Genomic DNA, 49,714 nt, shown 5'->3' with positions numbered 1-49,714 from the left:
GCACCCGCAACCCGGCGGCTCCGCCACCGGACCGGCCCACTCCGTGGCCCGGAAGCAGGATCGCTCCGCGATCCTGCACCGGAGTCCCGCTCCACTGACACCGAACCATCCAGCAACCAGCGGGTGAGGCGGGAGCGTTTGATGTCTCGTCACTGAAAAGTGACGAGACATCAAACGCGTCGAGTTCTCGGAAACACTTGATCATTCCCCCACCGGACACTGCCGGCAGATACATCCCACCCCTGCCACACGGTGCACGGAAGCCCACACCCCGCGGAAGCCCACACCCCGCGGGCGCTCCGCGCCCGCCCTCCCGACAACTCCCCCACCAAACCAGACCACACACCCCCCCCAACTCCCAAGAAACACCTCCACACTGACAGCCAAACAGAACCAAACCAACCAACCACACACCCACCTGCCCCCAACAGCCCCAACCGACTACACCCCAAAACCAACCCCCACCACACAAACCAACACCAATGGAGGATCCACGCCACCCCACCCCAGACCCTCACACCCAAACTGACCCAAAACCTCCAAACCGTGGCGTGCCGGATCTCGGTGGGCGGGTGCGTCTGCCGGTCGCCTTCGTTCTCCTGATGCCTTGTCGGGCCGACGGCATCCGCTCGCGGCCGGCACCGCGATTTCCCGGGACGCCTGATCGCCTGTCACCTCGTGTCCGCGCGAGCGCACTGCCGGAGGGAAATCGGGCGGCCTCGGTCCGCTGTCTCCAGGTCGGCTCCGGCGGGGCTCTTTTCGTGGTCCAGGGGCCGGCCGAGGTGGGTTCGGGTTCGGGTGGAGGGCTTTTCGGCTTGAGCAATCTGGGCGATGACATCGGGGGATTCGCGGCTGCATTCTGGTCGTTGAAACGTGTTCTGTGTGGTCGGGACTGGGGAAGGTTCTTTCATGTCGTCTGCTCTCTTCGGGGTCTCTGGCGATTTCGATGTCATCGTCATCGGCGGCGGGCCCGCCGGTGCGACCACGGCCGCGCTGCTCTCCAAGCGCGGGCACCGTGTTCTCGTGCTCGACCGGGAGCGTTTCCCCCGGTACCACGTCGGGGAGTCGCTGATTCCCGGTGTGATGGTTCCGATGGAGGAACTCGGCCTCAAGGAGCGCATGGAGGCGAAGGGGTTCGAGCGGAAGTACGGCGGCACCCTGGTGTGGGGCAACAACGAGGTTCCGTGGAACTTCTCGTTCACCACGGGGGGTCGTATTCCCTACGCGTTCCACACGCGGCGGGCCGATCTGGACGCGCTGATCCTGGACCGGGCGCGTGAGCTGGGTGCCTTCGTCGTGGAGGACGCGACGGTGAAGGACACGATCGAGGAGGACGGGCGGGTCGTCGGTGTCCGCTACGCGCTGCGCGGGCTGAACGGCACGCACGAGGCCCGTGCCCGCCTGGTGGTGGACGCCTCGGGGCAGGCTCGGGTGGTGGGCCGGAAGTACTCCGAGGTCAACTGGAACGACCAGCTGCGCAACGTGGCGGTGTGGACGTACTTCGACAACTGCCACCGGCTGCCGGGCGACGAGTGGAGCAACATCCTGATCGAGGGGACCCAGGACGGCTGGTTCTGGGGCATCCCGATCGACAAGGGGGTCTTCAGCGTCGGCTACGTGACGCGGTCGGCGCTGGCGACGGAGTCGGACAAGTCGCTGGAGGATCTCTTCCGGTCCGAGATCCAGCAGACCACCAAGCTCAAGGACCTGCTGCGGGACGCGACGCAGGCCGCGGGGTACCGGTCCGCGCGGGACTGGTCGTACACCAACGAGCACTTCCACGGCAACGGCTGGGTCCTGGTCGGCGACGCCGCCGCCTTCGTCGACCCGCTGTTCTCGACCGGTGTGGCGCTCGCGACCCTGGCGGCCAGCACGCTGTCCAAGGTCGTCGACAAGATACTGAGCCACCCGGAGATCGAGGAGAAGGCCCTCGACCGGTACTCCGCGGCGTACCAGGACTTCTTCCACGACATCCGCCGGTTCGTGGAGGGCTTCTACGACCGCTCCAAGACCAAGGGCTTCTACTTCAACATGGCCCAGGACATGATCGACCCGGACAGGAAGAACGACGCCGAGGTCGACTTCGTGAAGCTGATCTCCGGGCTGAGCGGGCGTGAGGGCGGCCTGTTCGAGCTGAACGTCGACGACCTCATCGAGGGCGCCGGCGCCCGCGCCGCGGACTGAGGCCGCGCGGCCGTTCACCGGGCTCCCGGTGGGGGCGGGTTCCTCCGGGAGCCGCCCCCACCGGGAGCCCTTCCGTTGCCGGAAGGGCTCCCGGTGGGAGCCGCCGGGTGCCGACGTGCCTGTGCGGCTGCCGGTCCCTTCGCGGGGGCCGGCAGCCGCACAGGCGGGTCGGGGTGGTTCAGCTCGCCCGGTCGGGGGTCCGTACCGGCCGGGGGCGCAGCTGCGTGGGTTCCAGAACGGTCAGGGCCGGGCCCGCGGGTGTCTTCCGTTTCTTCCTCGCGTGCCCGGCGATGGTGAGGGCCGCCGCCACGATGATCAGGTTCTTGAGGATGTACTGGCCTTCGAGTGTTCCGATGCAGAAGGATTCCCAGGTCGTCTTCGGGAACATGAAGAGCGGGGTGAAGGTTCCCGCCATGTGGCCGAGGAGGACGATGATGGTCAGTGTGGGCAGCATTCCACTGACGAGGAGGAGTCCGATGAAGGTTTCGAGGGTTCCGGTCAGGGTGGTCGCGACCGTTCCCTCGATGACTCCGAAGGTCAGTTTCGCCACCGTCTCGGAGGCCAGTGGCTCCGCCGGGCTCATTCCTGGAAAGAGCTTCGGCACTCCGAACCACAGGTAGATGATTCCGATGGATATTCGGAGTGCCGTGATGCCGAACGTGGCGCCGAGGCTCTCTAAGGAACGGGCGATCCGTCCGTAGGTGCGCATTTTTCATCCCCCCGGGGTGTCTCATTTCCGGCTGAAAACAAAATGAGATTGTCAGGTTCAGCACAAGGCCGGGTGGAGGGGCACCAGGGCGGTGGTGCCGTACGGCCGGAGGGAGGTCGCGCGGGTGCTGCCCGGGTGTTTCCGCCCGGCGCCGGTCAGTCCGCGGGCAGCAGGACCCTCGCCTCCAGGGAGCCCTCGGAGAGCTGGTAGTAGGTCTGGAGCTTGAAGTACTCGCCGCCGGCGTACGACGCCACGTTGTAGAGGCCCTGGACGGGACCGGGGTAGGTGTGCGGGACGTTCGTGGCGAACTTCCCGACGCCGGGGTCGACCTCGATGCGGTCCGGCAGCGCCGCGGCGTCCGGGACCATGGTGGCGAAGGTGATGCGCTGGATCTTCGAGGACTCCCAGTCCAGGGTGGTGTAGATGCCGACGGCCTGGGCGGCGAGCTTCAGCATGCGTGCGCTCGGCTCGGGCAGGTCCAGGTCGCGCAGCATCGCGCGGACGGTGTCCGGTTCGCGGCACTCGGCGGGGAACTGGAGGAAGTAGACGTTCACGGTCCGGCTGGGGTAGTCGATGCCGATCATGCTGTTCTTGTCGTCCAGGCCGTAGCGCGCGTAGAAGTCCAGGTTCTCGGAGAGGCTGCGCGGCATGGACGGCAGGGCGGCGACCTTGGACAGCTTCTGCAGGTCGTTGACCGGGAGGAAGGTCCAGGTCTTCTTGAAGCCGCCGATCACGCCGAAGTCGACGCCGTGGGCGGTGACCGGGATGTTCTCCTGGACCTCTTCGAGCAGCCGGCCGACGGGGTGGTCGGTGGGCTCGGCGATGCCCTGCGACACCGCGTAGAGGTAGGGGTTGACGTCCCCGGGCAGCGCCGTGAAGCGGCAGTCGAGGTCCTCGGTGCCGCGTGTGGTCACGCGGAAGGCGACGACGACCTTCTCCAGGTCGTACGCGGACAGGATCGGCGCGACCTTGTCACGCGAGGGGGATATGTCCAGCAGTCCGGCGGTTTCCTCGATGGCGGTGTAGAGACCTTCCGTGCCTGCGCTGGTCATTCGTCCTCCAGTTTCCTTTGAGCTGCACGTCTTGTGAATGAGGCGGTCGGCCGGGTATTTGTTGTCCACCCGTTCATTCGTCAGATGCCGGCGCGTGCCGGTGGATTCGACGGATGCGGGAGTCTCGACCGAATTGCCGAGGGTCAGGGCCGACGGGCATGGCACGTCCCATTTTCGCCACTCCGTGAAGTGTCGACGCCGAGCACTCCGCGTGTCAAGGCCGTCCAAATGCTTAGCGCATTTCGAGTGGCCCTCTAGTGGTGACTGATAACGTGGCGACGCAGTATTTCACGTGGAAACCTCGCTCGACGTCGATCGCTTGGAGTTTTTGATGTCCGAAGGCATAGGAGCAGAAGAGCTGTACTCGGCCATCGAGGAATCAGCTCGCCTGGTCGATGCGCCTTTTTCACGTGACAAGGTGTGGCCGGTCCTGTCGGCATTCGAGGACGGGTTCTCGGAGCACGGGGGCGTGATATTCAGCCTCCAGGCGGGCGAGCGGGTGGCGGAGCTCGAGTACTCGGTCCAGGTCTCCCCCGGGATCGAGGACCCCTACGGCCGCGCGCTGGAGAACGGGTTCTTCACGGAGACGGAGCATCCCGTCCGTGCCCTGCTCGCCGAGCTGCTGGCCCTGGTGCCGAGCAGCGAGCACTACATCGACTGCGGGATCGTCGGCGGCTTCAAGAAGATCTACGCGAACTTCCCGCACGCTCCGCAGAAGGTGTCCGGGCTGGCCGGCATCCCCTCCATGCCGAGTGCGGTGAGCGAGAACCTGGAGTTCTTCGCCCGTCACGGTCTCGAGGATGTGGCGCTGGTGGGTGCCGACTGCAGGAACAGGACGGTGAACCTCTACTTCCAGCTGCCCGCCGGTATCGCGGGAAACCTCGACCCGAAGACCGTACTGGCCGTGCTCCGGGAAACCGGTATGAGCGAGCCGAGCGAGGAGATGCTGGCGTACGCCGGGCGCGCCTACCGGGTCTACGCGACGCTCAGCTGGGACTCCTCGAAGATCCTGCGGATCGCGTTCGCCCCGCTGCCGCGGCGGAGCATCGATCCGGCGGAACTCCCCGCCCGGCTGGAGCCCAGGATCACGCGGTTCATGCAGGACACCCCGCACCGGTACGCCGGTGCCCTCATCAACGCCACCGCGGCCAAGTGGTCGCCCGAGAAGGAAGTCCTCGACCTCGCGTCGTACCACCGGATCTCTCCTTTGCACCTGAAGGCCATCGAAGGGCAGAAGACGGCCCTGGACCGCGGCGCTCTCTCATGAAGAAAGGCCTCACTCTGTGACGACTTCCGGTCGCGCCCAGCAGATACCCTTCGACTTCGACAACGGGAACTTCATCCGGGATCTGATCACCACGCACGGCGGCGGGGGCTATCCCCCGGCAGACGCGATGGCTCCCGGGGACGTGTCCACCTACACGTGGCTCACCCATCTGCTCCAGACGTCCTGGTTCGACGCGCTGGCGCCCTACCATCCGACCGCGGTCGGTCTGTACGCGCGGATCCCGCGCCGTCCCGCCGGGGAGTCCGCGACCAACCGGAACAAGAACATCGCCGGCCTGCACGCGCTGTACCAGGTGGTCAAGGCGGTGTTCGAGGAGCGGGCGCCGGTGATCCGGCAGGCGATGACCGCACTGGGCCTGGACCCCGACGACGAGTCGGAGGACCTGACCACGGCGGTGGGCATCGGCAACACCGCGGGCCGGTCCGTGGTGGCGGCCCGCGCGCACGACGGCATGAACGTGCTCGGTGACCGGGGCCGCAGGTACCACGGCCTGCCCTACGAGGACTACACCGGCTACCGGCCGGTGAACTCGGCCGACGAGCTGGCGGACCCCGCGCGCTGGCAGCCGGCGGCCGAGCCGCACCGCCGGCGCGTCGACGGCGGCCCCGGTGACAAGGGCGTGTTCACCGTCCAGCGGTTCGCCACCCCTCAGCTGGGGCTGGTGGCGCCTCAGACGTACAAGGACCCGGGCGAGTTCGAGCTCGGCGCGCCCGGGCATCTCGCCGCCGGGGACGCGGAGGCGTACCGGGGCGCGGTGGACGAGGTGCTGGCGGCGTCGGCCGGGCTGACCGACGAGCAGAAGGTGAAGGCGGAGTTCTTCGAGCACACCCCGCTGTCGGTGACGCTGTCGCCGCGGGCCGCGGCCATGGCCCACGACCTGGATCTGGACGGCTGGGTGCAGCTGTTCCTGGTGACGTCGGTGGCCCGCTTCGACAGTCTGATCGCCGCCTGGCACCACAAGCGCGCCCATGACGCGGTGCGGCCGTTCAGCGCCGTACGGCACGTGTACGGGGACGGCGTGGTGCCGGGCTGGGGCGGGCCCGGCAGGGGGACGGTCGAGGACCTGCCCGCCGCGGAGTGGGCCGGCTATCTCCCGGTGGGCAACCACCCGGAGTTCCCGTCCGCCTTCACCACCCTGTGCGCGGCCCAGGCGCAGGCGGCCCGGAGCTTCCTCGGCGACGACGTGCTGGAGTGGACGCACACCTTCCCGGCCGGCTCGACGCAGCGGGAGCCGGGCGTGGTCCCGGCCGCGGAGCTGGAGCTGAGCTGGGCCACCTGGAGCGACTTCGAGCGGGACTGCGCCGAGAGCCGGGTGTGGGCCGGTGCGCACTTCAGGAACACCGTCGAGACGTCCCTGGCGTTCGGCGCCCAGTTCGGCGACCTGGCGCACGCGTTCGTCCGGCGGCACATCAGCGGCGACGTCGAGCACTGACCCGCCTCCGGGGCGGCGGGTGCCCGCACGGCCGCCTGCCGTCGCGTGGCCGCCCGCGCGGCTGCCGCCCGTACCGGGCTTCGCCCCGTCGCGGTCCGGTCCTCTCAGGGCCCGGCCGTCCGGGGAGACGCCGTCCTCTCCGGGTCCCGTCCCGTGCGGGTCCCTCTTCTCCGAGCCCGACACCTGTCACCTGTGCATCATTTCCCTGCAAAGGACAAGGAACAGCCCATGACGACGTCCGGACGTTCTCCTGTCTCCGTCTTCGCTCCCCAACGCAGAACGCTGCTGTTCGGCGGTCTGGGTGGGGCCGCGACCGCCGCGCTGGCCGCCACGCTGGGTTCCGGCAGCGCGGCCGCCGCGGACGAGAGCGCCAAGGCACTCAAGATCGACTTCGACCTCGACCGCGACAACTACGTCAAGTGGGCGCAGCCCAGCGACGAGCAGGCGGGCCAGTCGCCCAGCCTGGAGATCGTCGGTCCGATGGACGTGACCGTCTTCCTGTGGACCAACCGGCTGACGATGATCGCGGCGTTCGACGCGCTGGCGCCCTACCACGAGACCGCGAAGGGCATCTACTCGCGGATTCCACGCCGGCCGTCCGGTGAGTCGACGACCAACCGGAACATGAACATCGCGGCCATCCACGCCCAGATGGCCATGTGGAAGCGGATCCTGCCGAGCAACGTGGAGCGGCTGCGGGCGCTGATGATCGCGCTCGGCCTGGACCCCGACGACGAGTCGGAGAACCTGTCCAGCCCGGTCGGCATCGGCAACGTCGCCGCCAAGGCGGTGTGGGAGGCGCTGAAGAACGACGGCATGAACTTCCTCGGCTACGAGGGCCGCACGTACAACCCCAAGCCGTGGTCGGACTACACCGGCTACCGGCCGGTGAACACTCCCTTCCGGCTGCGGCACCCCTCGCGCTGGCAGCCGCAGCTCCAGCCGCACAACGGGCGGCGGGCCGGCGGCGGCCACGGTGACATGGGCATCTACGTCACCCAGCACTTCGTCACTCCGCAGGCCCGGCTGGTCAAGCCGCACATCTTCAAGAGCGTGCACCAGTTCCACGTCGCTCCGCCGCACCACAGCGACCACACCCGGCCGCGCGCCTACAAGCGGTCGGTCGACGAGGTCCTGGAGGTGTCGGCCACGCTGACCGACGAGCGCAAGGCGCTCGCGGAGATCATGGAGAACAAGCTCTGGGGCATCGGCCACTCGTCCATCGTCATCGCGCGCAAGTACGACCAGGACGACCGGATGGGCGTGCACGGCTGGGCGCACTGGATGCTCCAGCACATCCTGGCGACCTTCGACCCGCTGATCGCCGCCTGGCACCAGAAGACCAAGTACGACGCGGTGCGGCCGGTGAGCGCGATCCAGCACGTGTACGGCAGGAGCAAGGTGACCTCCTGGGGCGGGCCGGGCATGGGCACGGTGCACGACATGCCGGCCAACGAGTGGAGCAGCTATCTGCCGGTGGGCGACCACCCCGAGTACCCGTCGGGCTCGACGACGCTGTGCGCGTCGACGTCGCAGACGGCGCGGCGCTTCTTCGGCTCCGACGAGCTGGACTGGACGATCCACTACCCGGCCGGGTCGACGCTGATCGAGCCGGGGCACACTCCGGCCAGGGATCTGACGCTGCACTTCGACACGTGGACCGACTTCACCCGGAACTGCGCCAACAGCCGGGTGTGGGGCGGTGTGCACTTCCAGAAGACGGTGGAACGGTCCATCGGGTTCGGTGAGCAGTTCGGCGATCTGGCGCACGAGTTCATGCAGCGCCACGTCCGCGGCGAGGTCGACTGACGGTGAGGGCCGCCGTCCGGGGCCGGTGCTGAACGGCTCCGGGCGGCGGTGCGGGAACGAGGCCGGCCGGGCACCTGTGGTTCACAGGTGCCCGGCCGGAGGTCTGCTCCCGGTGGGGCGCCGGCCCCGCCGGGAGCGGGTCAGGCGCCGCTGTCGGCGGTGCCGGCCGGGCGGCCGACCTCGCCGGGGTGTTCCAGGACGGTCAGGGCGCGTTCGATCATCTCCACCAGGTCGACGTCCTCGCTGTGGTCGCCCCACAGCACCTGGTGGAAGCCGCCGGTGACGGCGCCGACCAGGACGCGCAGTTCGAGGTCGTCGGCGGGCCGGCCGGCCCGTTCGGCGAGCACTTCGCTCGCGGCCTCGATCATCCTGTCCTGGGTCTCGCCGACCAGGGCCCGCACGGCGGGCACCTGGCGTACGAGTGCGCGTCGCCACCGGTACTCCGCGCTGAAGTCCCCGGCGATCCCTCGCACCATCTCCGTCAGCGCCTTGCGCAGGGCGACCAGGGGCGGCTCGTCGGCCGGCCGGTCGCGCAGGAGGGCGATGCTGGACTGGGCGTAGTCGTCGGTGAGGACGATGTGCTCTTTGGTCGGGAAGTAGCGGAAGACGGTGCTGGGCGAGACCTCGGCGGTCGCCGCGATCTGCTCGATGGTGGTGTTGTCGTACCCTCGCTCGTCGATCAGCCGACGGGCGGCCTCTCGGATGGCCTGGCGCGTGCGCAGCTTCTTGCGTTCGCGCAGGCCGAGACCGGTTTCGGCGACGGTGACCGCCGGTGGTGTCGGTGCGCTGGACGTGGCGGAGGGCATAGGGCTCATTGTCGCGCACCGTCCACGGGTGCGGACACCGGCTCGGCGGCCGGCGTCTCGTCGGAGGCCGCCTCGGCGGGCTTCGCCAGGCGGCTGTCGGGCAGCTTGAAGGCGGCGAGGGCGGCGGCGGCGAGACCGGCGATGCCGCAGATCAGCAGCACCGTGCTCATGCCGTGGACGAAGGCGGACTCGGCGGACCGGGCCAGTTCCGGCAGGTTGAGCCGGGCGGCGACGGCCTGGGCGGCCACCACGGACTCCTCGGCCGCGTCGGCGGCCTGGGCGGGCACGCCGTCGGTGTCGAGGCGGTCGGTGAAGGCCGCGTTGAGGATGCTGCCGAGGAGGGCGATGCCGATGGCTCCGCCGACCTGGCGCAGCGTGGTGTTCAGGCCGCTGCCGGTGCCTTCCTTGCCCTTGGGCAGGGTGGCGAGGGCGCTGTCGAGGGCCGGCACCATGACGAGGCTGACGCCGAGGCCGGTGAGGGTCATCCACAGGGCGGTGAAGCCGTAGCCGGTGTCGGTGTCGGTGGTGGAGCCGAGGAACATCGCCCCGGACATGATGACCAGGCCGGCGACGACCAGGGGCCGGGTGCCGAGCTTGGCGGTCAGCGGCGGCACGATCTTCGCGACGACGATCATGCCGGCCATGAGCGGCATCAGCCGCACGCCGGTGCCGAAGGCGTCGTTGCCCTGGATGACCTGGAGGTACTGCGGCAGCACGAACATCAGGCCCATGAACGTGAACATGCCGAGGATGAGGAAGGTGGTGTTCCAGCGGAAGGAGGTGTTCTTCAGCAGCTCCAGGTCCACCATCGGGCGGGGCCGGCGCCGCTCGCGCAGCACGAGGGCGGTCAGCATCAGCGCGCCGCCGACGAGGGAGGCGAGGATGACCGGGTCGCTCCAGCCTTCCGCGGGTGCCTCGATGACGCCGTAGACGAGGGCGCCGAGGCCGAGCATGCCGAGGACGGTGCTGACGATGTCGACGTTCGGGGACGACGGGTCGCGGGTCTCGGGGAGCAGCAGGACGCAGGCGAGGATGCCGATGGCGACCAGCGGGATGTTGATGACGAAGACCGAGCCCCACCAGAAGTGTTCGAGCAGCCAGCCGCTGATGAGGGGCCCGAGGGGCAGGCCGATCGAGACACCCATGGTGATGATCGCGATCGCCTTGGTCTGCTCCTCGCCCTTGAACAGGGTCGGGATGACGGACAGCGTGAGCGGCATGATCAGCGCGGCGCCGAGACCCATGACGGTGCGGGCGCCGATGAGTGCGGTCGGGGTGTCGACGAAGGTGCCGATGATGGAGCCGCCGAGGAAGATCACGAGTCCGGTGATCAGCAGCTTGCGGCGGCCGAAACGGTCGCCGAGGAAGCCCGCGGGGAGCATCGCGGCGGCGTAGACGACGGCGTACGAGTCGACGATCCACTGCAGTTCGCCCGTGGAGGCGCCGGTGTCGGCGGCCAGGGTGGGCAGGGCGACGTTGAGGATCGTCGTGTCGAAGCCGATGACGAGCACGCTGATCGTGAGACCGACCAGCGCCAACCAGCGATTTTTGACAGCCATAAGGAAATGGTAGCAGCTTTCACTTGATAGTGAGTAGAGGGTTCCGGTGGGGCGCGGCAGGCCGCGGACCTGCGGGGATCTCGAATGGCATGGCCATGACAACTCTGCACCGGGGGCGACCCCGGCCCGGCCGAGAGGGTGGGGGCGTGATCGGAAACGCCGCGTCCCGTCGCTCCGCGTGCGGGCACGGACAGGCGCGCCCGCCGACGGGGGAAGGGTCCGGCGGGCGCGCCACCCAGGGGCTTGCGGACGTCATCGTAGAAGCGACGGGCCGTCAGGTCCCGCGTGCACCGGGGAACGTCGAGTCCGGCTGGACACGGTCGCGAGCGGGCGGCACGCCGGATCGTCCGGCCCGGCGTGCCGCATCGGCGGCGTCGCGCACGCCGAGCGCCGCGCACGACGGGGGGCGGCCCGGCGGGTGCCGTCACGGGCGTTCGGAGACCAGGCCGGGGAGCGGTCGCGGCGCGGGGTGGGACGGCCCGGACTGCCGTTCCTGTGCCCGGGAGGGCAGCGCCAGCGTGGCCAGCAGGGCCACGGCGACCGGCCCGGCCAGCACCAGCAGGACCGCTGTCAGCGACCAGCCCGCGCCGACCATGAGGCCGCCGAGCACACCTCCGGCCAGCGGTCCCGCCTTGCCCGCACTGTTCGCCCAGCTCACGGCCGTGGCGCGGGCGGCCTGCGGGTAGGCGACCGCGGTGATCGCCTGGAGCGCGGAGGTGGCGGCCGGCAGGCAGAGCCCGAGCAGGAACGCCGTCAGGAGCAGCCCGGCGAAGTGACCGGCCGCCAGCGCGGCCGCCGCCAGGCCGAGGGCGGTCAGCGCCCACAGGGCCGCCAGCACCCGGAACCGGTCGAACCGCTTGAGCACGAAGGACACCGAGAGCTGTCCGAGCAGACCGCCCCACCCGAACGCGGCGACCGACACCGCGGCCCTGGCCTCCGTCAGGCCCGTGTTCTCGGCCAGCTCGGGCAGATAGGTGACGATCACGAACGCGACTCCCTGCCCCAGGAAGAAGCACAGCCAGAGCAGGACGGTCATCCGGAGCAGGCCCCGGGACAGCACGACCCTCGGGCCGGGCCGGGCGCTCCTGCGCGCCGCGCTCCGCTCCCAGTCCACCCGGGACAGGTCCCCGTCCGGAACGGCGGCAGCCAGGGCGCCGCGCAGCTCCTCCCGCGGCCGCCCGCGGGCGGCGAGCACGGCGAGGGACTCCGGAACGACCCGCACGATCGCCGGGATCAGCACCAGCGGCACGATCCCGCACACGACCAGCAGCGTCTCCCAGCCGAAGGCGGGGACGAGCACCGCGGCGAGAAGCCCGCCGAGGGTGGTGCCGGCCGTCACCCCGGCGAAGGCCAGGGCGACCATCTGGACCCGGCGCCGGGCGGGCATCCAGTCCGCCACGAGAGCCATCACGGTCGGCAGCACCGCACCGAGCCCCAGACAGGCCACGGTGCGCAGCCCGGTGAACGGGCCGATGCCGCCGGTGAATCCCATGGCGGCCGTGCCCACGCCGAAGCCGGCGGTGCCCACGAGGGTGACGAGCCTGCGCCCGTAGCGGTCGGCGAGCGGCCCGGCCACCACACCGCCGAGGATCATCGCCAGGACTCCCAGCGCCACGGTCGCCGTCACGGCCCTGCCGTCGATGCCCCAGTCCTCCTTGAGCCTCGGGTAGACGAAGGCGGCGACGGTGGTGTCCATCCCCTCGGCCACCATCGTGAGCAGGCCCACCGCCACGATCAGCCGCTGCCGACGGCCCATCGGACGCTGGTCGATGAACTCCTGCGGACTCGGTCTCGCCGTGGCGTCCGTACTCATGGGCGGTGGCCCCTTTCCTCTGCGGCTGTGCGGGTCACGCGACGGTCCAGGTGTCGTCGCCGGTGAGCAGGGCGGCCAGCCGGCCCCTGCCGTTCTGTGCGACGGCCGTGTCGAGCTGCTCGGCCATGCGGGTGTCGTAGACCGGCCGCTCCACCGAGCGCAGCACGCCGATCGGCGTGTGGTGCAGGGTGTCGGGGTCGGCCAGCCTCGACAGGGAGAAGGCCGTGGCCGGAGACGGGGCATGGGCGTCGTGCACCAGGATCCGGGGCCGGTTGTCCTCGGTGACCGCGACGACCTCCAGGTCGCCGGTGGCCGGATTCCGCACGACGCCCTGGGCGAGGCCGGTGCCGAAGCGGATCGGCTGCCCGTGTTCGAGGCGGATGACCGCGTCCTCGGCGGACCGCTTGTCCTTGAGCGCGTCGAAGGCGCCGTCGTTGAAGATGTTGCAGTTCTGGTAGATCTCGACCAGGGCCGTGCCCGGGTGGGCGGCGGCCCGGCGCAGCACGTCGGTGAGGTGCTTGCGGTCGGAGTCGATCGTGCGTGCCACGAAGGACGCCTCCGCGCCGAGGGCCAGGGACACCGGGTTGAAGGGCGAGTCCAGCGAGCCCATCGGGGTCGACTTGGTGATCTTGCCGACCTCGGAGGTCGGCGAGTACTGGCCCTTGGTGAGTCCGTAGATCCGGTTGTTGAACAGCAGGATCTTGACGTTCACATTGCGGCGCAGGGCGTGGATGAGGTGGTTGCCGCCGATGGACAGCGCGTCGCCGTCGCCGGTGACGACCCACACGCTCAGGTCCTGGCGGGACACGGCGAGGCCGGTGGCGATGGCGGGGGCGCGGCCGTGGATGGAGTGCATCCCGTAGGTGTTCAGGTAGTACGGGAAGCGGGAGGAGCAGCCGATCCCGGAGACGAAGACGATGTTCTCGCGGGGGACGCCGAGTCCGGGCAGGAAGCCCTGGACGGCGGCGAGGACGGCGTAGTCGCCGCAGCCCGGGCACCAGCGCACCTCCTGGTCGGACTTGAAGTCCTTGGGCTGAAGGCGGAGTTCAGTGGTCATGGAGGGTCGCTCCCAGTGTGTGCGCGAGCTGCTCTTCCTTGAACGGCATGCCGTTGACCTGTGTGAAGGGCTGGACGTCGACCAGGAACCGGGCGCGCAGCAGCGTCGACAGCTGGCCGAGGTTCATCTCGGGGACGACGACGCGGTCGTAGCGCGCCAGGATCTCGCCGAGGTTGCCGGGGAACGGGTTGAGGTGGCGCAGGTGCGCCTGCGCGATCTGCCGCCCGGCGGCGCGCAGCCGTCGCACCGCCGCGGTGATGGGCCCGTAGGTGGAACCCCAGCCCAGGACCAGTGTTCTCGCACCGTGCGGGTCGTCGACCTCCAGGTCGTCGACCTCGATGCCGTCGATCTTGGCCTGGCGGGTGCGGACCATGAAGTCGTGGTTGGCCGGGTCGTAGGAGATGTGGCCGGTGCCGTCCTGCTTCTCGATGCCGCCGACGCGGTGCTCCAGCCCCGGGGTGCCCGGGACCGCCCACGGCCTGGCCAGGGTCTGCGGGTCTCGTTTGTAGGGGAGGAAGACCTCCCTGCCGTCCTCGGTGGTGTGGTTGGGGCCGTCGGCGAAGCGCACCCGCAGGTCGGGCAGTTCACCGGGCTCCGGGATGCGCCAGGGCTCGCGGCCGTTGGCGAGGTAGCCGTCGGAGAGCAGGAACACCGGGGTGCGGTAGGCCAGCGCGATCCGCGCGGCCTCGATCGCGGCGTCGAAGCAGTCCGCCGCGGTGCGCGGGGCGATCACCGGCACCGGCGCCTCGCCGTTGCGGCCGTACATCGCCTGCAGCAGGTCCGCCTGCTCGGTCTTGGTCGGCAGCCCGGTCGAGGGCCCGCCGCGCTGGATGTCCACGACCAGCAGCGGCAGCTCCAGCGACACCGCCAGGCCGATGGTCTCCGACTTCAGCGCCACACCCGGCCCCGACGTCGTCGTCACCGCCAGCGACCCGCCGAACGCCGCGCCCAGGGCGGCGCCGATGCCGGCGATCTCGTCCTCCGCCTGGAAGGTCCGCACGCCGAAGTTCTTGTGCCGGCTCAGCTCGTGGAGGATGTCCGAGGCCGGGGTGATCGGGTACGAGCCGAGGAACAGCGGCAGATCCGCCTGGTGCGAGGCCGCGACGAGGCCGAACGCCAGCGCGAGGTTCCCCGAGATGTTGCGGTAGACGCCGGCCGGGAAGGCCTTCGCGGCGGGGGCGACCTCGTAGGAGACGGCGAAGTCCTCGGTGGTCTCGCCGAAGTTCCAGCCCGCGCGGAACGCGGCGAGGTTGGCCTCGGCGATCTGCGGCCTCTCGGCGAACTTCGTCCGCAGGAACTTCTCCGTGCCTTCCGTCGGGCGGTGGTACATCCACGACAGGAGGCCGAGGGCGAACATGTTCTTGCTCCGCTCGGCCTCCTTGCGGGTGAGGTCGAGGTCCTTCAGTGCCTCCGCCGTCAGCGTGGTCAGAGGCACGGGATGCACGCGGAAGCCGGCCAGCGAGCCGTCCTCCAGCGGGCTGCCGTCGTAGCCGGCCTTCCGCAACGCCCGTCCGGTGAACTCGTCCTTGTCGACGATGATCTCCGCGCCGCGCGGCAGATCGCCGGTGTTCGCCTTCAGTGCGGCCGGATTCATCGCCACCAGGACGTCCGGTGCGTCCCCCGGGGTGAGGATGTCGTGATCGGCGAAGTGCAGCTGGAAGGACGACACCCCGGGCAGGGTCCCGGCAGGGGCGCGGATCTCGGCGGGGAAGTCCGGCAGCGTCGACAGGTCGTTCCCGAACGACGCCGTCTCCGAGGTGAAGCGGTCACCGGTGAGCTGCATGCCGTCACCCGAATCCCCCGCGAACCGGATCACCACCCGGTCCAGACGCTGCACGGTCCCGGTGTCGGGCCGGGTTGGGTTTGAGCCGGGCATGAAGACTCCTCGGAGGAAGACTCTGCGGAACGGGGGAACGGGCATCGCCAGGACGGGGACCGCCAGGACGGGCATCCCCAGGACGGGCATCCCCGGGACGGGGACAGCGGCAACGGGAAGGTCAGGCGGCGGTGGTGCGGACGGTCTTGGGCTCGGCCGGCGGTTCGGGGGCGCCCGGCGGCGTCCCGGTGCCGTCGGCCCGGGGCCGGCCCAGGATCCGGTTGAGCAGCGGCCCTGTCATGGCGGTGGTGAGCACGGCCATGACGACCATGAGCGAGTAGAGGTCCCGGCCGAGAAAGCCGAGCTGCAGGCCCACGTTCAGCACGATCAGCTCGGTGAGGCCGCGGGTGTTCATCAAGGTGGCCAGCGCGGCGGACTGACGGGCCGGCATCCGGTTCAGCCGGGCGGCGGCGAACGCGCCGAGGAACTTGCCGCCGACGGCGACGAGCAGGATCAGCGCCAGTGCGCCCAGCGCGCCGGCGTCCAACGCCGACAGGTCGACCTGGAGGCCGGAGACCAGGAAGAACACCGGCAGCAGCAGGGTGCCGGTCAGCGCCCAGAGCCGGTCGTGCAGCTGGGTGCGCAGCTGCTCGGTGCGGGTGCGCGGAAGGATCGCGCCGAAGAGGAAGGCACCGAAGATGTAGTGCAGTCCCATCCACTCGGTGGCGGCGGCGGACAGCAGCAGGCCCGCGAGGACGCAGGCGAACACGGTCGGGGTGAGCCGGAGTCCGGGCCGGCGGGCGGCGTGGCGGCGCAGCAGCGGGCGCAGGACGAGGAACATGCCCAGCAGGTAGGGGGCGGCGAGCAGGATGCGCCACTGGCCGGCGGTGGCCGAGCCGCTGACGGCGACCACGGCGGCGAGCAGGGCCCAGGCGAGGACGTCTCCGATGGCGGCGCAGGCCACGGCCATGGCGCCGAGCGGGGTGTGGGTCATCTGCCGGTCGGTGAGGATGCGGGCCAGCACCGGGAACGCGGTGATGGCCATGGCGATGCCCATGAAGAGCATGAACGCCGTGCGGTGCGGGGTGCCGTAGTCGTCGGCGAGGTGGAGGGCGAGGAGCGTCCCGAGGCCGAAGGGCACGACGATGGAGCTGACGGAGACGCTCGCGGCGAGGCCTCCGTTGCCGCGGACGAGCGCGCCGTCGACCTCCAGGCCGACCATGAACATGAAGACTGTGACGCCGACCGTCGCCAGGGCGCCGAGCAGGGGTCTGGTGGCGGCGGGGAACAGGGCGTCGGAGATCGCCCCGTCCAGAAGCGTGGGTCCCAGGGCGACGCCGGCGAGGACCTCGCCCGTGACCGCGGGCTGGCCGAGGCGCCGGGCGAGGATGCCGAGCAGGCGTGCCAGCAGCACGACGGCGGCCAGGCCGAGGAGGAGGGACGTGGTCTGATGTGTGTTCATGCCTTCGGTCTCCGGAGGCCGGGTGTCTCCGCTGGTCCGGCGAGGGTGCCTGAGGCCGGCCGGGGAGGCGGGTCAGGCCGCCAGCGGCTGCGGGGCGAGGTCCAGCAGCGCGGAGAGGATCGGCGGGCGGGTCCAGTCCATGGGGGACAGGGTGATGTCGAGCGGGTGACCGCCGTCGCCCTCGACCCGGACCGGTCCCACGGTGGCCATCAGCAGGCAGTGGTCAGAGCCGGAGGTGTCGGCGGGGCCCCGGCCCCGGGCGACGGCGTGGATGTACCAGGTGCCCCGGGGCACGCGGGTGAGGGTGAAGCGGCCGGGCGCGGTGGCGCTGCTCCAGGAGGCGGGGACGCCTTGCAGGATGGCGCCGTCGAAGGCACCCACGTAGGCGGTGGCGAGGTCGGCCCCCGGGGTGTGCAGGACGCCGGTGACGGAGCCGGCCGGCCGGGCCCGGGGCAGCGGTACGACGGTGGCGGGGACGCTCCCTGACGGTACGGGGTCGCGGGGCTCGGCCCGGGTGGCGAGGGAGAGCCTGCGGTACTGGGTGGGGGAGAGTCCGACGGACTCGGTGAAGCGGCGGGTGAAGCTGCCGGTGCTGCTGTAGCCGACCCGGGCCGAGATCTCGGCGACGTTGAGGGAGGTGCTCAGCAGCAGGCGTTTGGCCTCCTGCAGCCGTACGGCGGTCAGGAAGCGCCCCGGGGTGACGCCGGTGACACGGGTGAAGACCCGCAGGAAGTGGTACTTGCTGACCGTCACGCTGCGCGCGAGGTCGTCCAGGGTGAGGGGCTCCCAGAAGCGTTCTCGGATGAGGGTGACGGCGTGCTGTACTAAGTGCTCCATGAAGGGCGCTCCTGGTCGCGGTGTTTCGTCCAGTGCCGCCGCCGCAGGGTGTGAAGAGCCGGTTCAGTGGGTCCGGTAGGTGACGCGCAGGGCCATGTCGGCGAGTGCGGTGCGCCAGGCCGGGGCGAGGGGCGCGCCGGCGATGGCCTTGCGGCCGCGCTCGACGAGGTCGGCTATGTGGCGTTCGACGTCCTCGGGGACGCCGGTGTCCAGCAGGCGGCGGCGCACCTCGTCGGGGGTGTGGCCGGGCTCGGTCATCAGGGTGCGGACGCGTGCGTCGCGCTGCATCGCCCAGCCCAGCAGCAGGGTCATCTTGTGCTGGCTGAAGTCGAGTCCGGCGGGTTTGCCGGTCTCGGCGGAGTCGCCGAAGGCGTCCAGCAGGTCGTCGCGGAGCTGGAAGGCCTCGCCGACGGCCTCACCGTACTCCGTGAAGGCGGCGGCCAGGTCGGGGCGTCCGGCGGCGTCGGCGCCCATGACGAGGGGCCGGTGGATGGTGTAGCGGCCGGACTTGATGAGGGCGATCAGACGGGAGAGGCGGGGGTCGACGGAGAACTCGGCGGCGGCGGTGACGTCCAGGCACTGGCCGATGTGGACCTCGGAGCGCAGCCGGTGCCACTCGGCGCGGAGCCCGGCGGGGGCCTCGGACATCAGTTCGTCCGAGTAGACCAGGGCCAGGTCGCCGATGAGGATGGCCATGCCCTCGCCGTAGCGGCGGGCCTCGCCGCGCCAGTCGCTGGTGCCGTGGTGGTCGGCGTAGGCGGTGTGCATGGTCGGCCTGCCGCGCCGCCGGGTGGAGTTGTCGATGACGTCGTCGTGGATGAGCGCGGCGACGTGCAGCATCTCCAGACCGGCGGCGGCCGCCACGATGCCCGGGTCGCCCGGGTCGCCGCCGGCGGCGAGGTAGCCGGTGACGCAGAAGGCGGGGCGGATGCGTTTGCCGCCCGAGGTGACCAGGTCGGACAGGGTGTCGAGGACGGTGCCCGCCCGTTCGTCGACGTCGGCGTGGCGGGTGCGCTCGGCGGCGAGGAACGAGCGCAGCCGGTGCTCCACGCGCTGCAGCAGGTCGTCGGTGATACGGCGCACGGAGGCGGTCGTCTCCTGGCCGGGGGCCAGCCGGGAGGTCACGTCGGTGGTCACTGCGTATCTCCTTGGGCGGGGCGTGTGAGCAGAGGGGCCGGTGCGTGGTCGGCGGCGCGGACGGCCCGGCCCTTCCGGCCGCGGGGGCCGGTGGAGGCTCTGCCGCCATTGAAGGGGCGCGCGGTGGGGTCCGCCTGGAGTGTGTGCCGAGCGGCCCGCCGCGCAACGGCGCCGAGGGAGGGCCCGGTGCGGGGCCCTCCCTCGGCGCGGCCGGCGGGCGTCAGGCCGACTGGTGGAGCTGCTCCTCGAAGCGCCGGGCCAGCGCCAGGCGCTGCACCTTCAGGGTGGCGGTGCGGGGCAGTTCGGCCTGCGGGATCTGGACCGGGTCGGCGAGCTGGGGGAACGCGGCGACGGCGGCGCGCCAGCGGTCGGGGTCCAGGGGCTGGTCGTCGACGGTGCAGATGACCGGGACGGGTTCGGCGTTGGGGCCCTGGACCACGACGAGTTCGCTCAGTTCGCCGAGCTTGCTCAGGACGACGTCCTCGACCTCCAGGGAGCTGCGCACCCCGGGGATCATGTCGACCTCGCGGTCGAGCATGTGCAGACAGCCGAACCGGGTGCGGTAGCCCACGTCGCCGGTGCGCCACCAGTCGCCGTCACGGTTGGTGTCGTAGCGCTCCTGCTCGCCGTAGTACGTCTTCGCCAGGCCGTCCCAGGCGACCTCGATGAAGCCGGGGTTCTGCTCGGAGGGGGTGTGGCCGTCGCGGCTGACGACGCGGACCCGGGCCGCGCCGTGGGGCATGGCCCAGCCGACGCACCGGCCGTTGGCCTTGTGCGCGGTGCGTCGGAAGTAGGCGCGGCCGACGGCGGGGCCGACCTCGCTCTGGCCGTAGATCTGGAAGAACAGCGCTCCGCGGCGGTTGGAGGCGTTCAGCAGGCGGCTCATCGTGCGGGGGTGGATGGCGTCGAAGGTGCTGCTGAAGACCTTCACGGAGCCGAACGGCATGCGCGGGTCGTCGGCGAGGTCCTCCCACTCCATCAGGGAGTTGGGCAGGGCCTCGATGAAGACCGGCCGGTGCCTGAGGAGCTGTTCCGCGACGTCGGCGGGGTCCGACTCGCGCATGAGCAGGACCGGGTACTCCTTCAGCAGGGCCAGGGACATGGCCGCGACCATCCGGGAGTGCACGAAGGGCACGTGGATGGCGACGGTCTCCTTCCCGCGCATCAGCGACAGCAGGCGCCACTGCGGTACGAGGCGGATGCCCTGGGTGCGGGGGGTGTGCACGACGAGCTTGGGGATGCCGGTGGTGCCGGAGGTGTGGGTGATGACGGCCGCCTCGTCGATGGGGCGGACGACGGGCCTGACCCGCGGCGATCCGGCGAGGCCGGCGAGGTGGACGGCGCCCGGGCGCTCCCCGTGGGAGCTGATCACGCGGGTGGTGAGGTCCGCCAGCGGGATGCCGGCGAGCAGGTCGAGCCTGCTGCCGTCGCTGAGCAGGGTGGGGCGGCCGACGCGCTGGAGAAGGACGGCGACGGTCTCGGCGTCCAGGTGCGGCGAGAGGTTGACCACCACGCCGCCGATGCGGGAGACCGCGGCGGCGAGCATCCAGTGGTCGGCGTTGGCGGTCTTGAAGATGACGACGCGTTCGTCGGGCCGGACCCCGGCCGCCCACAGGCGGGCCGCCAGGTCGTCGACGTGCTCGGCGTACTGGGCCACCGTCAGCCGCCGTCCCGCTTCGGGCAGGACGTCCAGGTCGTGGTCCAGGGTGATCGGCGTGGACGGGTTCACGGCCGCGGCCATCTCCGGCAGGAGTCCGATGTGGAGACCGCGCTTCTGTATCGATGAGTAGACGGTGGAGCCCTTCATGGGGTCTGTCTCCTTTGGGCGCGCTGCGTGGTCGTCGGCGCGGGTGCGGGTTCCGTGGCCGGGCGGGCAGCCGTCCCGCGGCGTTGCGGGGCGGTGCGTCCGGAGCGTACGAACCGCGTCTCAAGTACCGCTGGAATCCGGGCGAAGCCCGCGGTGGGGGCCCGCAGCGGCGGCCGGTCGCGGTGCGCGTACGGGGCGGGGCGGGCGCGCCCCGTACGCGGAGCGCCCCGTGCCCCGTGCCCTGTGCGGGACGGCGCGTACGGCATGGCGCGTACGGCGCTGCGCGTGGGCGCTGCGCGTGGGCGCTGCGGGTCTGTACGGGGCGCGGTGTCAGGCGGCGCTGCGGGTGGACGTGGCGTGGGTGCGCACGGCGGCGCGGACGGCTTCCGCGACGCGTTCGACCTGGCTCATGGTCAGCTCGGCGTGCATGGGTATGCCGAGGTTGCGCCGGAACAGGTCGGCCGAGACGGGGCAGTCCTGCTTCGCCCCGAAGGCGGGCTGGAGGTGGCTCGCCCAGGTGCCGTGCAGGCAGCCGATGCCCTGGGCGCGCAGGTCGGCGGCGACGCCGGCGCGGTTGACGGCCGGGTCCAGCGTCACCAGGTAGGACTGCCAGGCGTGGGTGCGGTCGGCCGGTACGTACGGGGTGGCCAGGAGCTCCTCGTCGGCGAAGAGCTCGGCGTAGCGGGCGGCGACGGCGCGGCGGCGCTCCAGGAGTTCCTCGATCCGGCCGAGCTGGACCTGGAGGATCGCGGCGGCGATGTCGGACAGCTTGAAGTTGTAGCCGATCTCGGTGAACTGCGGGATCGGCATGTCGATGACCTGCGCCTGGTCGTAGATGCTGCCGATGCCGAACGAGGACAGCCGGCGGGCGGCCGCGCCGACGGCGGGGTCGGTGGCGATCAGGGCGCCGCCCTCTCCGCTGGTGGCGCCCTTGCGGCCGTGGAAGGACAGACAGGCGACCTCGGCGAGGGCGCCGGCCTCGCGGCCCCGGTAGGTCGCGCCGACCGCGCAGGCGGCGTCCTCGACCACGAACAGGCCGTGGCGGTCGGCGATCTGCTGCAGGTCGGCGTAGTCGGCGGGCAGGCCGAGCGTGTCGACGGCGATGATGCCGACGGTGCGCGGGGTGACCAGGGCGGCCACCGCCTCGGGGTCGACGGTGCCGGTGTCGGGGCGTACGTCGGCGAAGACCGGGGTCGCACCGACGTAGCGGACGGCGTGGGCGGGCGCGGGGAAGGTGTAGTCGGCGACGACGACCTCGTCGCCCGGCTTGACGCCGAGGGCGAGCATCGCCAGGTGCAGGGCGGCGCCGCAGTTGCTGACCGCGACCGCGTCACCGGCTGCGTAGCGTTCCTTCAGCCGGGTCTCCAGGGCCTTGCCCCTGGGGCCCTGTCCGGCCGGCCAGCCGGAGGCGAACACCTCGGCGACGGCGGCGAGCTCCTGCTCGCCCAGGCTGGCGTGTACGAGGGGGATCTGGTCCATGGTGCTCATCTCCGTCACGCTCCGTGCTCTGCGGTCGGCTGGGCGGGCAGCAGGTGGGCGGGCGGCTCGTAGCGCAGGGGGGTGATCTGGTGGACGTCGTAGCGTCGGCGCATCTCCTCCACCGCGGCCGCGTCCACGGTCTTGCCGCGCGACCAGATCTCCGCGATCTCCTCGAAGTAGTCCTCGTGGACGGGCGAGGGGTGGCACTGGAAGAGCATCCTGGCCGGCTTGTCGGTGGCGTTGCGGAAGGCGTGCGGGGTGCCGGGCGGGACGAACATGCAGCTGCCCTCACCGGCGCGGATGACGCGGTCGCCCTTGGGGGACTCCCAGTGGTGCCAGCTGTCCGCGGTCCGCTCGACCGGCTCGAAGGCCAGCAGGTCCAGTTCGCCGTCCAGGACGTAGAAGAACTCCTCGGCGTCGCCGTGCACATGCGCGCCGACGTCGAAGCCGGGCGGGACGACGACCTCGAAGACGGACACGGAGGAGCCCATCTCCTTGGTGGCCTTGAAGGTGACTTCCTGGGCCGGGGTGATCAGCTTGCGCCCTGCTCCCGCCGGGACGATGAGATCGGTCATTTCCTTCGCTTTCCGTTGTCCGTCGGCGGGTTCAGACGATGCTGCGCGTGGCGTCCGCCGCCCAGGTGCCGAGGGCCATCTCGGCGGTGATGCCGGGGCCGAAGCCGGCGATGATGCCGGTGGCGCCGGGCTGCGGGGTCTCCTCCTCGAAGAGGCGGCGGGCGGCCTCCAGGACGACGGCGCTGGCGATGTTCCCGTACTCGGTCAGGGTCGACCAGCTGTGCCGGAAGACGTCGCGGTCCACCTCGAGGTACTTGGCGAGGTCGTCGAGGATGCGCGGGCCGCCCGCGTGGATGATGTAGAAGTCGAGGTTGCCGGCGTCCCAGCTGTGGTCCTTGGCCAGTTCGCGCAGCACGGGGGCGAGGGGCTCCATGGTGCCGGGCACGCGGCGGTCCAGCTGGAAGTGGAAGCCGGTGTCCCTGACGGCGTAGGAGATCCACTCCTCGGTGTCCGGGATGAGGTAGGAGGCGTTGCGCTCCAGCTCGATGCCGGTGCCGCCGATGTCGCGCACCACGGCGGCGGCGACCGCGTCGCCGAACAGGCCGTCGGAGAGCAGCGAGCCGATGTCGTCGGCGGTGGGCTGGTAGCACAGGGAGCACAGCTCGCAGGACACGATGAGGACGTTGCTGCCGGGGTGGGCCATGCAGAAGTCGTGGGCGCGGTTGACGGCCGCGCCGCCGGCCGCGCAGCCCAGCTGGGCGATGGGGATCTGGCGGGTGTCGGAGCGCAGGCCCATCTTGTTGATCAGCCAGGCGGTCAGCGACGGCATGAGGAAGCCGGTGCACGACACGTAGATGACGGCGTCGATGTCCCGGGCCGCCACGTCGGCGTTCTTCAGGGCCTCTTCGATGACGCCGGGGGTCCACTTCTTGGACTCGGCCTCGTAGATGCGGTTGCGCTCGGTCAGCCCCGGGTGCTCCAGGGTCTTCTCGATGGGCTGCACGATGTGCCGCTTCTGCACCCCGGTGTTGCGGATCAGGCGGAGTGCCAGCGGCAGCTGGGGCTTTCCGGCGTGGACTCTCTCGGCGAACTCCAGAGTCTCCTCCATGGTGATGATGTGTTCCGGCGCATGCACCGCGGGCTTGCAGAGCCTAGGCATCCTGGATTCCACTTTCTGTAGAGTCGCCTGGTGTGAAGGGCCTTTCGCGCACTCCGGCGCCGCCCGGTCCGCTGTCGGCCGGGAGACGGGTCGTTCGGGCGCAGCACGGTGCACCCCGTGGGGCGGCCTGGTGACGGCGGCTCCGCGGGGTGCACGGTGGTGTCGGGGTACAGGGCGCAGGGCGGCATGGCTCGGGGCCGTCGGCCGCACCGGCCGTCGGCGGGTGGGCGCGGCCGTGGCCGGCCGGCTCGACGGTGTGCGGGGCCTGTACGCGGAAACCCTGCTACGAGGCGGCTTGGACGAGATCGCCCGAAGAGCCGCGAGCGAGAGGCGCCACCGCCTGGAGTCGGCGGTTTTCGGGCAGGGAAGGCGTGCAGAAATAGTGACACGCCTGGCGTCGCGCCGCCAAGAGAACGCAGAAGTGACCTGGATCACGCCCGCGGGGGCCGGGGAGCGGGTCGGCCCGCGCGGCGAAGTGGCTTGTCAGACGGCGGAGTTGCGTTCCGGGGGCAGGATTTGGGTGGGCTCCAGGACGACGCGGGTGGTCTGCTCCGCCCGGACCGGTGCCAGGGCGGGGCGGGTGCCGCGCTGCTGCCGCCAGCCGGCCTGGGCGGCCACCACGGCGAGGTAGGGGATGAGCGCCGCGCCGACCAGGGCGCCGACGGCGACGACGGGCCAGCGGCTCCAGGTGGCGGCCATCAGCACCACGCAGGCGGTGCGCACCAGCATCGCCATCAGGTAGCGGCGCTGACGGGCCCGCAGGTCCTGCGTGAGGCCGGTGCGCGCCCGGGTGATGGACTCGGCCCGGGGGGTGTCCCGGCGCCAGGGGGTTGTGCTCATCGGGCCTCCGTGGACGGACGTTCGGCCGCGCCGCGGACGCGGCGCGCGCTGACGGGTGGGGAGGTCGGGGGGAGGTCGGGGGGAACGGGCCGGGGCGGGTGCGGGCGGCGACGCCGCGGTGCGGCCTCGCGGGTGCGGTACGGGCGCGGTACGGGCCCTGCGGGGCGGCTCGGACGGTGCGGGCGCGGTACGGGCCGACGGGTGCGGGGGAAGGCGGTGGGGGCGGTGGGGGCGGTGGGGGCGGGACATGCGGCGGCGCGGGTGACCGTCCCCTGATCACCCGCGCCGCCGCCGACTCGGTCTCGTGCCGCCGGGTCAGTGCCGTTCGGGGTCCTGCTCCCCGCTCTCGGCGGCGGCCGGTGCGCCGGCGGTCACCTTGTGGCCGTCGGCCGGACCGTGGCCGCCCAGCGCCCGGTGGCCGTTGGACGAGGCGTGGCCGCCCGGCGCACCGTGGCCGTTGGACGAGGCGTGCTCGAAGTGCTCCAGGGCCTCGCGCATCTCCTGGACCGTCGGCTTCTCGATCTGGTTGCCGTACAGCCAGCGGCTGAGCCTGTGGCGCAGGACCTGCTTGCGCGCCCTGGGGTTGGGCACGCCGTCGCTCTCGGTCCGGGGTGCGGGCAGCGGCCGGTAGGCCTCGCGGGACAGCAGCGCGTACTCGGTGCCGCGGTCCAGGCGCTCGTGCACCTCGATGAACTCGCCGTGCGGCAGCCTGCGGATCCTGCCGGTCTCGCGGCCGTGCAGCAGCTTGTCCCGCTCGCGCCGCTGCAGGGCCAGACAGATCCGCCGGGTGATGACGTACGTCAGTGCCGGGACCACGAAGACGCCGATGCGGACCGCCCAGGTGATGGAGTTCAGCGACAGACTGAAGCGTTCGGCGAGGACGTCGTTGGCGCCGCCGAAGAACAGCACCAGGTACAGGGCCACGAAGGAGATGCCGAACGCGGTGCGGGTGGGGTGGTCGCGCGGCCGGTCGAGCAGGTGGCGCTCGGACCGGTCACCGGTGACCCAGGCCTCCAGGAACGGCCACGCGCCGAACACGACGATCATCACGGTGGGCAGGATGACGGCCGGGATGACCACGCCGAGGTTGACGGTGTAGCCGCCCCAGACGGTGAACTCCCACGGCGGCATGGCGCGCAGGGCGCCTTCGAGGAAGCCCATGTACCAGTCGGGCTGGGAGCCCTGGGAGATCTGGTCGGCCCGGTAGGGCCCGTACCGCCACACGGGGTTGATCTGTGCGATGCCCGCGAGCAGCGTGAGGGTGCCGGTGACGAGGAAGAAGAAGCCGCCGGCCTTGGCCGTGTAGTGCGGGAAGAGGGGCTGGCCGATGACGTTCTGCTCGGTGCGGGCCGGACCCCGGAACTGGGTGTGCTTGTGGTAGAAGACCAGGATCAGGTGCACCGACAGCAGGATGAAGATCAGGGCCGGCAGCAGCAGGATGTGCACCGGGTAGAGACGGGTCACGATGTCCGTGCCGGGGAACTCGCTGCCGAACATGAACATGTGCGCGTACGTGCCGACCAGCGGGATGGCCAGCGTGATGCCCGAGGCGATGCGCAGGCCGGTGCCGGAGAGCAGGTCGTCGGGGAGCGAGTACCCGAAGAAGCCTTCGAGGGTCACCAGGATCAGCATCACGAAGCCGATGACCCAGTTGAGCTCGCGCGGCTTGCGGAACGAGCCGGTCAGGAAGTGCCGCAGGGTGTGCAGGCACAGCGCGCCGATCATGACGAGCGCGGACCAGTGGTGCAGCTGGCGGATCAGCAGGCCGCCGCGCACCTCGTAGCTGATGTCCACCGTCGAGGCGAACGCCTGCGACATGCGGATGCCCTGCAGCGGCTCGTACGAGCCGTTGTAGACGGTCTCCGACATGCTCGGGTCGAAGAAGAAGGTGAGCCAGGTCCCGGTGAGCAGCAGCATCACGAAGCTGTAGAGCGCGATCTCACCGAACATGAAGGACCAGTGCTCGGGGAACACCTTCCGGACCAGGAACCGGAAGTGGTAAAGCCCCAGCCGTCCGTCCGCCCAGTCCGCGAGGCGCTCGCCCTTCGGCGCCTCGGTGCGCGTACCTGACGGCGCCGTTTCGGTCGTGCTCATACCCGGACGCCCTCCCCTCGCCGCATGGCCGTCACAGGCACACCCTTTCCGTTCGTCCGGCGCCCGGAGTGGGGGGTGGCCTGCCGCGGCGCAAGCGGGCCGGTGCCCTGGAGCTGCTGGAACGCTATCGACGCGCGGCGCGGCCCGACAACCGCATTCGAGCCTAAGGCGCCTAAGACCAGACGTAACTTGAGTGATTCTTGAGTGAGTTGTGAGGTGGCGGGGCTCATGTCGTCCTTCTTCGGGCTCAACTGGGCCGGGACTGCAGGCTTGTTGTCTGCCCGCCGTAACCACAGGTCACTCAAGTTGGCGCCCGTAGAGGCCAGTTGATGTACTCCTGTCATAGGGGAAGGGTATTGCTGCGCTCGGTCCGGCCTGCGGCCGGGTACGGGCTTGCGGCGGCCTTCCCGGGCGAGCCGGCCTCGCGGGCGAGCCGGCGGCGGCGCGGTGCGCCGGGGCCGTGCGTGGAACTGGGCGGGGCCGGCGGGGCCGGCCTGCGGCGGGGGCGCAGTGCGGCGCGCAGGACGGCCGGGCGCAGTGCCGCGACGGGCGGGGCGGCGCCCTGGAGCAGCTCGACGAGAAGGGTCGCGGCGTGCTGGTCGGCGGTGGCGGCGGCCGCCACGCGGGCGGTGTAGCGCCGGCCGGTCCGGGCCCGCAGGCCGGCCAGCGGGTCGCCGCGGCCGTCCGCCGCGGTGAGGTTGTGGGTGCTCAGCCGCCAGGCGGGGGTCAGCCGGTGGGCGAGGGCGCGGCGCAGCCGGTGGCCGAGGCCGACGGGGGTGCCGTGGGAGGCGAGCAGGTGGCCGAGGACGAGGGCGCAGTCCACCGCGGTGGTCATGCCCTGCCCGTGGACGGGGTCGAGGGCGGTGAGGGCGTCGCCGACGGCGAGGAACTGGTCGGGCCAGCGGCGCAGTTCCTCGTAGTGGCGCCAGCGGTTCTCGGTGCGGCCGCAGGAGTAGACGGGGCCGAGCGGGGTGGCGGACTCGATGAGCTCGCGGAGCAGGGGGTGGCCGAGGCCGGCGGCGGCGCGTACGAGGCTGTCGTGGTCGGCGGGCGGGGGGCCGCCGTCGGCGGAGGCCAGGGTCACCGACCAGCGGCCTCCTTCGACGGGGTGGAGCACGCCGTGGCCGGGCTGGGCGTCGGAGGCGGTGATCAGCACGCTCTTCCAGTCGGCGAAGTGGCCGACGGGCGGGGTGAGCAGGGCGGTGGCGTACGTGGTCCGGGAGGCGGCCACGCTCTCCCTGGGGGGCTGGTAGCCGAGGTCGGCGAGCCACCGGGGGGCGCGTGAGTCGCGGCCGGTGGCGTCCACCACGAAGTCGGCCGAGATCAGGCGGCGGGTGGTCCATCCGTCGGGCGCCCCGCGGTCCCGGGCGCGCACCCAGACGCCGGTGACGGTGTCCTGGGGGCCGGGCTGGAGGGAGAGGGCCTCGTGCCCGGGTAAGAAGGTGACCGCGGGGTCGGCGCGCAGCCGGTCGCGTATCACGGTGTCGATGAGGTCGCGGCCGGCGCTGAGCACCGACAGGCCGGAGTCGAAGCGGGGCAGCCAGCCGGCGGGGCCGTACAGCAGGGTGTCCAGAGGCATGCGGATGTGGTCGGCGCCGGCGCGGGTGAGGTCCTCGGTGATGCCGGGGAACAGCTGTTCCAGGCCGTGCCGGGCGGGTTGCGCGAGGGTGTGGGTGTGGCGTGCCTGGGGCACGCCGCGGCGCCGCCCGACACCGGTGGGCACCCAGTCGCGTTCGATGACGGTGACCCGGTCCATGAGGCCGGCCAGCGCTCGGGCCGCGGTGAGACCGGCGATGCTCGAACCGATGACCACGGCGTGGCCGTGGCCCCCCGTCCCCTGGCGTACACGTGCGTCCAGACTCAACTCGCCTGCCCTCCCCGTGTGTTGTGATTGCATCATGCGGGGCCCGGACTCCGTTGGGGCGTGTTTCGCGCCGTCGGGGGCGGAGGTTCGAGCCATCCTCCAGGGCGGTGCGAGACGGGCTTGAGCGAGCCCGCCGCCGGGGCGTGGTGCGCCCCGGGCGGCGGTGGTGCCCCGCCACGGGCCGGCGACGGCGCGGGTGCCGCGGCGGGCCCGCGGTCAGGGCGCGGGTGTCCGGGCCTCGTCGGCCGCGGACAGGGCCCGGTCGACCAGGGCGCCGGCGGCGCCGGTGTAGGCGGCCGGGTCGAGGAGGGCGGCGGCTTCGGCGCGGGTGAGGATGCCGGCGAGCTGGGGCAGTTCGGCGAGGGTGTCGGCGAGGGGCCGTCCGGTGCCGGCGGCGATCAGCGAGGCCTGGGTGACGAGTTCCCTGGCCGCGCTCTTGCCGATGCGCGGGGCGAGGACGGCCGAGACGCGTTCGGAGACGAGCAGGCCGCCGGTCGCGTCCAGGTTGGCGCGCATGCGGGCGGGGTGGACGGTCAGGCCCCGGGCGAGTTCGACGGCCGTGTGGGCGGCGCCGCCGGTGAGCCGCAGGGCCTCGCGCAGCGGCTGCCACTCGGCGTGCCAGACCCCGGCGGAGCGTTCGTCCTCGGCGGGCAGGCACTGGGTGAGGACGGCGGCCAGGGCGGGCACCTGGAGCGCGGCGGAGCGGATCAGGGTGGCGAGCACCGGGTTGCGCTTGTGCGGCATCGCCGAGGAGGCGCCCCGTCCGGCGACCGAGGGTTCGGTCAGTTCCCCGACCTCGGTGCGGGTCAGCACCAGCACGTCGGCGGCGATCTTGCCGAGTGCTCCGGCGGTGTGGGCGAGGGCGGCGGCCAGGTCGGCGACGGGGGTGCGCAGGGCGTGCCAGGGCAGCACGGGGTCGGTGAGGCCGGTCTCGGCGGCGAAGGCGGCGCCGAGTTCGCCCAGCACCCTGGCCGGGTCGCGGTCCTCGCCGGCGTACTGGAGGTAGCCGGCGAGGGTGCCGGCCGCGCCGCCGAGGGACACCGGGAGGCTGTCGTGGACGCGTTCGAGGCGCTCGGCGGCGTCCAGGACGAGCCGGTGCCAGCCGGCCGCCTTGAGCCCGAAGGTGGTGGGCACGGCGTGCAGGGCGAGGGTGCGGCCGGCCATCGGGGTGTCCCGGTGGGCGCCGGCGAGGCCGGCGAGCGCGTCGGCGACGGCCCGCAGGTCGGCGAGGGTCAGGCGCAGGGCCCGCTGGGCGACCAGCATGGCGCCGGTGTCGAAGACGTCCTGGCTGGTCGAGCCGCGGTGGACGTACTCGGCGGCCTGCGGGGCGCGGGCGGCGACCACCGCGGTGAGCGCCTTGACCAGGCCCACGACCGGGTTCGCGGTCTCCCGTGCGGCCAGGGCGAGTTCGCGGACGTCGAGCAGGTCCGCGCGGGCGGCGGCGGTGATGGCCTCGGCGGCCTGTGCGGGCACCGTACCGCAGCGGGCCTGGGCACGGGCGAGTCCGGCTTCCGCGTCGAGCATCGCCTGGAGCCATGCGCGGTCGCCGACGGCCGCCTCGACGGGGGTGCCGGCCCGCACCGGTGAGAGCAGTCCGGCGTCCAGGTGGGCGGGCACGGCGACGGGCTGCGGGGGGTCGTGCGGGGACGTCATACGTCTGCCTCGGTGCTCGGGGGCGTGTTCGCCGCGGCGGTGACCAGCCGGTGGGGGCCGGCCTGAGGTCCGGGGGGCGTGGCGGGTACGGGCGCCGCCGCGGGTGCGCGCGGGGCGGGCGCCGGCGCGGCGGGGGCGGGCGCCGCAGCGGGGATCGCGAGGACCGCCGCCGCGATGGCGTCGGAGTCCTCCAGCGTGACCGAGCCGACGCCGGGCCGGATGCCCGCGGCGGTCACCCAGTGCACGGACTCGGTGGGGACGCCGTAGGCGAAGCGCCGGGGGTGCGGCACACCCCGCGCGTCGATCAGGTGGTAGGGCCGTTCGGACACGGCGAGGCCGCCGGTCTCGTAGCCGGTGCCGTCCGCGCCGGGGATGCGGTGGGGGCGGCACTGGCCGGTGCGCAGCATCCGGCGCATCAGCGGGTCCGCGGTGCGCCGCAGGTCGATCTCGGGCAGACGCGCCTCGATCAGGACCGTGGCCCGGATCCGTACGCCCGGTATCCCGCGCGAGGTGGCGACGAAGCAGGGGCCGAGCGGGTCGTGCGGGTTCACGCCGACGCCCAGGCCGGGGCCGGTCACCTCCAGGACGCCCGCTTCGATGAGCGCGGTCATCTCCTCGATGCGGGAGGCGGGCGGGCCGATGGACAGGTAGGCGTTGAGCGGGGTGTACCAGCGGTCGAGGTGGTCGCGGTGCGAGGCGGCGGCCAGGCCGGCGTGGTCGACGGCGAGCCGCAGTTCGTTGCGCAGGTCGCGCAGGACGTCGAGGGCGGCCTTGACCGGACCGCTGACGTTGCCCTGGCGGGCCAGGCGGACGTCCTCCCGGAGATGGCCGAGCAGCCACCGTCGGAAGCCGGGCAGGTCGTTGAAGACGCGGTCGCCGTACGGGCGGGCGATGCGCTCCCAGTCCCAGCGCCGGTCCGCGCCGATGCCGGCCTCGTCCAGGAGGGCGGTCTCGGCGGGACCGGGCTCGGCGTGCAGGTACCGCTCGGTGAAGTCCTCGCGCACGGAGGCGGGCTCGCCGCGGGCCGCGAGCAGGGCCGCGTAGTAGACCGCGCACACCTCCTTGGAGATCAGCGGCCACAGGTCGGCGGCGAAGTCGACGGCGCCGCCGCGGATGTCCCGGGCGCGCAGGCCGGCGATGTACCCGGCGGTGAGCAGCCGCGGGTGGTGGCGGCCGTGGGCGCCCTTCTCGTTCTCGCCGCGGGCCTGGTACGGCACACCGCGCCGGGAGCCGGCGAACAGACGCGGTTCGCGGCCCGAGGGCCGGTACACCAGACGCCCGTCGACCCGGGCGTAGGTGCCGCCGCGGCCCTGGGTGAACAGCGCCATGTAGTCGAAGAAGTTCAGTCCGAGTCCGCGCAGCAGCACGCTCTCGCCGGGGCCGACGGAGGTGAGGTCGACGTCGGCCGGGTTGGCGGGCGGGTGGTAGGTCAGGGTGTGCCGGTCGGCGAAGGCGGCCAGGTCCCGCTCGGTGTCGGAGAGCTCGGCGGGCACGTGGCCCTGCGCCAGCACGACCGCGGACAGGCCGGTGAGCCGGGTGCCGTCCTCCAGGGTGACGGTCTGCGCACCGCGCCGTCCGGCCGCGGGGTCGGCGTCCTCCAGGGCGACGGCCCGTACCGGGTGGGTGTGCACCGTGACGTGCGCTGCGGCGTTCTCGACCACCTGCTGGAACGCCCAGGTCAGGTAGCAGCCGTAGAGCGCGCGGGTGGGGTAGGAGTCGGGGCCCAGGCGGCGTGCCTCGGCCAGGACGTCGTCGTGGCCGGCGTGCGGGCCGATGCCGTCCAGGGATCCGGACTCCAGGGTCTTGGCCCACTCGTGCAGGCTGGGGCCCTCCTCCAGCGGGCCGTCGATACGGACGCTGGCGTCGGTGTAGACCGTCACCTGGGAGGCGACGGTGTTCATCAGCAGGTGCCGGGACTGCGTGGGGCGCCACACGCGTCCCGAGCCCGGCGGGTCGGGGTCGACGACATGCACCGTGACGGCCTGCCAGCGGGGCGACTTCCGTTCCTGCGCGCAGAGCCTCTCCAGTACGGACAGGCCGCGGGGACCGGCTCCCACGAGGCACACCGTCAGGTGTGCGGAGTCGGTGCCACCGGCCGGCAGGGCGGATTCCCGGGAGTCAGGGTGGCCGGGTGAAGCCGGGTCACCCGGGGGGAACTGATCGGCCGCCGTCATGAGCGGCCCTGCGGTGAGTTCGACGCTTTCTGTGCGTTCGCCACCGTACGTACCGTCCACAGTGCCTCCTTCCTCCGCCACCGTGGGTGCAGCACCTCAACCAAGACTCGGTTTCGGGTGGAAGGCCGCTTGAGGGTCGGGCGGCGAGTGCCGGAAAAGACGGTGGGCTGCCGGAACTTTGCCGCTCAGGAGCCTCTGTGCCACTGGGTGACCGGTCCCGGGGCCGTCACCGACTTCCCCCGGCTTCCCCCGGCTTCCCCCGGCTTCCCGGGCTTCCCCCCGGCTTCCCCCAACGAGCCCCGAACGATGCTGTATCGGCGCTCAAGTGACTGCTCGGTATGTTCTTGAACGGACTTCTCGCGGGTCTCGTGCGGCCTTACCGGACCAGGGCACCGGTGAGGAATGCGGAGTTCCCGTAAAAACCATCGGCCGAGCTGAGAAACACCACCGAGCCAACTGTTCTCATCGACACGGGAATTCCATGCGATTCACAGCGGGTTGCGCGGGCGAGCCGCCTCATGAAGGAGCTCCGATGAAGGTTCACCCCTGCCCCAGAAGCCACAGCCAGGACATCTGCTCCGCGACGGGTCCGGACCTCTGCGCTTCCTGCGTCAAGGAAGTGGAACACCACCTGCGTGTCCTCCCCGGCCTCCACCAGGAGTGCCTGCACCGCGCGACATCGATGCCGAGGTGGACCAACCCCACCAGGGTGTCGGGCAGCCGCACGCGGGACCATCTGGATGTGTCGGCGCTGGACGCCCGGCTGAACATCCTGAGCATTCTCGAGTCGTGGGCGCACCTGGTGGCGGAAAGGCGGGGTACGGCCGTTCCGCCCCGCTCCGTGCCGCATCTGACGCTCTTTCTGACCCGGCATCTGCACTGGCTGGCCGAACAGCCGCCGGCCACGGACTTCGCCCGTGAGATCGAGGATCTCGTCGGTGAACTGCGGCAGGTGGTCGACCCCGAACCGAGCACACTCCACACCCTCATCAGGAAATGCGTCGTCGACAACTGCGCCGGAACCATCAGCGCCTCCCCGAGAGGCGGCCGGACCGCGGGAGCCGGCCGCCTCGGATGTTCCTCGGGCCATTCCTGGGAAGTCCGCGAGTGGCTCGGGCTCGGAGAACTCATGAAACACCAGCGAGAAGGAGCCGACGCATGATCAGGCCGCCGCGCCACCGGCTCGTCGACACCAAGGTGGCCGCACTCGCCGTCGGTGTGTCCGAGGCGACCATCCGCAAGTGGGTGAGCCGCGGGAAGATCACCCGCTACGGCGCGCCGCACTGCCGTTCGGCGTTCGACATCGAGGAGCTGACGGCGATCGCGCTGCGCCGTCGCCACTGAGCACGGCCGGCGAACACGGCCGCCCGGGAGCCGTACGGGCGTACGGCCGTACGGGCCCGGGGCGTGCGGCCTCGCCCCTGCCCCTGCCCCTGCCCCTGCCCGTGTCCGTGTCCGTGTCCGTCCGTGTCGTCTCGTTCGCCGCCGCGTCCCTGTCTCGTTCCCCGTCTCGTTCCCCGTCCCGTTCGCCGCCGCGCCCCTGTCCCGTTCGCCGTCCCGTTCCCCGTCTCGTCCCCGCCTCTCCTCGTCGTCCCGGGGCCGGTCCACCGTGTGCTCGGTGGGCCGGCCCCGCCGCGTTGGAGCGGGTCCGCCCAGCTCAGGGCGCGGGAGTGACCCAGGTCACGTTCACCGGGGTTGGCGCGGAGGCCTCCCCGTGTCACTATCGAGCGACGTCCAGCCTGCCCGAAATCCGACGGAGGGCGGCAGACGACGTGTCGTACCCGCCGGTCCGAGAGCGACGGACCAGGCCCGAAGGGCGTACGGCACCAGCCTCCTACCGCATCTGAGCACCCGCACCGCGCGCGGGTGCTCTTCGTCATGCCCGGGAGCGGTACGGGGACTCTTCGTCATGCCCGAAGCGGTCCGGCAGGGCCCGCGGTCCCGGAGACCACGCGAACCCATCGAAGACAAAAGGGGAGCTGAGTGCGTTGACTCTACCGACCTCAGTGGAGGGGGTATCAGAAAGCCGCCGGGCCCGAGCGGTCGGCATCGGGCGCGCTCACGCCAAGGCCATCCTGCTGGGGGAGCACGCGGTCGTCTACGGAGCCCCGGCACTCGCTCTTCCGATCCCCCAGCTCACGGTGACGGCGAGCGCCGGCCGGTCCGCGCACGCCTCCGGCGACAAGGGCGACGACCTGTCGTACACGATGACCGGCTCCCCCTCGCGGGCGCTGGTGACGCAGGCCTCCGACAGCCTGCGCCGACTGGTCGGCGCGTTCAGGGAGACCCTGGGCGTGACCGGCGGGCCGCATCTCGACGTGGTCCTCGACGGCGGGGTCCCGCCCGGCCGGGGCCTCGGCTCCAGCGCGGCGACCTCGCGCGCGATCGTCCTCGCGCTGGCCGACCTCTTCGGGCGCGAACTGTCCGAGGACACCGCGTTCGAGCTGGTGCAGACGGCCGAGAACATGGCGCACGGGCGGGCCAGCGGCGTCGACGCCCGGGCCGTCGGCGCGCCCGGCCCGCTGCGCTTCCAGGCGGGCGAGGTGCGAGAGCTGCGCACCGGCTGCGACGGCCTGTTCCTCGTCGCCGACAGCGGCACCGCGGGCAGCACCAAGGAGGCCGTGGAACTGCTGCGGGACGGCTTCGAGGGACGCGCCGGGACGCGGGAGGCGTTCGTGGGGCGGGCGACGGAACTGACCGAGGCGGCCGAGGAGGCCCTGGCCGCCGGGCGGACCGGGGAGCTCGGCGCACGGCTCGTCGACTACCACGAGCTGATGCGGGAGGCCGGGCTGAGCACCGACCGCATCGACGCCATGGTCGGGGCCGCCCTGGACGCGGGCGGCCTCGGCGCCAAGATCACCGGCGGCGGGCTCGGCGGCTGCGTGATCGCACTGACCCAGCCGGAGCGGGCCCGGGAGGTCACCCGGCACCTGCACGAGGCCGGCGCCGTACAGACGTGGGCCGTACCGCTGAAGGGGCTCGACACACATGCGTCATGACCACCCGACCACCGTGGAGCGGCCGCGCGGACAGGACACCGCGGCCGCGGCCGGCCGAACCGTCCGGCGCACCGCCACCGCGGTCGCGCACCCGAACATCGCCCTCATCAAGTACTGGGGGAAGCGCGACGAGGTGCTCTTCCTGCCGCGCACGCCCAGTCTGTCGATGACGCTGGACATCTTCCCCACCACCACCCGCGTCGGCCTCGCCGCCGGGGCCGGGCCGGACGAGGTGACGTTCAACGGCGTGCCGGCGGCCGGCGAGGCGCTGCGGCGCATCTCGGCGTTCCTGGACCTGGTGCGGGAACGCGCCGGAAGCCGTGAGCGGGCCGTCGTCGACACCCGCAACACCGTGCCCACCGGCGCCGGACTGGCCTCCTCCGCCAGCGGTTTCGCCGCACTGGCCGTCGCCGCCGCCGCCGCGTACGGCCTCGGCGACGACGCCACCGCCCTGTCCCGGCTGGCCCGGCGCGGATCCGGGTCGGCGACCCGCTCGCTGTTCGGCGGCTTCGCCGTCTGGCACAGCGGCACCGGCTCGGCCCGGGACGCCGACCTCAGCTCGTACGCGGAGCCGGTGCCCGCGGGCGACCTCGACCCGGCGCTGGTCATCGCCGTCGTCGACGCGGGCCCCAAGGCGGTCTCCAGCCGTACGGCCATGCGCCGGACCGTGGACACCTCGCCGCTGTACGAGCCGTGGGCCGCCTCCAGCCTGGAGGACCTGGCCGAGATGCGGGCGGCCCTGCTGCGCGGCGACCTGGAGGCGGTCGGCGAGATCGCCGAACGCAACGCGCTCGGCATGCACGCCACCATGCTGGCGGCGCGCCCCGCGGTGCGGTACCTGGCCCCGGCCACGCTGACCGTGCTCGACGGCGTGGTCCAGCTGCGCCGGGACGGGGTGGCCGCCTACGCGACGATGGACGCCGGCCCGAACGTGAAGGTGCTGTGCCACCGCGCGGACGCCGCGCGGGTGGCCGACGCGGTGCGGGCCGCCGCTCCCGGCGGGGATGTGCACATCGCCGGTCCGGGCCCGGCCGCCCGTCTGCTGCACACGGACGGACGGGCCGGATGAGCGGGATGAGCGGGACCCGCCGCAGGGACCGCGCAGAGGACGCGGCGGCGGCCCCGCGGACGGTGGTCCGGCACGCGCCCGGCAAGCTGTTCGTCGCGGGCGAGTACGCGGTGGTGGAGCCCGGCACCCCGGCGATCCTGGTCGCGGTGGACCGGTACATCACCGTCACGGTGTCCGCCCCGGGCGGGCGAACGGACCCGGGCCCCGGCGCGGCCCCGGCCACCGGCCCGGACCGGGGAACGGTCCCGGGCACGGGGGCGGGCGACGGCCGGGGCCCGGGCCCCGACGTCGTGATCTCCTCCGACCTCGGCCCGCGGCGGACGGGCTGGCGCCGGCACGAGGGGCGGCTCGTGGCGCTCGGCTCCGACGGCGAGGCCGGCGGCGGGCGGCAGACGCCCCGCGCGTCGGCCCACGTCGTCGCGGCGGTCGAGGTCGTGACCCGGCTGCTGGCCGAGCGCGGCCTGCCGGTGCCCGCCCTCGACATCCGCGTCACCAGCACCCTGCACGAGAACGGCCGCAAGTTCGGCCTGGGCTCCAGCGGGGCGGTGACCGTGGCGACCGTCGCGGCCGTGGCCTCGTACTGCGGGCTCGCCCCGTCGGCCGACACCACGTACCGGCTGGCCATGCTCGCCACGGCCGCACTGGACCCCAAGGGCTCCGGCGGCGACCTGGCCGCGAGCGCGTTCGGCGGCTGGCTGCTGTACCGGGCGCCCGACCGGGACTTCGTCCTGGACCTGGCCCGGCGGGTGGGCGTGGACCGGGCGCTCGCCGCGCCCTGGCCCGGCCACGAGGTGCGCCGGCTGCCGGCCCCCGCCGGACTGACGCTCCAGGTGGGCTGGACCGGGGAACCAGCCTCCACCGAGACGATGGTGTCCGGCCTGCACCGCCGCACCTGGCGCGGCAGCGACTCCCACCGCGGGTTCGTCCGTGCCAGCACCGACCTGGTGCACGCCTGCGCCGCAGCCCTGGAGGCCGGTGACCGGCAGGGCCTGCTGGACCAGATCGGCCGGGCCCGGCGGGAACTGGCCCGCCTGGACGACGAGGTCGGCCTCGGCGTCTTCACCCCCCGGCTGACCTCCCTGTGCGAGGCCGCCGAGGCCGTCGGCGGTGCGGCCAAGCCCTCGGGGGCGGGAGGCGGCGACTGCGGTATCGCCCTGCTGGACGCAGCGGCGTCAAGGGACATCGAGGAAGTACGGCGGCGGTGGGCCGCGGCCGGGGTGCTGCCCCTGCCCGTTCGTCCCGCCCTGGAAGGGATCGAGGAATGAGCGCTTCACGCAAGGACGACCACGTCCGGCTCGCCATGGAGCAGCACCAGGCGTCCCGCGCGGACAACCAGTTCGACGAGGTGTCGTTCGTCCACCACGCCCTGGCCGGCATCGACCGGCCGGACGTGTCGCTGGGCACGGCCTTCGCCGGCATCAGCTGGCAGGTGCCCCTCTACATCAACGCGATGACCGGCGGCAGCGAGAAGACCGGTGCCATCAACCGGGACCTCGCCACCGCCGCCCGGGAGACCGGTGTGCCCATCGCGTCGGGCTCCATGAACGCCTATCTCAAGGACCCCTCGTGCGCGGGCACCTTCCGTGTGCTGCGCGAGGAGAACCCGCACGGGTTCGTGATGGCGAACATCAACGCGACCACCACGGTCGACAACGCGCGGCGCGCCATCGACCTGATCGAGGCGGACGCGCTGCAGATCCACGTCAACACGGCGCAGGAGACGCCGATGCCGGAGGGCGACCGGTCGTTCGCCTCGTGGGGCCCGCAGATCGAGCGGATCGCGGCGGCCGTCGGCATCCCCGTGATCGTGAAGGAGGTCGGCAACGGGCTGAGCCGGCAGACCGTCCTGAAGCTCGCGGACCTGGGCGTGCGGGCGGCGGACCTCTCCGGCCGGGGCGGCACCGACTTCGCCCGAATCGAGAACGGCCGGCGCGACCTCGCCGACTACGCCTTCCTGCACGGCTGGGGCCAGTCCACCGCCGCCTGCCTGCTGGACGCGCAGGACACCGGCCTGCCCGTGCTGGCCTCCGGCGGCGTCCGCCACCCGCTGGACGTGGCCCGCGCGCTGGCACTCGGCGCCTCGGCGGCCGGCGCCTCGGCGGGCTTCCTGCACACCCTGCTCGACGGCGGTGTCTCCGCGCTGGTCGCGAAGATCACGGCCTGGCTCGACCAGCTGGCGGCCCTGCAGACCATGCTCGGCGCGCGCACGCCGGCCGACCTGACGCGCTGCGACCTCCTGGTCCACGGCGCGCTGCGCGAGTTCTGCGCCGACCGGGGCGTCGACACACGGCGACTGGCCCAGCGGTCCAGCTCCATCGACGCCCTGCACGAGATGACGACGGGAAGCACACGATGACCGAGACGCACGCGATCGCCGGGGTCCCGATGAGGTGGGTGGGACCCCTTCGTATTTCCGGGAACGTCGCCGAGACCGAGACGCACGTACCGCTCGCCACGTACGAGTCGCCGCTGTGGCCCTCGGTGGGCCGCGGCGCGAAGGTGTCCCGGCTGGCCGAGAAGGGCATCGTCGCCACCCTCGTCGACGAGCGGATGACCCGCTCGGTGATCGTCGAGGCGACCGACGCGCAGACCGCGTACACCGCGGCACGGACCATCCAGGCGCGCATCGAGGAGCTGCGCGAGGTGGTGCGCGGGTGCAGCCGCTTCGCCGAGCTGATCGCCGTCAGGCACGAGATCAACGCGAACCTGCTGTTCGTCCGGTTCGAGTTCACCACCGGCGACGCCTCCGGGCACAACATGGCGACGCTCGCGTCCGACGCGCTGCTCAAGCACCTCCTGGACACCGTCCCGGGCATCTCCTACGGCTCGATCTCCGGCAACTACTGCACGGACAAGAAGGCGACCGCCGTCAACGGCATCCTCGGCCGCGGCAAGAACGTCGTCGCCGAGCTGCTGGTGCCGCGGGACGTGATGACCGACGTGCTGCACACCACGGCCGCCAAGGTCGTCGAGCTGAACATCCGCAAGAACCTGCTCGGCACGCTGCTCGCCGGCGGCATCCGTTCCGCGAACGCCCACTTCGCGAACATGCTGCTCGGCTTCTACCTGGCCACCGGCCAGGACGCGGCCAACATCGTCGAGGGCTCCCAGGGCGTGGTGATGGCCGAGGACCGCGACGGCGACCTCTACTTCTCCTGCACCCTGCCGAACCTGATCGTCGGCACCGTGGGCAACGGCAAGGGGCTCGGCTTCGTCGAGACGAACCTGGCCCGGCTCGGCTGCAAGGCCGACCGCGCCCCCGGGGAGAACGCCCGCCGGCTCGCGGTGATCGCGGCGGCGACGGTGCTGTGCGGGGAGCTCTCGCTGCTCGCGGCCCAGACGAACCCCGGTGAGCTGATGCGCGCGCACGTCCAGCTGGAACGCGACAACAAGACTGCAAAGGTTGGTGTTTAGGGCATGGCCACCGAGTCCCCGATCGGGATCCACGATCTGTCGTTCGCGACCACCGAGTTCGTGCTGTCGCACGAGGCGCTGGCCGACCACAACGGCACCGAGATCGGCAAGTACCACGTCGGCATCGGCCAGCGGTCGATGAGCGTGCCCGCCGCCGACGAGGACATCGTCACGCTGGGCGCCGCCGCGGCCGCACCCGTCGTGGCCCGGCACGGCAGCGACCGGATCCGCACGGTGGTGTTCGCCACCGAGTCCTCCATCGACCAGGCGAAGGCCGCGGGTGTGTACGTGCACTCGCTGCTCGGACTGCCCTCGGCCTGCCGGGTCGTGGAGCTGAAGCAGGCCTGCTACGGGGCGACGGCCGCACTGCAGTTCGCCATCGGCCTGGTCCGCCGCGACCCCTCCCAGCAGGTCCTCGTGGTCGCCTCGGACGTGTCCAGGTACGCGCTGGAGAGCCCGGGCGAGGCCACCCAGGGCGCGGCCGCGGTGGCCATGCTGGTCTCCGCCGACCCGGCGCTGGTCCGCATCGAGGACCCCTCGGGCGTGTTCACCGCCGACGTCATGGACTTCTGGCGGCCGAACTACCTGTCCACCGCGCTGGTCGACGGACAGGAGTCCATCTCCGCCTACCTCCAGGCGGTGGAGGGCACCTGGAAGGACTACGGCGAGCAGGGCGGCCGCGCCCTGGAGGACTTCGCCGCGTTCTGCTACCACCAGCCGTTCACCAAGATGGCCTACAAGGCCCACCGCCACCTGCTGAACTACTGCGGCCGCGACACCGACAAGGACGTCATCGAGGCCGCGCTCGGGCAGACCACGGCGTACAACACGGTCGTCGGCAACAGCTACACCGCGTCGGTGTACCTGGGCCTGGCCGCCCTGCTGGACCAGGCGGACGACCTGACCGGCAAGGCCGTCGGCTTCCTCAGCTACGGCTCCGGCTCGGTCGCCGAGTTCTTCGCCGGCACGGTCGTCCCCGGCTACCGGGAGCACCTGCGCACCGAGGCCAACCGGCAGGCGGTCGATCGGCGCAGGCCCGTCGACTACGCCGGCTACCGCGAGCTGCACGAGCACTCCCTCCCGACCGACGGCGGCGACCGGTCCACCCCGGTGCAGACCACCGGCCCGTTCCGGCTCGCCGGGATCAGCGGCCACAAGCGGCTCTACGAGGCCCGCTGAGCGCTCCGCCGGAGGTGCCGCAAGACGACGTCGTCCGACCGCGGCGCCGTCCTGGCCGGCCGCGCGGTTCCCCGCCCCCTGCAGGGCACCGCCGCACCGCAGCGGACCCCGCCCGGCCTGCTCCGGGCTGCGGCCGGAGGGGGTTCACCGGCGGCCCTTCCGGCCGCGGCACCAGCCGCACACACCCGGCCGCGGGTGCGCGGCGGGGCCCCGCCCGGGGGGCCTGCCCCGCACCCCGCGGCCCCGCCGGGGGCCGGACCTCCGGCCGGCCCGCCGTACAGCGAACACAAGGTGAGAGGAGGGGCACGCTCATGAAGGACGGCTTGAAGGACATCAGGATCCTCGGTACGGGTGCCTACGTACCGGACCGGATCGTCTCCAACGACGAGGTCGGCGCGCCGGCCGGGGTCGACGGCGAGTGGATCACACGCAAGACCGCGATCCGGCAACGCCGCTGGGCCGCGCCCGGCCAGGCCACCTCGGACCTGGCGACGGCCGCCGGCCGGGCCGCGCTGCGCTCCGCGGGCATCACGCCCGAGCAGCTGTCGGTGATCGCGGTGGCCACCTCCACCCCGGACCGGCCGCAACCGCCCACGGCCGCCTACGTGCAGCGCAACCTCGGCGCGGCGGGCACGGCGGCGTTCGACGTCAACGCGGTCTGCTCCGGCACGGTGTTCGCACTGTCCGCGGTCGGCAGCACCCTGCTGCGCCGCGGCGGCTACGCCCTGGTGATCGGCGCGGACGTCTACTCGCGCATCCTGAACCCGGCCGACCGCAGAACGGTCGTGCTCTTCGGGGACGGCGCCGGTGCGATGGTCCTCGCCCCGACCACCGAGGGCACGCTGGTCCGGCACGTCGCCCTGCACACCTTCGGCGACCTGTCGGGCCTCATCGAGGTCCCCGGCGGCGGCAGCCGGCAGCCGATGGACGCGTCCGGACTGGAGGCGGGCCTGCAGTACTTCGCCATGGACGGGCGCGAGGTGCGCCGCTTCGTCACCGAGCAGCTGCCGCAGCTGGTCAAGGGCTTCCTGCACGAGGCCGGCGTGGAACCCGGCGACGTCCGCCACTTCGTGCCGCACCAGGCCAACGGGGTGATGCTGGACGCCGTCGTGCCCGACCTGGGCCTGCACCGGGCCGTCACGCACAAGACGCTCACGCACTACGGCAACACCGGTGCCGCCTCCATCCCGATCACCCTGGACGCGGCCGCCCGCCGGGGCGCCTTCCGCCGCGGCGAGCTGATCCTGCTGGCCGGCTTCGGCGGCGGCATGGCGGCGAGCTTCGCCCTCGTGGAGTGGTGAGAACGGGGTGGTGAGCGCCGGACGCCGCCCGCGGGGCGGGGCCGCCCGCCCCCTGCGGGCAGCCCCGCCCCGGCCGCGCCGGACCGCCCCCGCCCGGACCGGCCCGCTCCCGGGCCCTTCCCCCGCGCTCGCGCCGACCGCGCGCGGGCCCGACGTACGCCTCTGACGCAAAGGGTTGACCCATGTCCCTCAGCCTCGACGCCGCCGCGCAGGACCTGCTCTTCCGTGCGGCCCGCACCGCCAGCACCTTCACCGACGAGCCGGTGACGGAGGAGCAGATCCGGGCGGTCTACGACCTGGTCAAGTACGGCCCGACCGCCTCCAACCAGTCGCCGCTGCGCCTCACCCTGGTCCGCTCCGGCGAGGCCCGCGAGCGGCTGGTGCGGCACATGGCGGAGCCCAACCGGGCGAAGACCGCCGCGGCCCCGCTGGCCGCGATCCTCGCCGCGGACATCGAGTTCCACGAGGAGCTGCCCCGGCTCTTCCCGCACTTCCCGCAGGCCAAGGACGTGCTCTACGCCGAGCGCCCGGCCCGCGAGCGGTCCGCCCTGCTCAACGGGGCGCTCCAGGCCGCCTACTTCATCGTGGGGGTGCGCGCCGCGGGCCTGGCCGCCGGCCCGATGTCGGGCTTCGACCACGCCGGTGTGCAGAAGGAGTTCCTGGACGACGACCACACCCCGCTGATGGTCGTGAACATCGGACGCCCGGGCCCGGACGCCTGGCGCCCGCGGCTGCCGCGCCTGGACTACGACGAGGTCGTCAGCGCCGTCTGACCGTCGTCAGCGCCGTCTGATCCGCGCCATCGCCGTGGCGTCGTAGGACAGCCACAGCTCGCGCGCGAGGAGCGCCTCCGCGTCGGACAGCGGCAGGTCCTGGCGCATGCGCTCGGGGTGGGCGGCCGGCGGCCCGCCCCGGGCGTAGCGGTCGAAGAGCCCCTCCAGGTGCGAGGCCGACAGGGACGCGGACACCTCGTGGTACACCCTGGGCCCGCACTGGGTCGCCCCGAACAGCACCAGGGACCGCCACAGCGGCCGCAGACAGCGGTGCGCCAGGGCCCGCCCGAACAGGCGCGGCAACCGTCTCATGACCGTCCCTTCTCCCCCGCTCGGGGCTGCCTGCACAGGCTGGCAGGGATTGCCGGAGGTCCGGTGGAGGACACCCGGGGCGCGAGTGGTCCGCGCCGAGCGCCCCGGTGCCTCAGTCGATGCCGCGTACGAGGTGGGGTTCCCAGGTGTCGTCCTCGTCGACCCCGGCGAGCCGCAGCGGCGGGGTGCGCACCAGGGTGAGCTGCGCGGTCTCCCCCGGCACCGCCGTGTCCCCCTCCTCGGGTCCCTCGGAGTCGTACATCTGAACCTCCTGCTCGGTCGGCCGGTGAGCGCACCGCATCCCGTAACGGTGCCGACCGCGGGACGAGGAACGCTTGAGGGGCGACGGGGAGGACGTGGAGGACGTGGAGGCGGACCTCGGCCGCGCCGCAGGTGGCGGCAGCCCGCGCGGTCCGCGCGGACCGGGAGAGGAGGCCCGGGACCGTGCCGGGGTGACGGCCGGTCAGGATGCCGGCGGGGTGGCCCTCCGGGAGGTGTCGGCCGGAGGGCGGAGGCGGGGCCGTCCGGAGGGCCGGGCGGGTCAGGAGGCGGAGGCGGGCCCGTCCGGAGGGCCGGGCGGGTCAGGAGGCGGAGGCGGGGCCGTCCGGAGGGCCGGGCAGGTCAGGAGGCGGAGGCGGGGCCGTCCGGAGGGCTTCGGCCAGGCTGCGGGCCCGTTCCCAGTCGTCGGCGGCCGCGCCCGCCAGGACCACCCGCGGCGGGCGGCCGCCGTGCGCGGCGATCCGGCCGGCGATGTCGCAGGCGAGTACGCCGGCACCGGAGAAGCCGCCGAGCAGCACCGGACGGACGGCGCAGAGCGCGGCCAGCTCGGGCCACCCGCGGTCGGTGCCGGCGGTCAGCACCAGCAGTTCCTGGGGACCCGGAAAGGTGCGCGCCAGCAGGTCGTAGCAGGTCCCGGGCGCGCCCGGCGGCGGGACCAGGCAGATCGCGCCCGCCCGCTCCTCGCGGGCCGCGCGCAGCGTGACCAGCGCGCCGTCCCGGGCGGCCGCCGAGGCCCCGGCCCGCGCCGGCCCGGCGCTGTCCTCAAGCAGCTTCAGGGCCTCCCCCACAGTGGTGAACTCCCCCGCGGACAGCGGCAGCGCCCGGAGCAGCAGGGCGCACTGCGCGAGCGCCTCGGCGGCCGCGTCCTCCCCGAGCAGGGCTCGGTCGTGCACCGCGGTGAGCACCAGGCCGCCGGCGCTGTCGTGGTGGGCGAGCAGACCGACGGGCAGCACCGTGCGGGCCGGCAGGGTGCCCGGGAACTCGGCGTGGATGCCTTGGGCGGCCAGCTCCGCGGCCAGGCCGTCCAGCGGGTGCGGCGGGTCCTCGAACACGATGACGGTGCCGGCGTCCGCCCCGCCTCCGCCCCAGGAGCGGACCCAGTCGGCGGGCACCCACTCGTACGCGGCCATGTCCAGGGCGAGATCGCGCAGTTGCCGCAGCAGGTGCGGCACGGTGCGGGCCGGGTCGACCCGCACGGAGATCGGCAGGTGGTTGCGGAGCGGCCCCGGCATGCGGGCCACGCCGTCCAGGGGGATGCCGCGCCCCGACACGGTCACCGCGAAGGAGACGGGTGCCGGTCCCTCGGTGCCGCAGGACCAGTAGATCAGCATCGCCCACACCGCCTGGAGCACGCTGCTCTCGGTGGTGCCCCAGGTACTCGCCCAGCGGGTGAGCCGGTCGGTGTCCACCGGGTCCAGCCGCAGCCGGGCGCGGCCGATACCGGACGGCCCGCAGGGCCCCGACGGCCCCGGCCCCGCCCCCGGGAGCCGGCCCGGCCGGGCTGTCCGTCCGGTCCGTACGGCCTGTCCGCTCCGTGCTGCCGCTTCAGTCGATGGGGTCGCTTCGGCCGATGGGGTCGCTTCGGCCAATGGGGTCGCTCCGGCCGATGGGGTCGCTTCGGTGCGGACGGGCTGTGCGGCGGGCGGCCGGCCCGGCCGGGACGCCGCGCCGACGGGCGGTGCTCCGCGCGACCAGAAGCCCCGGGCGGGCGCCAGGTCCTGGGCGGCCACCCAGGCCGTGTAGTCGCGCAGGTCGGGCCGGCGTTCGCCGCCGGGCAGCGCGCCGCCCGCGAGGTAGGCCCGGTAGAACTCGCGCAGCAGGATGTGCGCGCTCCAGGTGTCCAGCAGCGCCCGGTGGTACGTGAGCAGGATCCGGGTGGGGACGGCGGTGCCTGCGGGCCGCACCGCTTCGCTCTCCAGCAGGGTCAGGCGCAGTGCCCCGGGCCGGCGCAGGTCGAAGCCGCGCAGCCGGTCGCGCTCCAGCAGGGCGGACCAGTCGCCGTCGTGCAGAACCTGGCGGGTGACCTCGGGCGCGACTCGGTCGTGCACCACGAGCAACGGCTCCGCGTCGCCGGTGAACGCGGTCCGCAGAATCGTTTCGGAGTCGAAGACGGACTGCCAGGAGGCAGTGAAGCGCCGGATGTCCAGCGGGCCGTGCCAGACCCAGACGAGTTGCTCGACGTGGTGTCCGGTACCGGGTCCGGCGTCGCCGCCCGTGTAGAGCGCGGCCTGCTGGGGGGTGGCGGGGAAGGCGGGCGGGAACGGAGCGGCGGGCGCGGCGGCCAGTTCCACGAGGAGGTCGCGCAGCAGGCCGCGGAGCGTGCCGACGGACGCGTCGGTGAAGCCGGCCGCCGTGCCGGGCGTCCAGTCGAGCACGACGCGCAGCCGGCCGCCGACGATCCGGACCCGCACGTCGATCTCGTACGGCGCCGGGTCGTACGGCGCCGGCCGGACGGGTGGGGCGCCGGGCGCGGGCCGGGCCGAGGGGGGCAGCGTCTCGCCGGGGGCCTCCAGGGTCAGGCAGGTGCGGGCGGGCGGCAGTTCGCGCAGGGCGCGGCGCAGTCGCGGGTCGGGGCTCCACTCGCGGCAGGCGCCGAAGCCGGCGCCGCCCTCGGCACGGCCCGGGCAGCCGGCCAGCGGGCCGGCGAGGCCGGCCAGCCGCTCGACGGGGCCCAGGTCGCCGCACGCCGCCATGAGCTGGACCGGGTAGGGCTCGGTGAGCCGGCCCACCAGGCGCCGGAGTCCCGGCCGACCGGCCCGGGGGTCGCTGCGCACGTCGAAGCCGACGTCGTCGGAGCCCTGCCAGCGGGCCAGCGCCATGGCGTACACGCCGGTCAGCACCTGACCGGCGGTCAGCGCAAGCCGTCGGGCCAGGCCGTGGGTGATGCGCTCGGTCTCGTCCTCGCCGAGGACGAACGCGGTGTGCCGCGCGGGGCCGGACGCGGTGGGCCCCGAGGGCTGCGGCCCGCTCGGCCCGGGGCGTGGGGTGTCGTGCGCACGCGACCTGCGCTCGGCGACCTGGCTCCAGTGCTGGCCCTCGGCGGCGTCGCGGGCCAGCTCCCGCAGGTCGCCGATCCAGTCGGCCAGGCCGTCCGGCGAGTCCTGCGGACTGGACGGGCCGGACGGGCCGGACGGGCCGGGTCGGTTCGCCGGGCCGGACGGGTCCGCCCGGCCCGGCGAGTCCGGCGGACGCGGCACGGCGACCGGGTCCGGCACGGCGGCCGACGGCGCTCCGGTTGTTCCGGGGGTTCCGGGAGCTCCGGGAGCTCCGGGAGCTCCGGGAGCTCCGGAGGCTCCAGAGGCTCCGGAGGCTCCAGGGGTTCCGGTCGGGGTTCGGGCGTCCGCCGCGGCGAGGGCGGCCGTCAGGTCGTCGAGCAGGACGCGCCAGGACGCGGCGTCCACGGCGAGCCGGTGGACGAGGACGGCGAGCCGGTCGGCGCGCGGCCCGCGCGGGCGGTGGTCCCGGGCGAGCAGTACCCGCAGCTGGACACCGGCGTACGCGTCCAGCGTCCGGCCGGCCGCCGCCAGCAGTGCGGCGAAGCCCGCTTCGTCGGTGAACTCCCCCACCGTCACCGGATCCCGGCGGGCGGCGGCCTCGGCGCCGGGCTCGTCGGTGAGCCAGCCGTCCGCGGCGTCGAGGCGCCCACGCAGCTGGGGATGGGCCGCCACGACGGCGCCGATCGCCGCACGCAGCGCGTCCGCGGTGGGCGTGGCCGCCAGGTCGACCAGGACGGCCTCGTGGCCGTGCCCGGTGCCACGGGCGAGAGCCGTGCGCTGAGCGGGGGTCAGGGGCCGGTCCGCGGCGGGCGGCGGCTCGGTGAGCCGGTCGGCGACCCGGCCGGACAGCAGGGCCCCGGACGCGGTCCGCCCGCCGGGGAACCGCAGCGTGTGGTGGTCGCGGCCGTGCCGGACCAGTTCGTGCCGCTCGTGCGGCAGCAGCTCCGCCAGCAGATGGGCCAGCACCGTGGCGTCGAGTGGGCCGTGCAGGTCCAGGTCCCAGGGCGGGGTGTACGGCGGCTGGCCGGGGTCGACGACGACGCAGACCGCTGCGGGAGGGAGGCGGTGCACGGTCTCGGAGTCCGGGCCATGCCGCTTCTCCCCCATCAACGCGCCCTCCCCTGTTGGCACCTGCCTCTGGTCCACGACGGTCAGAAGCAGCACGCTAACGGCCGTGCGGGGGTGGCGTCCGGCTTCCCGAGCGGGTGTGCAGCGGTGCCCGAGCAGCGTCCTAGAGCACGGCCCGCCGGACGGCGCGGAACGGGGCCGCGGCATGGCCGGGCCGTCCCGCCGCGACCTGACGGCGGCGCTCGCCCGCGTCGCGGGACCGCCGCGGGACCGGCCCGGACGGTGCCGGCCCGTCCTGCCGGGTCTCACGGGGATACCGGCGCCGGCGGGACGGGCCAGCCACGCTACTCGGCGGCCCGGCGGGCGGCGCCTCGGCCTCGCTCCGGACTCGACCCGTCCGCTAGCGGCCCGGCAGCAAGGCCGTCACAGGGTGCGGACGGCGGTCTCCGCGTGCTCCTTGGCCAGCGCGAGCATGGTCCGGGAGGTGCGGCCGAGGACGTCGCGCACATACCGGCGGGCGTCGGGAAGGCCGGCGTCCTCGCCCAGGACCCCCGCGATGTCCTCCTCACGCAGGACGACGCTGTGCCGCACCGTGACCGTCGCACCCGTCTCGTCCGGTGTGACGGACCATTCGGCGGTGTGCGCGGCCAGCAGCGCGGGACCGGAGGTCTGCTTGCAGATGATGCGGCCCGCGTGCGGGAAGCAGATCCGCATGGACTCCGTGCGCCGGGTGCCGTGCCCGGTGACCGACTCCATGGCGATGCGCTGGACGCCGGGCGCCTCCTCGACGAGGTCGACCCGGGCGACGTAGGGCACCAGGCCGGGCCACTCCCCCGCCCGGTACAGGAAGTCGTAGACCGGCTCGCCCGGCCCGTTCACACGTGTCGTGTGCTCGAAGGACAGCGTCAGTTCGTCCAGCCGCGTCCACCGCTCGGCCACGCTCTTCAGCTCGTCGAGCTGGGTGCGGCTGTTGCGTGTGGCCGCCAGGTGCAGCCAGTGCGGCCCGCTGTCCGTGTCGTCGACCGGCTGGAAGTCCACCACCAGGTGCAGCACGGTCTCGCGCGGGCCCACGCTGCGTACGGTCATCACACCGCCCAGCACCTCCCGCACGGAGGCGGGCGGCTCCTGGCGGAACTCGATGCGCCGCTCGACCGGGTCCAGGCGCCGCACCGAGGTCCACGACTGCAGCTGACCGCCCATCAGGGCCCAGACCCGGATGCGCTCGTGCCGGCCGTCGGACTCCAGATTCTCCACGTGGATGTTGGGGGAGAAATAGAGCGGCCACTTGGACGCGTCGGCGATCAGCGCGTAGACCACGCCGGCGGGCGCGCCCACATGGACGGTGCGTGTCACCCCTCTCGCCTGCTCACCAGACATCTGCACACCTCTCTGTCGACCTTGCGACGATCGCGTAGCGAACAGAATTCAGACGACGGCACGAAAACCACTGGAGCGCGCACGGAACACAGATGGAGCAAGGCCCTGCCCACGTTTACCGGCCGCACGCGCGGGAATCGCGGGCGCCCGACCACTGCTCAGTCCGGTGCTCTTGTTCTTCCGCTTGCTTTCTTCCGCTTGCTGCGGTGTTCGCCGCATGCCTTTCTCCTGTCGCGCTCTCCTCTTTCGCCCCTCCTCTTGCGCACCCGCCCTCGTGCGATCACCCCCGTGCGATCACCCTTGTACGGTCGCCGGGTGCGGTGCGCCGGACGAACGCCCGGCGGCACGGGGCCGGGGCCGGACGGCGGGCGGCCGGCAGGCGCCGGCGCGCGGTGGGCCGA

The 49,714-nt window shown here is 72.8% G+C and carries 37 protein-coding genes; 14 read left to right on the top strand and 23 right to left on the bottom strand.

Annotation, left to right across the window (positions count from 1 at the left end; translation table 11 throughout):
• The first annotated feature begins 909 nt into the window (after positions 1-909).
• The gene (locus AC5K6T_RS31270) at positions 910-2,184 is read left to right on the top strand and encodes an NAD(P)/FAD-dependent oxidoreductase (RefSeq protein ID WP_493214392.1); all 1,275 of its coding nucleotides are present in this window, start codon (positions 910-912) and stop codon (positions 2,182-2,184) included.
• A 178-nt stretch (positions 2,185-2,362) separates the two neighbouring features.
• Here AC5K6T_RS31270 and AC5K6T_RS31265 read toward each other — a convergent pair whose 3' ends face one another.
• Positions 2,363-2,893, bottom strand: a complete 531-nt coding sequence (locus AC5K6T_RS31265) for a DoxX family protein (protein WP_493214391.1) — start codon at positions 2,891-2,893, stop codon at positions 2,363-2,365.
• 155 nt (positions 2,894-3,048) lie between these two features.
• Entirely contained in the window at positions 3,049-3,945 is an 897-nt protein-coding gene (locus AC5K6T_RS31260; RefSeq protein WP_493214390.1) for an aromatic prenyltransferase, read from the bottom strand.
• A 331-nt stretch (positions 3,946-4,276) separates the two neighbouring features.
• Between AC5K6T_RS31260 and AC5K6T_RS31255 the strand changes: the two genes are divergently transcribed.
• From AC5K6T_RS31255 to AC5K6T_RS31245, 3 genes are all read left to right on the top strand, one after another.
• On the top strand, positions 4,277-5,212 hold the full coding sequence (locus tag AC5K6T_RS31255) for an aromatic prenyltransferase (RefSeq protein WP_493214389.1): 936 nt from the start codon (positions 4,277-4,279) through the stop codon (positions 5,210-5,212).
• Positions 5,213-5,228: 16 nt separating this feature from the next.
• Positions 5,229-6,665, top strand: coding sequence for a DUF6851 domain-containing protein (locus tag AC5K6T_RS31250; RefSeq protein ID WP_493214388.1), 1,437 nt, complete (start codon positions 5,229-5,231; stop codon positions 6,663-6,665).
• Between the two features lie 228 nt (positions 6,666-6,893).
• Positions 6,894-8,474, top strand: a complete 1,581-nt coding sequence (locus AC5K6T_RS31245) for a DUF6851 domain-containing protein (RefSeq protein WP_493214387.1) — start codon at positions 6,894-6,896, stop codon at positions 8,472-8,474.
• A gap of 140 nt (positions 8,475-8,614) precedes the next feature.
• Here AC5K6T_RS31245 and AC5K6T_RS31240 read toward each other — a convergent pair whose 3' ends face one another.
• From AC5K6T_RS31240 to AC5K6T_RS31160, 17 genes are all read right to left on the bottom strand, one after another.
• Positions 8,615-9,289 (bottom strand): TetR/AcrR family transcriptional regulator, encoded by a 675-nt coding sequence (locus tag AC5K6T_RS31240; protein WP_493214386.1) that lies wholly within the window; start codon positions 9,287-9,289, stop codon positions 8,615-8,617.
• The gene (locus AC5K6T_RS31235; protein WP_493214385.1) at positions 9,286-10,839 is read right to left on the bottom strand and encodes an MFS transporter; all 1,554 of its coding nucleotides are present in this window, start codon (positions 10,837-10,839) and stop codon (positions 9,286-9,288) included. The genes AC5K6T_RS31240 and AC5K6T_RS31235 overlap by 4 nt, the downstream gene beginning before the upstream one ends.
• 424 nt (positions 10,840-11,263) lie before the next feature.
• Positions 11,264-12,652: an MFS transporter gene (locus AC5K6T_RS31230; RefSeq protein ID WP_493214384.1), complete on the bottom strand. Its 1,389-nt coding sequence runs from the start codon at positions 12,650-12,652 to the stop codon at positions 11,264-11,266.
• 34 nt (positions 12,653-12,686) lie between these two features.
• The gene (locus tag AC5K6T_RS31225; protein ID WP_493214383.1) at positions 12,687-13,709 is read right to left on the bottom strand and encodes a 2-oxoacid:ferredoxin oxidoreductase subunit beta; all 1,023 of its coding nucleotides are present in this window, start codon (positions 13,707-13,709) and stop codon (positions 12,687-12,689) included.
• Positions 13,699-15,585 (bottom strand): 2-oxoacid:acceptor oxidoreductase subunit alpha, encoded by a 1,887-nt coding sequence (locus tag AC5K6T_RS31220; RefSeq protein WP_493214382.1) that lies wholly within the window; start codon positions 15,583-15,585, stop codon positions 13,699-13,701. Before AC5K6T_RS31220 ends, AC5K6T_RS31225 begins: the two co-directional genes overlap by 11 nt.
• Positions 15,586-15,706: 121 nt before the next feature.
• The gene (locus tag AC5K6T_RS31215) at positions 15,707-16,987 is read right to left on the bottom strand and encodes a cation:proton antiporter (protein WP_493214381.1); all 1,281 of its coding nucleotides are present in this window, start codon (positions 16,985-16,987) and stop codon (positions 15,707-15,709) included.
• Positions 16,988-17,059: 72 nt separating this feature from the next.
• Entirely contained in the window at positions 17,060-17,824 is a 765-nt protein-coding gene (locus AC5K6T_RS31210) for a helix-turn-helix transcriptional regulator (protein WP_493214380.1), read from the bottom strand.
• A gap of 63 nt (positions 17,825-17,887) precedes the next feature.
• Entirely contained in the window at positions 17,888-18,961 is a 1,074-nt protein-coding gene (locus tag AC5K6T_RS31205) for a polyprenyl synthetase family protein (protein ID WP_493214379.1), read from the bottom strand.
• 220 nt (positions 18,962-19,181) lie between these two features.
• Positions 19,182-20,768, bottom strand: a complete 1,587-nt coding sequence (locus AC5K6T_RS31200) for a class I adenylate-forming enzyme family protein (protein ID WP_493214378.1) — start codon at positions 20,766-20,768, stop codon at positions 19,182-19,184.
• A gap of 330 nt (positions 20,769-21,098) precedes the next feature.
• Positions 21,099-22,247, bottom strand: a complete 1,149-nt coding sequence (locus tag AC5K6T_RS31195) for a DegT/DnrJ/EryC1/StrS family aminotransferase (protein WP_493214398.1) — start codon at positions 22,245-22,247, stop codon at positions 21,099-21,101.
• Between the two features lie 14 nt (positions 22,248-22,261).
• Positions 22,262-22,822: a cupin domain-containing protein gene (locus AC5K6T_RS31190; RefSeq protein ID WP_493214377.1), complete on the bottom strand. Its 561-nt coding sequence runs from the start codon at positions 22,820-22,822 to the stop codon at positions 22,262-22,264.
• Between the two features lie 31 nt (positions 22,823-22,853).
• Positions 22,854-23,870 (bottom strand): type III polyketide synthase, encoded by a 1,017-nt coding sequence (locus AC5K6T_RS31185; RefSeq protein ID WP_493214376.1) that lies wholly within the window; start codon positions 23,868-23,870, stop codon positions 22,854-22,856.
• 534 nt (positions 23,871-24,404) lie between these two features.
• Positions 24,405-24,761, bottom strand: a complete 357-nt coding sequence (locus tag AC5K6T_RS31180) for a DUF3099 domain-containing protein (RefSeq protein ID WP_493214375.1) — start codon at positions 24,759-24,761, stop codon at positions 24,405-24,407.
• A gap of 315 nt (positions 24,762-25,076) precedes the next feature.
• Positions 25,077-26,855: a cytochrome bc1 complex cytochrome b subunit gene (gene qcrB / locus AC5K6T_RS31175; RefSeq protein ID WP_493214374.1), complete on the bottom strand. Its 1,779-nt coding sequence runs from the start codon at positions 26,853-26,855 to the stop codon at positions 25,077-25,079.
• 340 nt (positions 26,856-27,195) lie between these two features.
• A complete protein-coding gene (locus AC5K6T_RS31170) occupies positions 27,196-28,719 on the bottom strand; it encodes an FAD-dependent oxidoreductase (protein ID WP_493214373.1) in 1,524 nt (507 codons plus the stop codon).
• A gap of 216 nt (positions 28,720-28,935) precedes the next feature.
• Entirely contained in the window at positions 28,936-30,372 is a 1,437-nt protein-coding gene (locus AC5K6T_RS31165) for a nitrosuccinate lyase (RefSeq protein ID WP_493214372.1), read from the bottom strand.
• The gene (locus tag AC5K6T_RS31160) at positions 30,369-32,546 is read right to left on the bottom strand and encodes an FAD/NAD(P)-binding protein (RefSeq protein ID WP_493214397.1); all 2,178 of its coding nucleotides are present in this window, start codon (positions 32,544-32,546) and stop codon (positions 30,369-30,371) included. Before AC5K6T_RS31160 ends, AC5K6T_RS31165 begins: the two co-directional genes overlap by 4 nt.
• Positions 32,547-33,078: 532 nt before the next feature.
• Between AC5K6T_RS31160 and AC5K6T_RS31155 the strand changes: the two genes are divergently transcribed.
• The 10 genes from AC5K6T_RS31155 (at position 33,079) to AC5K6T_RS31110 (ending at position 43,281) form a co-directional block, all read left to right on the top strand.
• Positions 33,079-33,708: a hypothetical protein gene (locus tag AC5K6T_RS31155; protein WP_493214371.1), complete on the top strand. Its 630-nt coding sequence runs from the start codon at positions 33,079-33,081 to the stop codon at positions 33,706-33,708.
• Positions 33,705-33,890 carry a MerR family transcriptional regulator gene (locus AC5K6T_RS31150; protein ID WP_493214370.1) on the top strand — a complete coding sequence of 62 codons (186 nt, stop codon included), beginning with the start codon at positions 33,705-33,707 and terminating at the stop codon, positions 33,888-33,890. The genes AC5K6T_RS31155 and AC5K6T_RS31150 overlap by 4 nt, the downstream gene beginning before the upstream one ends.
• Before the next feature lie 644 nt (positions 33,891-34,534).
• Complete coding sequence (gene mvk / locus AC5K6T_RS31145) at positions 34,535-35,545, top strand: mevalonate kinase (RefSeq protein ID WP_493214369.1); 1,011 nt, start codon at positions 34,535-34,537, stop codon at positions 35,543-35,545.
• Positions 35,535-36,614 (top strand): diphosphomevalonate decarboxylase, encoded by a 1,080-nt coding sequence (gene mvaD, locus AC5K6T_RS31140; RefSeq protein ID WP_493214368.1) that lies wholly within the window; start codon positions 35,535-35,537, stop codon positions 36,612-36,614. Before mvk ends, mvaD begins: the two co-directional genes overlap by 11 nt.
• A gap of 5 nt (positions 36,615-36,619) precedes the next feature.
• Positions 36,620-37,879, top strand: coding sequence for a phosphomevalonate kinase (locus AC5K6T_RS31135; RefSeq protein ID WP_493214367.1), 1,260 nt, complete (start codon positions 36,620-36,622; stop codon positions 37,877-37,879).
• Positions 37,876-38,970: a type 2 isopentenyl-diphosphate Delta-isomerase gene (gene fni, locus AC5K6T_RS31130; protein WP_493214366.1), complete on the top strand. Its 1,095-nt coding sequence runs from the start codon at positions 37,876-37,878 to the stop codon at positions 38,968-38,970. The genes AC5K6T_RS31135 and fni overlap by 4 nt, the downstream gene beginning before the upstream one ends.
• Complete coding sequence (locus AC5K6T_RS31125) at positions 38,967-40,028, top strand: hydroxymethylglutaryl-CoA reductase (RefSeq protein WP_493214365.1); 1,062 nt, start codon at positions 38,967-38,969, stop codon at positions 40,026-40,028. The genes fni and AC5K6T_RS31125 overlap by 4 nt, the downstream gene beginning before the upstream one ends.
• A gap of 3 nt (positions 40,029-40,031) precedes the next feature.
• Positions 40,032-41,207: a hydroxymethylglutaryl-CoA synthase gene (locus AC5K6T_RS31120; protein WP_493214364.1), complete on the top strand. Its 1,176-nt coding sequence runs from the start codon at positions 40,032-40,034 to the stop codon at positions 41,205-41,207.
• Between the two features lie 311 nt (positions 41,208-41,518).
• Positions 41,519-42,508, top strand: coding sequence for a 3-oxoacyl-ACP synthase III family protein (locus AC5K6T_RS31115; protein ID WP_493214363.1), 990 nt, complete (start codon positions 41,519-41,521; stop codon positions 42,506-42,508).
• Positions 42,509-42,690: 182 nt separating this feature from the next.
• Positions 42,691-43,281 (top strand): malonic semialdehyde reductase, encoded by a 591-nt coding sequence (locus AC5K6T_RS31110; RefSeq protein ID WP_493214362.1) that lies wholly within the window; start codon positions 42,691-42,693, stop codon positions 43,279-43,281.
• 6 nt (positions 43,282-43,287) lie between these two features.
• On the opposite strand, the gene AC5K6T_RS31105 is transcribed toward AC5K6T_RS31110, so the two are convergent.
• From AC5K6T_RS31105 to AC5K6T_RS31090, 4 genes are all read right to left on the bottom strand, one after another.
• Positions 43,288-43,593 (bottom strand): DUF6059 family protein, encoded by a 306-nt coding sequence (locus AC5K6T_RS31105; RefSeq protein ID WP_493214361.1) that lies wholly within the window; start codon positions 43,591-43,593, stop codon positions 43,288-43,290.
• A gap of 112 nt (positions 43,594-43,705) precedes the next feature.
• A complete protein-coding gene (locus tag AC5K6T_RS31100; RefSeq protein WP_493214360.1) occupies positions 43,706-43,855 on the bottom strand; it encodes a hypothetical protein in 150 nt (49 codons plus the stop codon).
• A 319-nt stretch (positions 43,856-44,174) separates the two neighbouring features.
• Positions 44,175-48,032, bottom strand: coding sequence for a condensation domain-containing protein (locus AC5K6T_RS31095; protein ID WP_493214359.1), 3,858 nt, complete (start codon positions 48,030-48,032; stop codon positions 44,175-44,177).
• Between the two features lie 327 nt (positions 48,033-48,359).
• Entirely contained in the window at positions 48,360-49,313 is a 954-nt protein-coding gene (locus tag AC5K6T_RS31090) for an aromatase/cyclase (RefSeq protein WP_493214358.1), read from the bottom strand.
• Positions 49,314-49,714 lie beyond the last annotated feature (401 nt).

Source organism: Streptomyces sp. B8-7 (assembly GCF_058833805.1).
This window is presented reverse-complemented; position numbering and strand designations above follow the sequence as displayed.

What these genes read in the sequence shown, in the direction of transcription:
- AC5K6T_RS31270 (WP_493214392.1), top strand. Translation starts at nt 910, where the DNA reads ATGTCGTCTGCTCTCTTCGGGGTCTCTGGCGATTTCGATGTCATCGTC.
- AC5K6T_RS31265 (WP_493214391.1), bottom strand. Translation starts at nt 2,893, where the DNA reads ATGCGCACCTACGGACGGATCGCCCGTTCCTTAGAGAGCCTCGGCGCC.
- AC5K6T_RS31260 (WP_493214390.1), bottom strand. Translation starts at nt 3,945, where the DNA reads ATGACCAGCGCAGGCACGGAAGGTCTCTACACCGCCATCGAGGAAACC.
- AC5K6T_RS31255 (WP_493214389.1), top strand. Translation starts at nt 4,277, where the DNA reads ATGTCCGAAGGCATAGGAGCAGAAGAGCTGTACTCGGCCATCGAGGAA.
- AC5K6T_RS31245 (WP_493214387.1), top strand. Translation starts at nt 6,894, where the DNA reads ATGACGACGTCCGGACGTTCTCCTGTCTCCGTCTTCGCTCCCCAACGC.
- AC5K6T_RS31240 (WP_493214386.1), bottom strand. Translation starts at nt 9,289, where the DNA reads ATGAGCCCTATGCCCTCCGCCACGTCCAGCGCACCGACACCACCGGCG.
- AC5K6T_RS31235 (WP_493214385.1), bottom strand. Translation starts at nt 10,839, where the DNA reads ATGGCTGTCAAAAATCGCTGGTTGGCGCTGGTCGGTCTCACGATCAGC.
- AC5K6T_RS31230 (WP_493214384.1), bottom strand. Translation starts at nt 12,652, where the DNA reads ATGAGTACGGACGCCACGGCGAGACCGAGTCCGCAGGAGTTCATCGAC.
- AC5K6T_RS31225 (WP_493214383.1), bottom strand. Translation starts at nt 13,709, where the DNA reads ATGACCACTGAACTCCGCCTTCAGCCCAAGGACTTCAAGTCCGACCAG.
- AC5K6T_RS31220 (WP_493214382.1), bottom strand. Translation starts at nt 15,585, where the DNA reads ATGCCCGGCTCAAACCCAACCCGGCCCGACACCGGGACCGTGCAGCGT.
- AC5K6T_RS31215 (WP_493214381.1), bottom strand. Translation starts at nt 16,987, where the DNA reads ATGAACACACATCAGACCACGTCCCTCCTCCTCGGCCTGGCCGCCGTC.
- AC5K6T_RS31210 (WP_493214380.1), bottom strand. Translation starts at nt 17,824, where the DNA reads ATGGAGCACTTAGTACAGCACGCCGTCACCCTCATCCGAGAACGCTTC.
- AC5K6T_RS31200 (WP_493214378.1), bottom strand. Translation starts at nt 20,768, where the DNA reads ATGAAGGGCTCCACCGTCTACTCATCGATACAGAAGCGCGGTCTCCAC.
- AC5K6T_RS31195 (WP_493214398.1), bottom strand. Translation starts at nt 22,247, where the DNA reads ATGGACCAGATCCCCCTCGTACACGCCAGCCTGGGCGAGCAGGAGCTC.
- AC5K6T_RS31190 (WP_493214377.1), bottom strand. Translation starts at nt 22,822, where the DNA reads ATGACCGATCTCATCGTCCCGGCGGGAGCAGGGCGCAAGCTGATCACC.
- AC5K6T_RS31185 (WP_493214376.1), bottom strand. Translation starts at nt 23,870, where the DNA reads ATGGAGGAGACTCTGGAGTTCGCCGAGAGAGTCCACGCCGGAAAGCCC.
- AC5K6T_RS31180 (WP_493214375.1), bottom strand. Translation starts at nt 24,761, where the DNA reads ATGAGCACAACCCCCTGGCGCCGGGACACCCCCCGGGCCGAGTCCATC.
- qcrB (WP_493214374.1), bottom strand. Translation starts at nt 26,855, where the DNA reads ATGAGCACGACCGAAACGGCGCCGTCAGGTACGCGCACCGAGGCGCCG.
- AC5K6T_RS31165 (WP_493214372.1), bottom strand. Translation starts at nt 30,372, where the DNA reads ATGACGTCCCCGCACGACCCCCCGCAGCCCGTCGCCGTGCCCGCCCAC.
- AC5K6T_RS31160 (WP_493214397.1), bottom strand. Translation starts at nt 32,546, where the DNA reads ATGACGGCGGCCGATCAGTTCCCCCCGGGTGACCCGGCTTCACCCGGC.
- AC5K6T_RS31155 (WP_493214371.1), top strand. Translation starts at nt 33,079, where the DNA reads ATGAAGGTTCACCCCTGCCCCAGAAGCCACAGCCAGGACATCTGCTCC.
- AC5K6T_RS31150 (WP_493214370.1), top strand. Translation starts at nt 33,705, where the DNA reads ATGATCAGGCCGCCGCGCCACCGGCTCGTCGACACCAAGGTGGCCGCA.
- mvaD (WP_493214368.1), top strand. Translation starts at nt 35,535, where the DNA reads ATGCGTCATGACCACCCGACCACCGTGGAGCGGCCGCGCGGACAGGAC.
- AC5K6T_RS31135 (WP_493214367.1), top strand. Translation starts at nt 36,620, where the DNA reads ATGAGCGGGACCCGCCGCAGGGACCGCGCAGAGGACGCGGCGGCGGCC.
- fni (WP_493214366.1), top strand. Translation starts at nt 37,876, where the DNA reads ATGAGCGCTTCACGCAAGGACGACCACGTCCGGCTCGCCATGGAGCAG.
- AC5K6T_RS31125 (WP_493214365.1), top strand. Translation starts at nt 38,967, where the DNA reads ATGACCGAGACGCACGCGATCGCCGGGGTCCCGATGAGGTGGGTGGGA.
- AC5K6T_RS31120 (WP_493214364.1), top strand. Translation starts at nt 40,032, where the DNA reads ATGGCCACCGAGTCCCCGATCGGGATCCACGATCTGTCGTTCGCGACC.
- AC5K6T_RS31115 (WP_493214363.1), top strand. Translation starts at nt 41,519, where the DNA reads ATGAAGGACGGCTTGAAGGACATCAGGATCCTCGGTACGGGTGCCTAC.
- AC5K6T_RS31110 (WP_493214362.1), top strand. Translation starts at nt 42,691, where the DNA reads ATGTCCCTCAGCCTCGACGCCGCCGCGCAGGACCTGCTCTTCCGTGCG.
- AC5K6T_RS31105 (WP_493214361.1), bottom strand. Translation starts at nt 43,593, where the DNA reads ATGAGACGGTTGCCGCGCCTGTTCGGGCGGGCCCTGGCGCACCGCTGT.
- AC5K6T_RS31100 (WP_493214360.1), bottom strand. Translation starts at nt 43,855, where the DNA reads ATGTACGACTCCGAGGGACCCGAGGAGGGGGACACGGCGGTGCCGGGG.
- AC5K6T_RS31090 (WP_493214358.1), bottom strand. Translation starts at nt 49,313, where the DNA reads ATGTCTGGTGAGCAGGCGAGAGGGGTGACACGCACCGTCCATGTGGGC.